Source organism: Lysobacter sp. Hz25 (assembly GCF_046097045.1).
Classification (GTDB): Bacteria; Pseudomonadota; Gammaproteobacteria; order Xanthomonadales; family Xanthomonadaceae; genus Lysobacter; species Lysobacter antibioticus_B.
On the sequence record NZ_CP175666.1, the window covers coordinates 1,365,898 to 1,416,015 of the forward strand.

Consider the following 50,118-nt stretch of genomic DNA (forward strand, 5'->3'; position numbering starts at 1 on the left):
CGTCTGGCCCGATTGGAATGCATTGAGCAGCGGCTACTCGGTCAAGGCTTCGAAACCATGAATTCCCGCGGCAGGATTCTGCTGGTCACTACCTCTTACATGCGGGCGAGGGATGGCAGCGATGCGGCAGGCGTATTCGTATTCGACCTGGCCAATGAGCTCGCCCGGCATATACGCGTGACGGTAGTGGCGCCTGGCACGTCTGAAGGCCGTTCGATGCAGGGGCTCGTCGAGGTCCGTACGTTTCGCGCCCCGGAGAAGGCATTGTCGCTGCTGTCGCCCGGCAATCCGTTCGACTGGCTCGCGATAGTACGGACCTTGCGTTCGCTCAAGAAGGTAACGTTGGCAAGCAACGCCGATGCGGATGTACGACACGCGTTGGCATTATGGGTGCTGCCATGTGGATGGGCCACGCGTTCACTGCAACGCAAGCAGGGCATTGCATACAGTGTCTGGGCGCTAGGCAGCGATATCTGGTCGCTGGGACGATTGCCGCTGGTGCGTAGCGCGCTGGGCCTGGTCGCGAGGGATGCCAAGCATGCTTATGCCGACGGCATGCGCTTGGCGGAAGATGCGAAACGGATCACCGGCCGCGAGTTCGCATTCATGCCGAGCACGCGGAAGCTGATTGCGGATCGCACGAGAGCAGTCGCGATGCAGCCTCCTTATCGCTTGTTGTTCCTCGGTCGCTGGCATAAGAACAAGGGCGTCGACCTGTTGTTGGATGCCTTGCGCTTACTCGACGAGCAGGACTGGGCGCGAATTGCCGAAGTCCATATCGCCGGAGGCGGACCTCTGGAAACAGAAGTCAGGCTCGCAGTCGACGCTTTGAAGGTTCTGGGCCGGCCGATGCGCTTGAGCGGCTATCTGGATTCGGAACGGGCCGCCGCAGCGTTCTCTGCGGCCGACAGGTTGTTATTGCCATCCCGGGTGGAAAGCATCCCGGTGATTTATTCCGATGCAATGAAGTTCTCTTTGCCGGTCGTGGCGATGCCGGTCGGCGATTTGCCCACCTTGATCGGCGAGGGAACGGGCTGGCTCGCCGAGCGGGTCGATGCTGCGGCATTTGCTGAGGCGATCCGGGCTGCCTTAGGCCAAGGCTATGACACGGAGGCGGTCGCGCTAATGAACAGGCGTTTTTCCATCGAGAAGATCGCCGCGGATATCGCTGCCTCGGTCGATGCTCCGGTTAGGTCGGCGCTGCCATGATCGATCTGGATTCGCAGCAATGGATTCGAGCTTTGCGCGAGGGGCTCGGGGCCGAGGTGAGTCGCGTCGGCACCGGCACCGGGTTGATGGTTTGTTTTGAGGCGGGCCCCTTCCGGGCGGCCTATCCGGATTTCCTGATCGGATCAGCGGGCTTGACGGCCGATTGGGTGGCCTCCCAGATCGACGCGGCACACAGTCTCGGGGCCGATCTGATCCGAATCCAGGCGGATGCGCCGGTCGATGATTCGCGTGTGTTCGCGCGGCACGACCTGGGGAGCATGGCGATCGAGCATCTGGCGGCATGGAGTGAGCGTGGAGCAGACAAATCCCGGCGCGCCGCGAATCGCTTGGCTCGCTCGGCATTACTGATCCGGCGTGGTCGCGCCGGTGACGGAGCCAGGTTGTACGGCTTGTACCGCGCCACGCTACATCGGCATGGCGGTTCGGTACGGTATACAGAACGCTATTTCGAGGCCATCGCTCCTTATGCGGCCTGGGTGGCCGAGTTGGATGGTCGAGTCTGCGCCTTCGTTTGCGTTGGGCACAGAGGTTCGCGCGGCTGTTATATGCACGGAGCGCACGACCCTTCCGTGCGCGGGCATTATCCATCGGACCAATTGTTCCTGTTGATGCTGCGGGCGGCACGCGATGCCGGTCTGGAAAGTTTCGACTTCCTGCCGTCGCCGGCGACGCAGGGAAGCCTCAGCGCCTACAAAGCCGCCTGGGGAGGGCAGCCGGTTCAGTTGGTCGTGAGTGATCTCGCACTCAGACCGGTTCGTGCACGAGCATTTGCGGCAGCACTGAAACTGTCGCGAGGCCTTAGCGCGATCCGATCCCGGGTTTTCGGAGGTTGAGTCGCGTGCGATCGATCCGCATCAGGCCGTAGCCACGAACAGCGCTTCTGCATAGTCCCAGGGAAATACACCGGTTCTCGCCGCGATGCGCGTTTCCAGGTAATGCGCCAACGGCCAAAGGCGACGAGGTATCAGCCCCGCACGAATCAATGGTGTGGCCGGGAAGCGACCGTGGCGCAGAATCCTGTGTTCCTGGACGCTGAAGCCGGCGGCTTCGACCAGGCTTATCCATTCCTGGCGTGAGCGTTGGCATTTGAGTCCCTGCTCGGTCAAGCGCCTGTGGCGCCGGACTTGCTCGATCATGATCAATGGCGCCCCGGGTTTCAGCGCCGCTCGAACCTGGGACAACAGGGCCTGTGCCTGAGCGTCGTCCACGAGATAGATAAGAACGCCGTAGATGACGGTGGCATCGAGACTGCGATCGGCGATCGGCAGTTGCAGTCCATCGGTTTGAACGAATAGACAGTCGTCTTCGTTGCAGCGAGCCCGGGCATGGCGCAGCAGGCTTTTCGAGATATCCACTCCAATGACGCGATGGCCCGCGTTGATCAACGGGCGCGTGGCGCTTCCCGTTCCGCAACCCAGGTCGAGCAGGGTGCCGTGTTCTACGCCGTATCGCTGAAGACTTTGGCGAAACGCCGCGTCTCGTATCCCTGCCAGGTACTGGTTCTTCAATCCGCGCAAGTCGTGCGGATCGATGACGGCGGCGTCAGGGTCGATCTGGGCAAGCGAGTCCCAGTGGAGGCGTGGTTTTCGATCAGGCCGGCTCATCGCGAATCCCCAGTTTCGCCAGGCTGGCCAGCAACGCGGCCATAATCTCGCCAAGGAGCGAAGTGACTCGCGCCAATACCGCAACGATGGCCAAAGTGGCGGTATCGATGCCGATCAAGCCTGGTACGGCGACAAAGACCGCTTCTCGGACCGCGATGCCCGCCGGCACCACGAAAGCGACCAGCGAAATCACCGATGCGCCGCTGTACCACGTCGCCAGCAGCAGCGCTTTGTGCCAATCCATGGAGCCCTGCAGCAGCACGACGAACGAAAGAAAATAGAACATCCATTCCGCACAAAGAATCGCTGTCCCTTTCCAGCGCATCGGCGGAAGCATGCGCCCGGCGGCCAGCGGCGCGAAACGCGGCAGAAACCGGCCGAGTTGCTTTAGTACCCATGACTCGACGATCGGATAGCGGTGCAATCCCTCTACCAGGGCCACCGAGGGAATGAGCAGGAGCAGCCATGCCGGCGAATAATTCCACGATAGCAATATCGAGACGATGACCCCGATCGAAAGCAGATTGGTCGTAGCCATCTGCCACAAGTTCGCGATCACCACCTCGGAAGTGCGATGGGTATCGGCAAGGCGCTGACTCTGATAGACCATGCCCCAGATCGTTCCGGGTAGATAGCGCACGATCTGCGACTGCAGATAGATGGGAAGTCCGATCCGTAATGCGATGCGGTTTCCGCTGAGGCGCTCGAGCAGATAAAAGTGATACCAGGCCTTGAGAAAACACATCGGGACGAGCGCCAAGGATGCGATCGCTATCCGCGGCCAACGGACCGTGGCCGCCGATTCGCGGATGTTCGCCATTTCCGGGGCGAGTATCCGCACCAGGAATGCAGTGGCGAGCAGGATCAGCAGCAAGCTCATTGCCTTGCGCACTACGCCAGGCCGGGAACGGCCGGACAGCCTTCCGGTCGAATCTTCGGCGGGAACGGTTTTGGGCATTGGCGCGGGTATCAGGTTCTGCGATCCATGGTTCTCAGTTTGCGAGCGTTTCCTTGACGGCGTCCACTACTCGCGCCACATCGGCGTCCTGGAGCTTCGGCGAAAGGGGCAGGCTGACGGTGTTGCGTCCGATGCGCATCGCGTTCGGCCATTGTTCCGGGTTCCAGCCGAACCGTTCGCGGTAATAAGGGTGTTCGGCAACCGAGAGGTAATGTACGCCGGTGCCGACGCCCTGTTGATTCATTCGATCCAAAAACGCATCACGGTCGATGCCGGCGCGTTCCTTCTCGACCATCACGGTATACAGATGGAATGCGTGTCGTGTGTCCGGCTCCGGCGGCGCGGGCAGCCGAACGGGCAGTTCGCCGAGGGCCTGGTCGTACATGCTCCATATGGCGCGGCGTCGCTCCCAGCCTTGTTCGACTCGCGCCAGTTGGTGAAGGCCGATCGCTGCTTGCAGATCCATCATGTTGTATTTGAAGCCACATTCCATGACCTGGTAATGCCGGTAGCCGCTGTCGCCGAAGCGATGCCAGGCATCCTTGCTCATCCCGTGCAGCGCCAGCATCCGTGCACGCGCGATCAATTCCGGGTCGCGGCCGACGATCATGCCGCCCTCTCCGGTGATCACGTTCTTGGTCACATAGAAGCTGAAACAGCCCAGGTCGCCGAACGTGCCTGCCTTGGCGCCGCGATATTCGGTTTCGATCGCGTGCGCGCAATCTTCAATGACCAGCAGGCGATGCTTGCGGGCGATCGCCATGATGCGATCCATATCGCAAGGACGCCCTGCAAAATGTACCGGCATGATCGCGCGGGTGCGCGGAGTGATCGCCGCTTCGATGGCGTCCGGATCGATGTTCTGGGTGATCGGATCGACATCGGCGAGCACGGGAACCAAATCTGCGTGCAGGATGGAATTGACTGTGGCGCAGAAGGTCAAAGGGGTGGTGATCACCTCGCTGCCTGGTTCTATGTCCGCCGCCACCATGCCTACATGGAGGGCGGCCGTGCAGGAATTCACGCCGGCCACGTGTTTGGCGCCGGTTCCCTTGTATGCAGCGAAGTCGGCTTCGAAACGGGCGACTCGCGGCCCGGTGCCTAGCCAGCCCGACCGAAGGCAGGCCTCCACTTCGGCGATCTCCGCTTCCTGGATGTCGGGTGCGGCAAAAACGAGAAACGGTGCTTTGGGGGCACTGGGGAGCATCGGGGCGTATTCCAGATGGAGAGCTCAGCGCGCTGCGTTATCCGACAAGGCTGCGCGCGCTGATTGCAGCATGTCCTGCCCCTGTTTGTCGTGGCTGTCGATGAGCTTTTCCAGGCTCGCCAACAACTGCTCGGCCTCCACTCGCTGGCCATTATGTGCCAGTGCCTGGACCAATAAGCCGCCAACTTCCGGTGTCGATGGCGCTTGCCAGGCCAAGCGGGCCTGGACCAACGTTTCCGGCCACAGTTTGGCTCTGCTGTAAGCGATAGCGGCCGCATAACGCAATTGCCATTTCGGCAACGCGTCGTCGGGCTGGGCGCGCGCCTTGTCTGCGATCGAAGCGATCGCATCGGCGACCCGCCGAGGGCCCAGGCTCTCGCAACGGCCTTCTTTATTGCTCTGCAGCAGCAGGCCGACGGCCTGGATTTCTCCAATCGTGAGCTTGTCTCGTGCATCGGCGACGGCTTTGTCCAGCCAGGCAGGATCCGTGCCGCGGCCGCGCAGGCAGCTGATGGACGTCAGATCGATATAGGTAAGCGATCGAGTGCGCGGGTTGTCGTTGGCGGTCAGCGGCAACAGCAGTTCCGCTGCCACGTCGTAAAAGCCTTTGTTGATCGCGCTGATGGCTTTAGCCTGGATCGCACGCACCGATTGAGGCTGGTTCACCACCGCGTGTTCGACAATCGCGTCCTTGCTGCGCCATATCACTGCTTGTCGATAGGTGGCTGTCCCGAATCCGACCGCGATGAGCAGCGATGCGACTGCTGCGGCTGCACGTATCCGTGTGTTGGACAAGACTCGGTTCGGAAGCAGGCCAAGCAGTCCGGCGAGCATCAGCAGCAGGCCGATGGACGGCAGATAGTTGCGGTGCTCGTAATAGAGCTCCAAAGGCAGGATGCTCGATTCCACGCCGTGGGCGACGAGGAAGAAGAACCAGCCGGCGAAGACACTCGGGGCGCGGCGGCGCAGCGCAATCGCCATGCCGCTGATGACGATCAACGCCAGGATCGACAGTGCGGTAGTGGCCGGGGTCAGGAAGCCGGTCGAGACGGCGAATCCGTCGGTGTAGAGGCCCATTTCGGAGCCGCGCGGAAACAGGATCAGCCCTACGTAAGACATGAGCGCGCGCGATTGCGACAGCAAGCGTTCGAGCATGCTGAAGTCGCGCAAGTCGTAGCCGGCGAGGAGCAGGTGCGGGCGAAACAGCAGAATCAGGCCGGCAGCGCAGGCTGGCAGCACCAACGTCAGGCCGTAGAAGATTCCCAGCAAGCGACGGGCGATGGCATCGCGGGAAAAATAGGCGATCTCGATCACCAGGCACAAGCCTGGCGCGACGACAGCGTTTTCCTTGCTGAGCAAGCCGAGCAGGCACAGGGAGGGCAAGACCAGGAACAGCCACACGATCGCCGGCTTGTGCGCGCCCGCTTCGAGCCGACGACGTCCCGCCAAGTAAGCCAGCAACGAGGCCAGCACGAAAATCGTGCTGAGTTGGGCCATCCGCTGGATGACATACAGCACGGTGCTGACGTGCAAGGGATGCAGCAGCCATAGCATCGTCGCTACGGTCGCCATCGGCAGGGCATAACGCTCCAGCTTGGGATCGCGCGCCATAAGGCGGCGCAGCAGCAAGAAGCAAAGGACCCCGCATGCGAGGTGGATCGCCAGATTGCCGAGTTTGTACTGGTAGGGATACGAACCGCCCGCCCATGCGCTGAACAGGAACGAGAGCATGGAGACTGGACGCCCGAAGGGGCCGGACACGTTGCCGAACACAACCTCGCGCCATCCGACGTCGCCAGCGAGCCACGGCGTGAGAGGCGCAAGGTTGAAGTTGTCGTCGAACAGAAAAGGGCCGGGGAGCCCCACGCCGTACAGCAGAAATGTTGCGGCGAAGGTGAGGTACAAGGCCAGCCTGAAATGAGTTGCTTCTTTGCTCATCCTCTACTTCTTGCATTCGCCGCCGGGCTGGCCGGTCGGCATTCTGGCGAAGCTGCTCAGGGCCCTCGGCACTCGGCCGGAACCAGGACTTGGCTGGTGCCCGCGGGGACGCTGCAGGTCCAGGAAAGACGTCCCTGGTTGGAGGTCGGCCTCAAGGTGAAAGTCACCGAGCCCGATCCGGTCGTAGTGCGTGCGGTAATGACGCCGTTGGCGCCGATCGCGATAGGTGCGCAATATTCCGAAGCGCTGGGGGCGTAACCGGTATTGGTCGCCGTCACCAACGACAGGGAGCCGCGGTCCTGGGCCGTTTCTGCGACCGAGAGCTTGGCTCCAGCCGCGATATTCAGGCATTCGCTGTTCTTGGTGCGCGCAGCGTAATCGAGATAAAGAGGCAGCGCGATGGCGCTAAGGATGCCCAAGATCGCTAATACGATCATCAGCTCAATCAAAGTAAAACCATGTTGGCGATTCATTGGGGCCCCCGATCGGTTTGTGGCAGTGCGGCTGGATGGGTTATCGGCTCCGGGGGAAGAACCGATCTGACGATGTACTTAATGCGTCCAATGCACTTAGAAGAAGCCCCAGCGCGAAGGCTGGGGCTTCCGGCAACGCTATGCGGCTAAACGATTACGGAGCGCGGCATTCGGCCGGGATCTGCGCGTCGTTGGCCTGGCCAGCGGCGGTGCAGTTCCAGTCGATGCGGCCCTGATCGGCCTGCGGGGTCAGCGTGAAGGTCACGTTCGGGCCGCCGGTGTCACGGCTGACGGCGGTGATGATGCCGGTGCCGGCGCCGATGGCGATCGTGTTGCAGTAACGGCTCGGCTGGAACTGGAAGCCGGTGTTGGTGGCGGTGATCGCGCCCAGCGAACCACGGTCCTGAGCGGTTTCGGACACGGCGAGCTTGGCGCCGGCGGAAACGTTCAGGCACTCGGCGTTCTTGGTGCGGATGGTGTAGTTCTGGTACGCCGGCAGAGCGATGGCGATCAGGATGCCGAGGATGGCGATGACGATCATCAGTTCGATGAGGGTAAAGCCTTGCTGCTTCTTCATGGTATTTCCCCTAGGAGTGATTGAGTTGCTTCACGTGCCTGCAGGCTCGATTGCTCGGTCCTTCGGCAGCCGTGCGTGCCGCACGTGCATAAAGGAATACGCACATCCCATGCCAACCTTCATTGTCGTGAACCGGGGGATCGAAAGTGATAGTCAGGTCACGTAAAGCGAGTTCGAGACCTTGGGCGGGGTGACGCAAAAGGTCAGTCGGAGGGCTGTGATGGTGACCTAATGCGTCATGTTGCACATTGATCGGCCGGAACTGAGGCGCCCGTCACGCAAGGCTTGGCCGGTGCCGGATCCACGGCAAATGAGCAGGAAAAACGAATCGACGGTGCGTTTCGCGGCGCTCGCAAGGGCCTGGTTCGGGCGGCGGCCGCGCCCTGCAGCGACTGATGGCGGTCGCCGCGTGCATGTAGGCGTTCGGCGCGTGCACGAGTGGCGCGGCATGGCGGGGCGAAGCGCTTCGGCTGCGTATGCGCAAGCTGCCACGAGGCTTCGTTTCGATGAGTGGGCGAGCCGCGTCGATGGGGCGCGCGGAAAGCCGCGTGCTCGATAACCGAGGAGTCTGTTGCGGACCACCGATAGCCGACGACGCGGCAGGTGCGTCGGCCGCGTTGCGTTCGCGACGATGCTGTCGATGGTGCGGCAGGCCCAACCGAACGATGACGTCGTTCGGCCGAGCGCTCGCGGATCAGTCGATCCCGAGCTTCTTGAGCTTGTAGCGCAGCGCGCGGAAGGTGATGCCGAGCGCGGCCGCGGTGCGGGTCTTGTTGTAGCGGTTTTCCTGCAGCGCCTGCTGGATCGCGGCGCGCTCGATCTCTTCTATATAAGAAGGCAGGGCGCTGGTCGCGGTGTCGCGCGGGTTGAGGGTGCGCGGGTCGACGGCGCCGGCCGCTTGCTGCGGCGCTGCGCCTGCGTTCTGCAGTTCGTTCGGCGGGGCCTGGGTGGCCAGGCGCGGCAGGCGCAGGTCGCTGGCGTTGAGGACTTCGCCTTCGGCCAGGGCGAGCGCGCGTTCGAGAATGTTCTCGAGCTCGCGCACGTTGCCCGGGAAGCCGTAGGCGCGCAGCGCTTCCTGGGCGTCGTCGCCGAGGCGCGGCACCGGACGGCCCTGGCTGCCGGCGAGGCGGTGCAGGATCTTCGCGGCCAGGCCGGGCAGGTCGTCGAGGCGTTCGCGCAACGGCGGCACGCGCAGCTCGATCACGTTGATGCGGTAGTACAAGTCCTGGCGGAAGCGGCCTTCGGCGACGAGCGCGGCCAGGTCCTTATGGGTCGCCGACAGGATGCGCACGTCGACGACGAGCTCGGCCTGGGCGCCGACCGGGCGAATGGATTTTTCCTGGATCGCGCGCAGCAGCTTGACCTGCATCGGCAGCGGCAGCTCGGCGACTTCGTCCAGGAACAAGGTGCCGCCGTCGGCGGCCTGGAACAGGCCGGGCTTGTCGACGTGGGCGCCGGTGAAGCTGCCTTTCTTGTGGCCGAAGAACTCGCTTTCCATCAGCTCGGCCGGAATCGCGCCGCAGTTGACCGGCACGAACGGGCCATCGGCGCGGCCGCCTTCGGAATGGATGGTGCGCGCGACCAGTTCCTTGCCGACGCCGGACTCGCCGGCGATATACACCGGGGCCTGGCTGCGGGCGACCTTGCCGATGGTCTGGCGCAGTTTGATCATCGCCGGCGATTCGCCGTACAGGCGCGAACCGACCGCTTCGCTGGCGCTGCGGCGGGTGTCGTTGAGTTCGAGGGCGTGGCGCACGAGATCGCGCAGCACCGCCAGGTCGACCGGCTTGGCGACGAAATCGAAGGCGCCGGCCTTGAGCGCGTCGACCGCGGCTTCGACGTTGCCGAAGGCGGTGATCATCGCGACCGGGGTATTGGGGTATTTCTGGCTGATCTCGGCGACCAGGTCCATGCCCGAGCCGTCGGGCAGGCGCATGTCGGTCAGGCACAGGTCGTAGCGATTGCGCAGCAGCTGGCTGCGCGCCTCGCCGAGGCCCGATGCGGTGTCGCAACGCAGGCCCATGCGGCCCAAGGTCATGACGAGGAGCTCGCGAATATCGCGCTCGTCATCGACCACCAATGCACTACGAGTTTCTGCCATTGCGCCCTCCACCGCCCACGATAGCTTAACGAGGCCGTCGCGGCCAAGACGCACAGGTTCGGGAATCCCCGATCGGGAATCCGCTCACGCAAGTATGGCTCAGACCAGGGACAGCGCGCTCGCTCCGGCGAGCCGGATGCGGAAACAGCCGCCGCCGCCGGGCACCGGCACGAAGTCGAGCGAGGCCTGATTGGCCCGGCAAAGCTCGCGCGCGATGTACAGGCCGAGGCCGGTGCCGTGGCTGGAGGTGGTGAAGAACGGGCGGAACAGGCGTTCGGCGACCGACTCGGGAATGCCGGGGCCGCGGTCGAGCACGTCGATCGCCGGCAGGCCGACTTCATCGAAATACACGTGCACGGTGACCCGCGCCGGTTGGCCGGGAATGCGGCCGTAGGTCAGGGCGTTGTGCACCAGTACGGTCAGGGCCTGGTGCAACTGCCTCGGGTCGACCAGGGCTTCGACCTGGCTGCGCGGGCCGGTCGCGCGCAGCGTGTCCTGTTCGATCGGGTGGCTGGTGCGGTATTCGTCGACGAATTGGCGCACGAACCCCATCAGTTCGACATGCTCGGGCTTGGCTGGCTCGCGCCGCGCCATGCCGAGGACGTTCTCGACGATGCCGTTCATGCGCGAGCCCTGCTGGCGCACGATCTCGAGCAGGCGGCGGTCGGAGATGGCGATGTCGTGCGACTCCTCCAGCAACTGCACGGCGTAGTTGATCGCGGCGAGCGGGTTGCGGATCTCGTGGGCGAGGCTGGCCGAGAAGCGGCCGAGCGCGGCCAGGGTGATCGACTCGGCATGGCGCGACACCAACGAGGTGTCGTCGAGGAAGATCAGGGTCTGGTCGCTGCCGGCGAGCAGGCGGGTGAAGCGCGGCACCACCTCGGGCAGGTCCGGGGCGAGCTGCAGCGGGCTTTCGTCAGGCCGGCCTTCGGTGCGCCAGCGGCTCAGGCGGCGCGCCAGTTCCGGCGAGGCGATCGCCAGCACGCGATGGCCGTGGCGCTGGCCGTCGTATTCGCCGGAGTCGCCGAGCAGCAGCATGGCCGCCTCGTTGGCCAGGCGCAGACGGCCTTCGCCGTCGACCAGCAGCACGCCGGTGCGCATGCGGCGGATGATGAGTTCGTTGATCTCGGCGTAGTTGGCGGCCTCAGCGCCGCGGCGCTCGGCCAGGTCCTGGGTTTCGCGCATCTGCCGGCCGAGGGCATTGGTCAGCAGGGCGATCGAGAGGTAGCCCAGGGCGAACATGATCGGCTCGGCGACGGTCCGGCCGAGGCTTTCGCCGCCGATCTCGTTCCAGATCCATTCGCCGATCAGGCCGATGCAGGCCACGACCGCGGCGCCGATGCCGTAGCGGGCACGCAGCAGCAGGGCTGCGGCGCCGACATTGAACATCAGCATCAGGGCGATGCCGGTGCCGGCGCGCGGCAGGGCGTGGATCGCAAGGATGCCGAAGAACAGGTCGCTGGCGATGCCGGCGAAGACCTGGCTGCGCAGCTCGCCGCGACGGCTGAACAAGAACAGCAGGCTGGCGATGAACAGATAGGCCAGGGCCAGCGAGCGCGCGAACAGGTCGTGGCGCGGCGCTCCGATCAGGTCCGCCACCGGTCCGAACAGGAAGAACACCAGCAAGGCGGCTTCCAGCAGGCGGTACAGGGTGAAGAAATAGAGTTCGCGGCGCAGCGCGAGGTCGGCATCGGCCGGACTGACGGGGGCGAGACCTGACGGCAAGCGGGTTTTCCCTGCGCGGGCGGAGTGTCGATCAGTATAGGGCGACTGGCTTGTCCCGGCCTGCGCCGATTGCGCGGCTGGGGCCGAAGCGGGCGGGAAGGGGGGCGGGGGACGCTCAGGCCGGCCTGGGCGGCCGGAATGGCGGGTTTTGCTTCGGCCCGCCCCGATCGGCGACAATGCGGCCCCCTCGCGCGTGCTCCGGCTTCCGGCCGCATGCACCTGCGGGACGTCTTTCACTCCCCTCGGTGACGCATGAATTTTCACGAATATCAGGCAAAGCAGCTGTTTGCCGACTACGGCATCGCAGTGCCGGCCGGGCGCGTTGCGCGCACTCCCGATGAGGCCGTTGCGGCCGCCAAGGCCATTCCGGGCGATCTTTGGGTGGTCAAGGCCCAGATCCACGCAGGCGGCCGCGGCAAGGCCGGCGGCGTCAAGCTGGCGAAGAACTTCGACGAAGTGAAGCAGTACGCCCAGGCCATGCTCGGCACCAAGATGGAGACCTACCAGTCGGCCGGCGTCGCTCTGCCGATCGATTCGGTGCTGATCTCCGAAGGCACCGACATCGACAAGGAACTGTATTTGTCGATCTTGGTCGACCGCTCGACCCAGTCGGTCACCTTCATCGCTTCGGCCGAAGGCGGCGTGGACATCGAGAAGGTCGCGGAGGAAACCCCGGACGCGATCAAGACCGTGCACGTCAACTACGTGCAGGGCCTGCAGGCCTACCAGTGCCGTGAGCTCGCCTTCGACCTCGGCCTCACCGCCAAGCAGGCCGGCCAGCTGACCACGATCATGCTGGGCCTGTACAAGCTGTTCAACGAGAAGGACCTGGCGCTGGTCGAACTCAACCCGCTGGCGATTCTTACCAACGGCAACCTGGCCGTGCTCGACGGCAAGGTCAACAGCGACGACAACGCGACCTTCCGCCACAAGGATCTCGCCGCGATGCGCGATATCCGTCAGGAAGACGAGACCGAGGTGCTGGCCAGCCAGCACGATCTCAACTACGTCACCATGGACGGCAACATCGGTTGCATGGTCAACGGCGCCGGTCTGGCGATGGCGACCATGGACGTCATCCAGCTGGAAGGCGGCTCGCCTGCCAACTTCCTCGACGTCGGCGGCGGCGCCACCAAGGAGCGCGTGACCGAGGCGTTCAAGCTGATTCTCAGCTCGGACAAGGTCGAGGCGATCTTCGTCAACATCTTCGGCGGCATCGTCCGCTGCGACATGATCGCCGAGGGCATCATCGCCGCGGTCAAGGAAGTCGACGTCAAGGTGCCGGTGATCGTGCGTCTTGAAGGCACCAACGTGGAAGCAGGCAAGGAACTGCTGAAGAATTCGGGTCTGGCCATTACCCCGGCCGACAACATCAACGATGGCGCGAAGAAGGCGGTTGCCGCCGTCGCTGGCAAGTAAGGGGCTAATGACATGTCCGTTTTGATCAACAAGAACACGAAAGTGATCGTGCAGGGCTTCACCGGCTCGCAGGGCACCTTCCACGCCGAACAGATGCTCGAGTACGGCACCAAGGTCGTCGGTGGCGTGACCCCGGGCAAGGGCGGCACTCAGCACCTCGGCCTGCCGGTCTTCAACACCGTGCGCGACGCCGTCAACGAAACCGGCGCCGACGCATCGGTCATCTACGTGCCGCCGCCGTTCGCGGCCGACGCGATCCTGGAAGCGGCCGCTGCCGGCATCAAGGTCATCGTGTGCATCACCGAAGGCATTCCGGTGCTGGACATGCTGCGCGTCAAGAACACGCTCAACGGTTTCGACGACGTAGTCCTGGTCGGTCCGAACTGCCCCGGCGTCATCACCCCGGGCGAGTGCAAGATCGGCATCATGCCGGGCCACATCCACAAGCCGGGCAAGATCGGCATCGTCTCGCGTTCGGGCACGCTGACCTATGAAGCGGTCAAGCAGACCACCGACGTGGGCCTGGGCCAGTCGACCTGCATCGGCATCGGCGGCGACCCGATCAACGGCACCAACTTCATCGACGCGCTGAAGTGGTTCCAGGACGACCCGCAGACCGAAGGCATCATCATGGTCGGTGAGATCGGCGGTTCGGCCGAGGAAGAAGCGGCCGAGTTCATCGCCCAGTACGTGACCAAGCCGGTGGTCGGCTTCATCGCCGGCGCTTCGGCGCCGAAGGGCAAGCGCATGGGCCACGCCGGTGCGATCGCCTCGGGCGGTTCGGGCACGGCCGAAGGCAAGTTCGCGGCGATGGAAAAGGCCGGCGTCACCACGGTGAAGTCGCCGGGCGACCTCGGTGCGGCGATCGCCAAGCGTCTGGCCAAGTAAGCGGCCGGTTCGCTAAATCGTTGTTGGGAAGAGGCCGCCTTCGGGCGGCCTTTTTTTGGCGGGGATGGCAGGGCGTGCCCTCACCCCAACCCCTCTCCCGTGAACGGGAGAGGGGCTTTAAAGACGGTGCCTTCGAGGCCTGGGCTCTGCGAGAGTCCTGGAACTTCGGGATGCCGAGATTGAGTGCGCCGTGGATACAGGGAACACTTACCCGCAGCCCAGACTGAGCCCCTCTCCCGCTTGCGGGAGAGGGGTTGGGGTGAGGGCCGCTTTTTCCTACAGAAAGCCTGAAGCGCAAGCGCCACACTGGCCGCTCCCAGGCACAGGAGCGCAAGGATGCGTCCAGGCCAGAAACGCGACTTCGCCCGTCGCTTGCGTCGAGCCATGACCGACGCCGAACGCAAACTGTGGTTCTTCCTGCGCAACCGGGTGCTGATGGGCTGCAAGTTCCGGCGTCAGCATCCAATCGCTCCGTATGTGGCTGACTTTGCTTGCCTGGAACTCGGCGTCATCGTCGAAGTCGACGGCGGCCAGCACGCCGACCGCCAGGCCGATGTGGTCCGGAGCCGTTGCCTGCGCTCCCACGGCTACCGCGTCCTCAGATTCTGGAACAATGACGTCCTGACGCAGACCGAGGCGGTGCTGGAACGGATCCATGCCGCGCTGGTCTGCCATGCTGTCGGCCCAGGCCGCCGTTCCCTGCCTAATCCTCCTATCGCCCCCATGTCCAAGACCCTGCGCATCGCCCTGGCCCAGTTCGACTTCCCGGTCGGTGCGGTCGAAAAGAACGCCGACCGCATCGCGGCGATGATCGTCGAGGCCCGCGACCGGCACGGCGCCGACGTGGTGCTGTTTCCCGAACTCGCGGTCAGCGGTTATCCGCCGGAAGACCTGCTGCTGCGGCCGAGTTTCCTCGCCGAGTGCGAGGCCGCGCTGGTGCGGATCGCCCAGGCCGCGCGCGGCATCGTCGCGGTGGTCGGTTGGCCGCAGGCCGCCGGCGCGGTGGTCTATAACGCCGCCAGCGTGCTGCGCGACGGGCGCATCGAAACCACGTACCGCAAACGCGAGCTGCCGAACTACGCGGTGTTCGACGAGCGCCGCTACTTCGACGTCGATCCCGACGGCGAGGCCTGCGTGTTCGAGGTCGAGGGCGTCGCGGTCGGCCTGGTGATCTGCGAAGACCTGTGGTTCGCCGAGCCGCTCGCCGCGACCGCGGCCGCCGGCGCCCGCCTGGTGCTGGTGCCGAACGCCTCGCCGTTCGAGCGCGACAAGCACGCCCAGCGCGATGCGCTGCTGGAAGTGCGGGCCAAGGAAACCGGCGTCGCGCTGGCCTATCTCAACGTCGTCGGCGGCCAGGACGCCCTGGTGTTCGACGGCGCCTCGGTGCTCGCCGACGGCAACGGCCATGTGCATCCGGCCGCGACCGCGTTCGAGGACCACTGGCTGCTCGCCGACTATCGCGACGAAGACCGCAGCTTCGTGCCGGTGGCTTGGCCGGCCGAGCAGGACGAGGGCCGCGACTCGCTGGCCTGGCGTGCGGTGGTGCGCGGCACCCGCGACTACTGCCGCAAGAACGGCTTCGACAAGGTCTGGCTGGGGCTGTCGGGCGGCATCGATTCCTCGCTGGTGATGGCGGTCGCGGTCGATGCGCTCGGCGCCGAGAACGTAGTCGCGGTGCGCATGCCCTCGCGCTACACCGCCGACCTGTCCAACGACCTGGCCGCCGAACAATGCGCGAGCCAGGGCGTGCGTCTGCTGGCGCTGCCGATCGAGAAGCCGTTCCAGGGCTATCTGGACACGCTGGCTGAGGTGTTTGCCGACAAGGCGGTCGACGTCACCGAGGAAAACCTGCAATCGCGCACCCGCGGCGCGCTGTTGATGGCGATGAGCAACAAGTTCGGCGGCCTGCTGCTGACCACCGGCAACAAGAGCGAGTACGCGGTCGGCTACGCCACCATCTACGGCGACATGTGCGGCGGTTACGCGCCGATCAAGGACTTGTACAAGACCGAGGTGTTCGCGCTCGCGCGCTGGCGCAACGCGATCGCCGGCGCGCCGGTGATTCCGTGGGCGGTGATCGATCGTCCGCCCTCGGCCGAGTTGCGCGAGAACCAGAAGGACCAGGATTCCTTGCCGCCTTATGACGTGCTCGACGCGATCCTGTTGCGTCATGTCGACCAGGAGCAGTCGCGCGACGAGATCGTCGCGGTCGGCTTCGATCCGGCGACGGTCGACAAGGTGCTGCGCCTGGTGCGCATCAGCGAATGGAAGCGGCATCAGGCCGCGCCGGGGCCGAAGGTCTCGCGGCGGGCGTTCGGCCGCGAGCGTCGTTATCCGATCACGAACGGTTACGTCGGTTGAGCGCGTAGCGTTCTAGTAGGAGCGGCGTGAGCCGCGAGCAACCGAAGCGATCGATACCACGCCCTGACCCGAAGCCCGGTCCTCCGCGCGCGAAACCGCGCTTGCGTCGTTGCCGCGGCGGCACGGTCGCGGCTCACGCCGCTTCTACAGGGGCAGCGGCGGCGCCCGGGAAGCGATCGATACCACGCCCCCGAAGCCCGGTCCTCCGCCGCGCGAAACCGCGCTTGCGTCGTTGCCGCGTTAGCGCGGTCGCGGCTCACGCCGCTCTTACAGGGGCAGCGGTGGCGCCCGGGCAGGCTCGATCCGCCACAAAAAACGCCGCCCGAGGGCGGCGTTTTCTTTGGTGCTGTGCGGCGAAGCGGGCGCTTACTGCTTGCGCTTCTCTTCGTCGCGGTCGCGGTTGTCGACGGCCGACTTCTCGCCCGCGAACGGGTTGAGCTTGCGCAGGTTGCTCGGGTAGTCCGGCCAGTCTTCCGACAGCGCCGGGTGGGTGGCGTCGTTCTGCTGCAGCACGCGCTTGGCGTCGGCGGCGAGGGTCTGGTTGCCCAGGCCTTCGTAGGCCTTCATCAGCACCGCGACCGCATCGTTCTGATAGCGGCTCTGCGGATAGGTCTCGAGCAGGTACTTGGCCCGGTCGGCCGAGGCCACGAAGGCGGTGCGGCGCAGGTAGTACAGGGACACGTCGAGCTCGTGGCGGGCGAAGGTGTCGCGCAGGGCGAGCATGCGCTTGCGCGCGTCCTCGGCGTAGCGGCTGTTCGGATAACGCTCGACCACGATCAGGAAGTCGTTGTAGGCCTGCATCGGCGTCGACAGGTCGCGGCGGCTGACGTCCAGGCGCCAGACGCGCTGCAGGAACACCGTGTCGCGGCTGGAGTTCACCAACCCGCGCAGGTAGTACAGGTAGGCGACGTTGCGGTGGGTCGGGTAGGTGCGGATGAAGCGGTCGATGCTGCTGATCGCGTCGTCGTGCTTGCCCGACTTGTACTGGGCGTAGGCCGTTTCGACCAGAGCCTGCTCGGTATAGGGGCCATAGGGGTACTGCGCGACCAGGCGCTTGAAGCTCGCCTCGCCCGAGGCCCAGTTGCCGTTGACCATCGAGCCGTGGGCCTTCTGGTAGATGGCCTCGACCGGCTGGCCTTCGTCCGCGTCTTTGTCCTTTTTGAACATCTTGCCGACGCGGCTGCAGCCGGAGGCAGCGAAAACCACGATCAGCAGCAGGCAAAACAGGCGAACAAGTCCGCGGGAAGAGGCAAAACGTACAGTCATGGCAGGCATCGACGGGCGCCGGAGGCACGAAGCGCCGATAATAGCAGTCCGCGGGTCGTGCCCCTTAACCGATCCCGTCTCCCCGCCGCCGTATAGACCCCTCCGATGACCGAGCCCCGCCAGACCCTTACCGCCACCGTGCCCGACAGCGCCGCCGGGCGCCGCTTCGATGCGGTTCTGGCCGAACTGTTCCCCGATTACTCGCGCTCGCGCCTGGCCACCTGGATCAAGTCCGGCGACGCGCGCCTGAACGGCCGCGAGGTGCGGCCGCGCGATCCGGTCCAGGGCGGGGAGTCGGTCGAGCTGACCGTCGTCCTCGACATCCAGACCCGCGCCGAGGCCGAGGACATCGCCCTGGACGTGCTGTACGAGGACGCCGACGTGATCGTCCTCGACAAGCCGGCCGGGCTGGTCGTCCACCCGGGCGCCGGCAACCACGCCGGCACCCTGGTCAACGCCTTGCTGCACCGCGATCCCGGCCTGGCGACCCTGCCGCGGGCGGGCATCGTCCACCGCCTCGACAAGGACACCTCCGGGGTCATGGTCGTGGCCCGCACCCTGCCCGCGCATACCTCGCTGGTCGAACAGCTGTCGGCGCGCGAAGTGCACCGCCAATACCTCGCGGTGGTGGTCGGTGCGCTGGTCTCTGGCGGCACCGCCAACGCGCCGATCGACCGCCACCCGCGCGATCGCCTGCGCATGGCGGTGCGCGAGGACGGCCGCGATGCGGTCACCCATTACCGCCTGCGCGAGCGCTTTCGCGCCCACACCCTGCTCGAATGCCGCCTGGAAACCGGGCGCACCCACCAGATCCGCGTGCACATGGCGCATCTGAAGCACCCGATCGTCGGCGACCCCTTGTACGGCGGCCCGCTCAAGCTGCCCAAGGGCGCGACCGACGGCCTGGTCGAAGCCCTGCGCGGCTTCAAGCGCCAGGCCCTGCACGCCGAGACCCTGGAGTTCGTCCATCCGGTCAGCGGCGAGCCGATCCGCTGCACCGCGCCGGTGCCGGCCGACCTGCGCCATCTGGTCGCTGAGCTGGGCGCCGACACTCGCGCCGCCGCCGAGGCTGGCCGATGACCTCGGACGCCGCGCCGTGGATCGATGCGCAGTGGCCGATGGCCGCGTCCGTGCACGGTTTCACCACGGTGCGCGGCGGTCTGGGCGTGTCGCAGGCGCCGTTCGATCGCTTCAATCTCGGCACGCGCTACGGCAGCGACCGCGACGATCCGGCCGCGGTGACGCGTAATCGTGAGCTGCTGGTCGAACGTGCGGGCTTGCCGTCGCCGCCGCGTTGGCTGCATCAGGTGCATGGCGTCCAGGTGGTGCGTTTCGACGGCCGCAGCGAGGCCGGCGACGAACCGGTCGGCGACGCCTCGGTGACCTCCAGCCCCGGCACGGTGCTGGCGATCCTCACCGCCGATTGCCTGCCGGTGCTGTTCGCCGCCGAAGACGGCAGCGAAGTCGGCGCCGCCCATGCGGGCTGGCGCGGCCTGGCCGCCGGCATACTCGAAGCGACGGTCGCGGCGATGCGCACCACGCCCGGACGCTTGCGCGCCTGGCTCGGGCCGGCGGCGGGTCCGCAGCACTACGAAATCGGCGCCGAAGTGCGCGAGGCCTTCGTCGCCGGCGATGCCGAGGCGGCCTCGGCCTTCGTGGCCACGCGGCCGCAGCATTGGCGCGTCGATCTGTATGCCCTGGCGCGGATGCGTCTGGCGCAGGCCGGCCTGGCGGCCGATCATATCCACGGCGGCGGGTTGTGCACGATTTCCGAACCCGACCGCTTCTACTCCCATCGTCGCGACCGCCGCACCGGCCGTATGGCGACCCTCATCTGGATGCAATGATGACTCTCTTGGCCCAACGGACGGTCCTGTCCCTTTCTTTATCCCTCACCGCGCTGCTCTGCGCCGACGCCATGGCGGCGGATTGCGAGGCGCGCGTTTACGACCTGCTGCGGGCGGCCTATCCCGGCAGCGCCGGCGAAACCGGCGATGAGGGCGAGCTGCTGCGCACCGCCGGCTCGCCCACGCGTTGGATCAATCTCGGCGAAGTGGCCTGTAAGGTCTGGCCGGCCTCGCCGGACAAGACCCTGTTGGCGGTGCGGCTGCGTCACCAGGCCGCGACCGGCATGGACAGCGACACCGCCGACCTGGAAGTGCTGGTCGCCGATTCGGCGCGTCCGCGGATCCTGCAGCGCTACCGCGAGGACGACGCGTTGCAGTCCGATGCGGTGCGGATCAGCTCGGTGACCCTGGACACCGCGCGTTATCGCCTCAACGAGAGCACCACGGCCTTCGGCGTGCGCATCGGTTACACCGGTTCGTCGCGCCCGAACCCCTACGGCAGCACGGTGATGAACCTGTACGTCGTCGACGGCGCCAAGCTGCGGCCGGTGCTGAGCAAGCTGGAAGTGTCGAAAGAGCGCGGCGAGTGGGACACCAATTGCGCCGGCGAATTCGAGAACGTGCAGCGCACCGTCGCGATCGACGCCAAGCGCGACCGCGGCTATGCCGGCCTGCGCGTCAACAGCGTCGAGGAAAGCACTCGCAACGAGCTCGACGACAAGGACTGCAAAGAAGTGCCCGGCCCGACCAAGAAGAGCAGCGTGCGCCTGGCCTATGACGGCCGCGAGTACACGGTGCCGGACGATCTGCGCGGGCTGTAAATGCGAAATCAGGCAGTGAAGCAGGCGCCGGAGCGGGATGCGGTGCGATTGGGTGCGCGCGAGGGGCTGTATCCGCGCGCGCTCGGGGTGCGTTTCGTCTACTTGCCGCGAACCTTGCGGCTGCTGCATGGCCAGGGCGGGCGCCGGACCTATCGTGGCGAAGCCCAGGTCGAACGCGGGCGCGGGCTGTGCTCGCGGCTGTTCGCGCGCATCGCCCGCCTGCCCAAGGCGCATGCCGGGCCGATCGAGGTCGAGATCGACGCCAACGCGCGCGGCGAGACCTGGACCCGGCGTTTCGGCAAATCGGCGATGCGCTCGCGGCTGGTCGAGCGCGATGGCCTGGTGTTCGAACGCCTGGGGCCGATGCGGTTCGCGTTCGCGCTGGACCTGGCCGGCGAGTTGCCCGATGCGGCGGCCTCGGGCGTGATGTCGCTCGGCAGCGCGCAGGTGACAGTGTCGTCGGCGGTGATGCCGGCCCAGCTCGCCGACGGGCCGGTGGGGGCGGTGGATGGCGAAAGCGGGGCGAGCGCGGACGAGCCCGGCCTGTCGTGGCGGTTGGTGCGGGTGCGTGCGCTAGGGCTGCCCCTGCCGTCGGGCTGGTTCGCCGGCGTGCGCGCGCGCGAGTTCGAGCGCGACGGGCGCTATCACTTCGACGTCGCCGCGCAGTTGCCGGTCGTGGGCTTGTTGGTGCGCTATCGCGGCTGGTTGGACGTCGAGGGCTGAGCGCGTGCGGCGGGCCGGAGTGTTCTTATCTGGGCTGCTGCGTTTCCTCTGTCGGGTCCCCAGAGGGGGCGTGAGGTTCTATGCTCCGGGAAGGCCGGGTCTGCGGCGAGATCTGCGGATTTCCCCGGGGCGTCGATGGGGGCGTCGCGTTTGCGAGTTCGCGGTCGCCAGCGGCGAGTTCACGAAATCCGACCAGTGCGATCGAGCCCTTGGTGCGAGTTTTCCGCATCGCCACCTATCGCAATCCACCCGCACACGGAGCGCGGGTTCCACCGGGCAGGGATGCGTCGCCTTTCGCGTTTCGAGCACCGACATGACGCCATCGAGTTTCCGCGTTCTTCCCGCCGCTGTCGCCACCGCCCGCAGTGCAGGGTGGGGCCGATGAGCGCCGCCGCGCCGCGCCGCTGGCTGGTAGCAGGCGATCTAAACGGCTTCTTCGGCCTGGTCGTCGACAACCTGTCGATCCTCGGCTTCATCTCCGCGGCCCTGATCGGCATCTTCGGTTTTCCGGCCGAGGTCGTCTATACGCGCATGTTTCCCGGCACCGCGTTCGGCGTGCTGGTCGGCAACCTGATCTACACCTTCATGGCGCGGCGCCTGGCGGCCAAGAGCGGTCGCGACGACGTCACCGCAATGCCGCTGGGCCTGGATGCGCCGACCAGCATCGGCATGGCCTTGCTCGTGCTCGGCCCGGCCTTCGTCGGGTTCAAACAGCAGGGCATGGACGAACAGGCCGCCGCCGTCGCCACCTGGCAACTCGGCATGGCCTCGCTGGTGGTGATGGGCGTGCTGAAGTTCGTATTGTCGTTCGCCGGCGACACCGTCACCCGCCTGATTCCGCGCGCCGGTCTGCTCGGTTCGATCGCCGGCGTGGCCCTGGTGTTGATGGGCTTCCTGCCGCTGATCGAGACCCTGCGTTCGCCGATGGTGGGTTTCATCACTTTGGGGTTGCTGTTGTATGTGCTGATCGCGAAGGGGCGTTTGCCGGTGAAGCTGCCGGGGGTGTTTCTGGCGTTCGTGTTTGGCACGGTGTTGTATTACGGCTTCGGGGCGGTTGGGTTGGGAGCGCCTGGCTTCGAGTGGCCCGAGCCGGCGCCGCTGCGCTTCGTGTTGCCGTGGCCGAGCCTGGGCTTCATCGACGGCCTGGCCTACACCAAACCTTATCTGCCGCTGCTGTTGCCGTTCGGCCTGCTGATGGTGGTCGGCGGCATCAATGTCAGCGAAAGCGCGCGCGCCGCCGGCGATGATTACCGCACCCGCGACATCCTGCTGGCCGAGGCCTTTTCGACCCTGGTCGCCGGCTTCTGCGGCGGCGTCGCCCAGACCACGCCTTACATCGGCCAGCCCGCCTACAAGCACATGGGCGCGCGTAGCGGTTACACCTTGTTGACCGGCTTGTTCATCGGCCTCGGCGGCATCCTCGGCATCGTTTCCGGACTGGTGCAGTGGCTGCCGCTGGCGGTGCTCGCGCCGATCATCGTCTACGTCGCCCTCGACATCACCACCCAGGCCTTCCAGGCCACGCCGAGCAAGCACGCGACCGCGATGGTGTTCGGCTTCCTGCCGTCGGTGGCCTACATGCTGGCGATCAAGACCGGCAACCCGGGCTGGATCGCCCCGGACCACCATGCGCAGCTCATGAACGCGCTCGACGGCCACGGCCTGCCCGAGCTCGCGGTCATCGTGACCCTCGGCAACGGCTTCATCATGACCTCGATGATCTGGACCTCGGCGGTCGCGGCGATGGTCGACGGCCGCCTGCGTCGCGCTGCCGTGTTCCTGTTGGTCGGCGCGGCGTTGAGCCTGTTCGGCATCATCCACTCGGTCGACCCGCGCGGCGGCATTTATCTGCTGTGGGCGCTGGAGGGGCTGCAGCGCACGATTGCCCTGCAATTCATCGGTGCCTACGTCGGCCTGGCGGTTTTGCTGGGCTTGCTGTCTTTGCAACGCAATGCCGTGCCGGCCGAGCCGCAGGCTTGAGAGCGGCCGGGTTTGCCCGCAGATCGTCTATTCCCCTTTGAACCGGCCCACGCCATGTCCTTGCAGAACGAACTCGACGCCGTGCCCGGCGTGACCGCGCGCCCGGAAGCCGCCACCCGCGACTTCGTCTTCAACCACACCATGCTGCGGGTGAAAGATCCGCGCCAGTCGCTGGACTTCTACACCCGCGTGCTCGGCTTCACCCTGGTGCGCAAGCGCGACTTCGCCGAAGCCAAGTTCAGCCTGTACTTCCTGGTGCTGGTGGCCGACCCCGCGCAGATCCCAGCCGAAGAACCCGCGCGCGGCGAATGGTTGCTGAGCCAGCGCGGCGTACTCGAACTGACCCACAACCACGGCACCGAGGACGACGCGGATTTCGCCTACCACGACGGCAACAGCGACCCGCGCGGCTTCGGCCACATCTGCGTGTCGGTGCCCGACATCGAAGCCGCCTGCGCGCGCTTCGAGCAACTCGGCGTCGCTTTCCAGAAACGCCTCAGCGACGGTCGCATGAAGAACATCGCCTTCATCAAGGACCCGGACGGGTATTGGGTCGAGATCCTGCAGCCGAACAGCCTGGTCTGATCCTCTCTGGTTTGATCCTCGGTTCCATACCGCTTTCTATCGCCCCCGGAACACCGCGCAAGCAGATCCCCCCTTTTGAAAAAGGGGGGCAGGGGGGCTTTGCTTTGGCTTTGCTGAGTCGCCATAGCGCGACCCAAAGCAAGTCCCCCGCGCTATAGCGCCGATCAGGCTCCGGACCAACGCCGGGCGCTCGCCCCCTTTGCAAAGGGGGCGTCGGGCAGCGCCACGCTGCCGGACAAGATTCCCCTGTGCGTTCCGCAGTACCCCCCTTTGGAAAAGGGGGGCAGGGGGGATTTGCTTTTGCAGTCAGTTGCCGAACCGGCCAACTGGCGGCCCCCGGAAACCCCGTCCCGCCTTGAATCGCCCCCTCCAGCCCGCATTAACAGGTCATTCGCGGCCGCGGCGCGACACTCGCGCCCCGGGCCGCCATACCTTCGGAGAGACCACTCATGCGGATGGACAAGCTTACCTCGCGCTTCCAGCAGGCGCTGTCGGACGCGCAATCGCTCGCGGTCGGGCGCGACCACAGCGTCATCGAGCCGGCGCATCTGCTGACCGCGCTGCTCGAGCAGAGCGGCGGCAGCACGCGCCCGCTGCTGGCCCAGGCCGGCGTCAACGTGCCGCTGTTGCGTGAGCGCCTCGGCGAGGCGCTGGAGAAGCTGCCCAAGGTGTCGGGCCAGGCCGGGCAAGTCTCGGTCGGCAACGACCTGGCGCGCCTGCTCAACGTCACCGACAAGCTGGCGCAGCAGCGCAACGATGCCTTCATCGCCAGCGAATTGTTCCTGCTTGCCGCGCTCGACGACAGCGGCGAAGTCGGCCGCGCGCTGAAGGCGGCCGGCGCCACCAAGGCCAAGCTCGAACCGGCCATCGACAAACTGCGCGGGGGCGAAAGCGTGCAATCCGAAAACGCCGAAGAACAGCGGCAGGCGCTGGAAAAATACTGCATCGACCTGACCGCGCGCGCCGAGTCCGGCAAGCTCGACCCGGTGGTGGGCCGCGACGAAGAGATCCGCCGCACCATCCAGGTGCTGCAACGCCGGACCAAGAACAACCCGGTGCTGATCGGCGAACCCGGCGTCGGCAAGACCGCGATCGTCGAGGGCCTGGCCCAGCGCATCATCAACAACGAAGTGCCCGAAGGCCTGCGCGGCAAGCGCGTGCTGTCGCTCGACATGGGCGCGTTGATCGCGGGCGCCAAGTTCCGCGGCGAGTTCGAGGAACGCCTCAAGGCGGTGCTCAACGACCTGGCCAAGAACGAGGGCCAGGTGATCTTGTTCATCGACGAGCTGCATACCATGGTCGGCGCCGGCAAGGCCGAGGGCGCGATGGACGCCGGCAACATGCTCAAGCCCGCGCTCGCGCGCGGCGAGCTGCATTGCATCGGTGCGACCACGCTCGACGAATACCGCAAGTACGTCGAGAAAGACGCCGCACTCGAACGCCGCTTCCAGAAGGTGTTCGTCGGTGAGCCGACGGTCGAGGATACCATCGCGATCCTGCGCGGCCTCAAGGAGCGTTACGCCGTGCACCACGGCGTCGAGATCACCGACCCGGCGATCGTCGCCGCGGCGACCCTGTCGCATCGCTACATCGCCGACCGCCAGCTGCCCGACAAGGCCATCGACCTGATGGACGAAGCCGCCTCGCGCATCCGCATGGAGATCGACTCCAAGCCCGAGGAACTCGACCGCAAGGAACGCCGCCTGATCCAGCTCAAGATCCAGCGCGAGGCGCTGAAGAAGGAGAAGGACGCCGAGTCCAAGCAGCGCCTGGCCGATCTTGAAGCCGAGATCGCCACGCTCGAGCGCGAGTTCAACGACCTGGAGGAAATCTGGAAGGCCGAGAAGGCGACCTTGCAGGGCGCGACCAAGATCAAGGAACAGATCGAGCAGGCCAAGCTCGACCTGGAAGCCGCGCAGCGCACTCAGGATTACGCGCGCATGAGCGAAATCCAGTACGGCAAGCTGCCGGAGCTGGAGAAGCAGCTCAAGGCCGCGCAGGAAGCCGAGACCCAGGGCTTCAAGCTGCTGCAGGACAAGGTCACCGCCGAAGAGATCGCCGAAGTCGTCGCGCGCTGGACCGGCATCCCGGTGGCGAAGATGCTCGAAGGCGAGCGCGACAAGTTGCTGAAGATGGAGCAGGCCCTGCACGCGCGCGTGGTCGGCCAGGACGAAGCCGTGCGGGTGGTGTCCGACGCGGTGCGGCGTTCGCGCGCCGGCCTGTCCGACCCGAACCGTCCGAGCGGTTCGTTCCTGTTCCTCGGCCCGACCGGCGTCGGCAAGACCGAGTTGTGCAAGGCGCTGGCCGAGTTTCTGTTCGACTCGGCCGACGCGATGATCCGCATCGACATGAGCGAGTTCATGGAGAAGCACGCGGTCAGCCGCCTGGTCGGCGCGCCTCCGGGCTACGTCGGCTACGAAGAAGGCGGCTACCTGACCGAAGCCGTGCGTCGCCGTCCCTACAGCGTGATCCTGCTCGACGAGGTCGAGAAGGCGCATCCGGACGTGTTCAACATCCTGTTGCAGGTGCTCGACGACGGCCGTCTGACCGATGGCCAGGGCCGCACCGTCGATTTCCGCAACACGGTGATCGTGATGACCTCGAACCTGGGCTCGCAGATGATCCAGGAGATGAATTCCGACGACACGCCCGAGGGCTATACGCAGATGAAGGCGGCGGTGATGGGCGTGGTGCAGGCGCACTTCCGTCCCGAGTTCATCAATCGCCTCGACGACATCGTCGTGTTCCATCCGCTCGACAAGAGCCAGATACGCGAGATCGCCAAGATCCAGCTGCACGGCCTGGAAAAGCGCCTCGCCGAGCGCGGTCTGAAGCTGGCGCTGTCGGATGCCGGCCTGGCCCTGATCGGCAACGTCGGTTTCGACCCGGTCTACGGCGCACGACCGCTCAAGCGCGCGGTGCAGCAGCAGTTGGAGAACCCGCTCGCGCAGAAGATCCTCAGCGGCGAGTTCGTCAGCGGCGACACGATCCGCGTGGATGCGCAGGGTGGGCATCTGGTGTTCGGCAAGGATTGATCGGCGCAACGGATGCCGTATGACCCGCAAAGGCCCGCGATTCGCGGGCCTTTGTTTTTTCATCGTCATCCGTCGGTTGCCGGTCGCGGCTTGCGCCGCTGCTACCCAAGAGCGGCAGCTTTGCTGTTGCTGTTGCTGTGAAAAGCTTGGCGCAGCGACGAGCTTGCGAGAACACCTGGAGACCCGGACGGCGGCGCACAGGACGTGCGCCGTTTTTCGATAGGACAAGGATGTCCTATCGAAAAATCCCGGCGCCGGCATCGCACTCGTGGCCTGTGCCCTTGCAAGGAGAGCCCTTTTCTTTGGTTACTTTCTTTTGGGCTTAGCAAAAGAAAGTAACCCGGCCGCGTAGCGGACGGAAGCTTTGCACTTGCTTATGGCTTTCATACCAGCAAGATCAAACGCTAAAAGCTTCCGCCACTAAAGCGGCGGGTAACTTTCTTTTGTCTAAAGCAACAAAAGAAAGTCACCAAAGAAAAATGCTTTTGCTTTGAATCACAAGCCCGCGTGAGCGGTGCATACGCGGGGCTTTTTCATACGGGACATCCATGTCCCGATGAAAAACGGCGCGCATCCCTGCGCGCCGCCCTTCGGGTCTTCTATTGCCTTCGCGAGTGCCTATCGGCGCACAGCAACCGCAAAATCTTTACGGCAACGGCAACGGCAACGGCAACGGCAACGGCAACGGCAACGGCAACGGCAACGTGCCGGACGGATTTACTTGGCGACGAACTTCAACGGGCCTTTGTAGTCGGGCCAGGCGATCGAGGTTTCGCCGCGCTCGTTCAAGGCTTTCTCTTCGGAGGCGCCGGCGTCGGTACGGACGCTGGCCATCAAAGTCGGCATCCAGAAATTGACCGCGAAGGTCGCGTCCTTGTAAATCACCGGGTTGATGCCCAGCGTGGTGGTCTTGCCCGGTTCGATACGGAAGACGACCACGTTCTCGTTGACGAAGGCGCCTTTATCCAAGATCTTCTGCACGCTGAAAGCGGTGTTCATTTCCAGGCCCACGCCGGTGATGCGATAGTCGCCGGCCGGCAGGGCAAGCGACTCGGACTGGCCGTAGCGGGTCATATGATTGATAGGGAAATCAAGGAACTGCTTGCCGATCATCGTGAAGACGACTTGGTTGTCCTTGACGCCCCATTCCAGGCCGCCGTTACGCAATTGCTTATCGACTTTTTTCGGCAACGGCTTTTCGCTGTTGAACGGTTTGATCTCCAGCAGGAGCGTGCCGGTCGCGGCCGGGACGGTGATCGTGCTCGCCGTGTCCTGAGCGACGGCGGCGCCGCCGAAGCAAAGCGTGAGAGCAAGCAATGTGTTTCGTAACACAGCAAATTTCATGGATCCCCCTGGACCGTGACCGAATGCCGGAATGGCGGCGCGGATCATAGCAGTCGTAGCGCGCCGACCCATCGGCCAGCATCCAGGGATCTCAATCAGCCGCCTTGCGCGGCACGATCCCCAACGCCTTCTCGATCTGCGCCGGGTCGTAGCGCTTGCCGCCCTTGAATACGGCGTCGACTTTGCGGATGTCGTTCATGTCCTGGATCGGGTCGCCGTCGATCAGCACGAGGTCGGCGAGCTTGCCGGGGGCGATCACGCCGCGGTCCTTGTCGACACCGAGCACTTGCGCCGGGGTCAGCGTCGCCAGGCGCAGTACTTCGGCGTTGGCGATGCCGGCGCGGGCGTACAGGATCAACTCGGAGTGCAACATGTAGCCGGCCAGGGCGTCGGTGCCGGGGATGATCGTCACGCCGGCGTCGTGCAGTGCCTTGAGCACGCGCAGCATGGTCGGGAAGGATTGTGCGTAGGCGTGTTCCTCGCCTTTGGGTACCTTCAACGAGCCCCAGCTCAGGTTGCGTTGCGCCTGCGGCGGCAGTCGCGGCGCGACCGTCTTCAAGCCGGGCGGGACCTTGCTCTGCGGGTCGCCGGCGAACAGGTCTTCGGCGATGCCCATGGTCGGGTCAAGCACGGTATGCGTGCGCTTGAGGAAGGCGATGAAATCGCGGACCTCGGCGCGTTCCGGCGGAAACTCGGCGGCATGCGCGGCCGGCTCGGTCAGCCGCGCCATGGTGCGGGTTTCCTGCACGCGCGGATAAAGGAAGTTGAGTTCGACGAACAGGATGTGCTGCAGCTCGTCGGCGCCGGCTTCGATGAACTGGCGCGCCGACATGAAGGCGGGCACGTGGCCGCTGTAGCGCAGGCCGCGGGCATGGGCGCGGTCGGCGATCACCGGCACCAGCTCGGGTTTCAGCGAGGAATAGCTTTTGATCTGCATGTAGCCGTGGTTGGCGTACCAATCGACCGCCTTGATCGCTTCCTCGGGCGTGTCGACCAGCATCTTGGTCGGGCCGGCGTAAGGCCCGGGGCCGTCGATGAAGCCGGCGGCGAGCACGCGCGGGCCGATCTCGGTGCCGGCCTCGAAGCGCTTGACCTTGTCCAGGAAGGCGTCGGTGTTGTTGGCGACGTCGCGGCTGCTGGTGACGCCGTTGGCGATGTCCATCGCGCCGTCGGAGTCGCCGTAATGCTTGTGCACGTCCCACAGGCCGGGCATCAGGAAGCGGCCGCCGGCGTCGAGGATCTCCGCGTTAGCCGGTGGCTTGAGCGCGGCGTCGGCGGCGACGCGGACGATGCGTTCGCCTTCGACCAGGACGCTGGTGTTCGGCGTCACCGACAGGTCGCGTGGGTCGTAGAGGCGCGCGTTGCGGATCAACAACGGGCCTTTCGGCGTGTGGGTCAGTTCGCGCGCCAACCTCAGCGACCACTCGGCGCCGGCGCGTTCCTGGAATTCGATCAGTTTGGCGAGCGAATCCTTGTATTCGGGGGAGAGGATCGAGACCCAGCCCGAGGCCATGATCAGCGCGGCCGTGTTGCCTTCCGCGTCCAGCCAGACCGAGCCGGGCGTGTAGTCGAGCCCTGACACGCGATACAAGGACAGGGTCGCCGGCCCCTTGGCCGTCGTCACCTCAAGGGTGCCGGCGCTGTCGAGCCGCGCCTCGCCGGCCGGCAGCAGCGCGAGCTTGCGCTCGGGCGCTTTCAGCAGCGCCCGCACCAGCACGCCCTGGATTTCCGGGGTGGCGTTGAGCGGCAGGAAAAAGGCCGGCGCGGTCAGGGCCTTTTCGCCTTGCTCGCTGTCGTTCTTCCAGCGCGCCTTGCCGTCGCGCACGCTGAAGCTCTCTTCGACCGAAACTTTCAGATAGTTGTGGCCGCTGCCGCGGTACTCGACCGGAATACCGGCGGCATCGAGCGTCCATTCGGTCTTGAGGTGGTCGCCGCGGCCGCGGTCGCTGTACTGGTATTCGACGCGCGTGCTGCCGTCGTTCGCGGTTTCGACGATCTGCTGGCCGGCGGGTTTGCCTTGCAGCAGCATGATCTGTTCGCGCTTGGCGGGCGCGGCGATGACGTTCGAAATCGCCAGGGACAGCAACAGCGCAACGGTCGAACGCATGGCGGACACCTCGGGCATTCGCGGCGGGGCCGCTGGGCCGGGCCGATCGCAGGCGCCCGCAGCGGCGAGGTCCTCTTTATAGCCGATCCGCCGATCCGCGAAATGTACTGCGATCGACGAAAAGCGACGGCCCGGGAGTTCGGGCCGTCGCGGTGCATGTTTCTAGCAAGAGCAGAGTTCCATCCCTGTAGGAGCGACGTTAGTCGCGACCAAGGAACGCGCAGAAGCAGCGCTGCCGATGATATTGATCGAAGCGGCGTGCCGTCGCGAGGGTAGGAGCGGCGCAAGCCGCGACCGCGCCCTGCCGGCCTCCGGCGTCTCCTTCAATCATGAGCAAAGCTTCCGTCCGCTGACGCGGCCGGGTTACTTTCTTTTGCTGGCCCAAAAGTCCGTCTGGATTCCCTTCGGTCAAAAGTAACCAAAGGGAGGGCTCTCCTTGCAAGGGCACAGGCCACGAGTGCGATGCCGGCGCCGGGATTTTTCGATAAGACGTCCCTGTCTTATCGAGTCATTCCTTTTTAAAGGCTGGGCGCACGTCCTGTGCGCCGCCCTCCGGGTCTTCATTTGACCGGCAAGGCGGCAGAGCCGCCGAGCAAATCAAAATCACTGCAACGCAGCGCCGCGTGCCTTACCACTTATAGCCGACCTTGATGTAGCCGAAGGCGCCGTTGAAGCCGAACGGCGAGGCGGTGTTGTACGGCAGGTAATTGCGGGTGCCGCGCACCAGATTGGACTCGTCCGGATAGGCGTCGAGGACGTTGTCGCCGCCGATGGTGAAGTCCCAGTTGTTGAGGCGGTAGGTCGCGGCCAGGTCCAGGGTCCATTCGTCGCCGAAGGTCTGGTCCTGACGCGGGTCGGTCGCGTGCAGCTCGGTGAACTCGCCGTAGCGGGTGGCGGTGGCGGTGAAGTTCCAGTTGCCGGTCTTCCAGTCGCCGGCGAGGAAGAACTTGTCGCGCGGCGCGCCCTTGGTGATGCGTCCGATCTCGGTGCGGCCGATGCGCACCGCGGCCGGGTCGATCGCGGCCAGGCGCGGCGGGTTCGGGGCGATCTTGTCGATCTCGGTCTTGGAGTAGTTGTAGCCCGCGGTGAGGTTGAGCTTGCCCGAGCCGACGTCCCAACCGTAGGTGGCGATGATGTCCACGCCCTTGGTGTCGGTGTCGACGGCATTGGTGAAGTAGCGGCCGCCGCCGATGCCGGGATAGCCGTTGGCGTTGAGGTAGTTGCGCACCGCGGTACTGGTCAGGTTTTCCGACAGCAGGATGCGGTCCTTCACCTGGATGTTGTAGGCGTCGATGGTGATGTAGAGCTGGTCGGCCGGCTGCAGCACCAGGCCCAGGCTGTAGTTGGTCGACTCTTCCGCCTTCAGCGCTTCCGAGCCCAGGGCGATGGCGGCCGGGTTGTCGACGCGGAAGGTGCCGATCTCGTACGGAATGCCGCTGATGAAGTTGGTGGCGATCGACTGGAAGAACTGCTGCTGCAGCGACGGCGCGCGGAAGCCGGTCGAGGCGGTGGCGCGCAGGGCGACCTTGTCGGTGAAGGCGTAGCGGCCGGACAGCTTGCCCGAGGTGGTTTCGCCGAAATCGCTGTAGGTCTCGTAACGCGCGGCGGCGCCGAGCGAGAACTTGTCGGTCAGGTCGGCTTCGGCGTCGATGTAGACCGAATAGCTGTGACGGTCGAAGTCGCCGGCATCGCTGGCGCGGAAGCCGGAGAACACCTGCGCACCCGGGATGATCTGGCCGTTCGGCGCGGCCACGCCGCCGTTGGCATAGGACAGCGGCTCGCCGGCGCGTTCGGAGAACTCTTCGCCGCGCCATTCCGCGCCCCAGGCGAAGGTCACCGGGTACTGCCAGCCGAAGTCGACCGACTTGGTGAAGTCCAGGTTGAGCACGTGCTGGGTGACTTCCAGCGCACCGGCGTAGAACTGCGTCGGCGAGGTCGGGCCGAGGCTGCGGTTGAGGGTGTTCTCGATATCGAAGGTCAGGCCGTTGTGGCCGTAGTTGTAGCTCAGGTCGATCTGGGTGCCGCCGGCGGTTTCGCTGCGCAGGCCGAACACCGCGGCGCGGTCCTTGCTGACGTTGTGAATCTGCGGCAGGAAGCCGTTCGGGTAGATCGTCGGGATGTTGCGCGGGTCGCCGGCGAAGCGGAAGTAACCGTTGGAGAGCACGTCGCGTTCGCTGTAGCTGCCGAACGAATAGAAGCTCAGGTAATCGGTCGGGCTGTATTCGCCGTTGTAGGCGAACGCGCCCTGGTCGATCTCGGGATCGCCGTAGCGCTGCTCGACGCGGCCCTGGAACGGGCGTGCACGATTGGTCTGGTCCTGGTGCCCGCCTTGCGCGGCCAAGTGCAGCCAGCCGTTCTCGCCGAGCTTGATGCCGGTGTCGCCGGACAACTGGTACTGCTTGCCGTCGCCGGCGCTGTACTGGCCGTAGCGCGCGGCGATGCTGCCGGTGCCCGGCTTGTTGCCCTTAAGCACGACGTTGATGACGCCGGCGATGGCGTCGGAGCCGTACTGGGCCGAGGCGCCGTCGCGCAGCACTTCGACGCGTTCGATCGCGGCGATCGGAATCGCGTTGAGATCGACCGGCGAGGAGCCGCGGCCCTGGCTGCCGTTGAGGTTGATCAGGGCGGTGGTGTGGCGGCGCTTGCCGTTGACCAGCACCAGCACCTGGTCGGGGGCGAGGCCGCGGAGCTGCGCCGGGCGCACCGCGTCGGTGCCGTCGGTGATGGCCGGGCGCGGGAAGTTGAGCGAGGGCAGGGCGCGCGACAGTGCGGTGGCCAGCTCGACGGTGCCGGTGGCTTCCAGGGTCTCCGGGGTGATGATGTCGATCGGCGCGGTGGACTCTGCGACGGTGCGGTCGCTGACGCGGGTGCCGGTGACGATGACCTGGTCCAGGGTCTTGGGATCGCTTTGCGGCGCGTCCTGCGCGTAGACCGGCGCGGCGAGCGCTACCAGGAGGCCGAGGGCCAGAGGGTGACGTGAACCGGCGAAGGTGCGGCGGACGTGCATGACGACTCCTTGATGGGGATGACAGCGATGTCATTCGGATTTAACACGAACGTAACAACCGGTCAATGAAGCGGCCAAATTCTGCCTAACGCAAGTAGTAGAAAAGTGGTAATGGCACACTCTTTGCGGAATCTGGGGGTGGGCCGATGGCCGCTGCGCCTGGCCCGCTTGGCGCTTTCTGGCCCTCATCCCCGTTAAGCCTTCATCTCTAGCAAGCTGTCATTCCCCCCGGGTCGTCATCCCCGCGAAGGCGGGGATCCACCGGGTTTTCGTGCGAGAACGCTTGAAGTCTCTGCGGGCCCGGCGAGGCGCGCAGCGCGCCCAGGCGTTCATGGATGCGCGAGCCAGTGGCTCGCACGCGCATCCATTCACCCCCGCCTGCGCGGGGATGACGATCCGGGGGCTAAGCCCGGCGAGGGGCGCCCTGGCCGCAATCCAGAGACTTCAAGCGCCCTCGCATGAATTCCCGTGGCGTCCCGACCGCGCTCGACTGCTAAGATGCGCGCGCTCAAGGTGATCGCCGACACACAATCGGCGATTGAAACGGGAATCCGGTCCCCGCTTCTGGCGTTCGCCAGGTCGGTCAATCCGGAGCTGCCCCCGCAACGGTAAGCGAGTACACGCACCGCACGACGCCACTGTGTTCCGACACGGGAAGGCGCGGTACGGGAGACCCGGTCCGATCTCGGACCGCCTCCACTCGCAAGCCCGGAGACCGGCCCGGAGCGCGAACCGACAGGCGGAGGGCCATGTCTCGGGGCATCGGCGCGCGCGCCGTCTCTCCGTTCCGCCATCCCCCTGTCACGACCTGGTCTAGACCGCGCGGGTGAGGCGCGGCCATGGAGAGCCGACTGTGACGTTCCGTTTTTCCGCTGTTCCGCGCCTTGCGCGCATTCCCGCGCGCTGCGCTTTCGTATTCGCCGGTTCCGCATTCGCCGCCGCCGCACTGGCCGCGCCCGCAGTCGATCTCGACCAGATCGTGGTCACCGCGAGCCGCACCGCCCAGACCCAGGACGCCACGCTCGCCGCGGTGACCGTGATCGATCGCGCGCAGATCGAACGCCTGCAGCCGTCGTCGTTGCCGGAACTGTTGCGCGGCACGCCGGGCGCTTCCTTGGCCAATAACGGCGGCCCGGGCAAGGCGACGTCGCTGTTCCTGCGCGGCAGCGAGTCCGACCACGTGCTGGTGCTGATCGACGGGGTCAAGATCGGTTCGGCGACCAGCGGCGGCGCCTCGCTGCAGGACATTCCGGTCGAGCAGATCGAACGCGTCGAGATCGTGCGCGGCCCGTTCTCCAGCCTGTACGGCTCCGAAGCCATCGGCGGCGTCATCCAGATATTCACCCGGCGGCCGCAGGGCGCGTTCGTGCCGAGCTTCAGCGCCTCGGTCGGCAGCTACGCCACCCATCGCGCGACCGCCGGCGTCGCCGGCAAGGGCGAACGCGGCTGGTATTCGATCAACGCCGCCCACGAAGACACCGACGGCATCAACGCCTGCCGCGGCAAGCCCTCGCCGGGCGGCGCGGGTTGTTTCACCAACTCGCCGGACCGCGACGGCTATCGCAACGATTCGCTGACCCTGCAGGGCGGCTACCGCTTCAACGAGCAATGGGACGCCGAAGCGCGCTTGTTCCGCACCAAAAACCATAACGAGTACGACGGCAGCCAGAACAACGAGGCCGACGGCGTGCAGCAGGTCGCCGGCGCCAAGCTGCGCTACCGGCCCAGCGAGCGCGTCAGCCTCAGCGCCAGCGCCGGCCGCAGCGAAGACCTCAGCGACACTTACAAGAACGGCAAATACTCCAGCACCTTCGAGACCCGGCGCCAGCTCGGCTCGGTGCAGGGCGACATCGGCATCGGCAGCGGCCTGCTCACGCTCGGGTTCGACTGGCAGCGCGACCGCATCGACAGCAATACCCGCTATGCCCGCGACGCCCGCATCCTGCGCGGTGCCTTCGGCCAGTGGCAGCAGAGTTTCGGCGCGCATGCGCTGCAGGCCAGCCTGCGCCGCGACGACGACAGCCAGTTCGGCGGCGAGACCACGGGCAGCCTGCTGTGGGGTTGGAACCTCAGCGAGGCGCTGCGTTTGACCGCGAGCTACGGCACCGCGTTCAAGGCACCGACCTTCAACGAGTTGTACTACCCGGGCTACGGCAATGCCGGCTTGTCGCCGGAAACCTCGCGCAGCGTCGAAATCGGCCTGCGCGGCACCCACGGCGAGCGCCGCCAGCACGTGTGGTCGCTCAATGCTTACGAGAGCGACATCGACGACTTGATCGCGTTCGATTCCTCGATCGGCTTGCCCGGCAACGTCGACCGCGCGCGCATCCGCGGCCTGGAAGCGGCGTTCGACACCCGCCTGGCCGATTGGGACCTGCGCGCCAGCGCGACCTGGCTGGACCCGCGCAACGACAGCCGCAGCGCCAGCCGCGACAAATTCCTGCCGCGGCGTGCGCGGCAGAGCGCGCGCATCGATGCCGACCGCCGCATCGCGGTCGGCAACGGCGCATGGTCGTTCGGCGCCAGCGTTTATGCCGCGGGCGATCGCTATGATGACCTGGCCAATACGCGTCGCCTGGCTGGCTACGCGCTCACCGATCTGCGCCTGGGCTACGCCTTCAACGAGGCCTGGAGCGTGCAGCTGGCGGCGAACAACGTGTTCGATCGCCGTTACGAAACCGCCGCTTTCTACAACCAGCCCGGCCGCAATTATCTGTTGACCTTGCGTTACCGGCCTTCCCGCTGACGGATCAGCAGCCTCGGCCCGCGTCCGCGGGCTTTGCCGGCAACCACCGCGTTGCCGGCGCCTATCGAGAGTCGCCGATGAAAAATTTGCCCGGTCCCATTCAATTAAGCCTGTCGTGCCTGTTGTTGATGGCGATGATCGCCACGCGCTTCCATCATTTCGGCGATCTGTTGCATCTGCCCGATGCCTCGATGGCGGCGTTCTTTCTCGGCGGCCTGTATCTGCGCCGGCACTTGGGCTACGCGGTGTTCCTGCTCGCGGCGGTCGCCATCGACTACTTCGCGATCACCGGGCGCGGCCTGAATTTCTTCGACCACTACTGCGTGACTCCGTCGTATGCCTTCCTGCTGCTGGCCTATGCCGTGCTGTGGTACGCCGGGCGCTGGTATGCGCCGCGCATGCCGGCCGGTTGGCGCGGATTCGGGCGTGCGTTAGGCGTGGCCTTCGCCGCCGCCAGCGTGTCGTTCCTGATTTCCAATGGCGCCTTCTACTGGTTCGGCGGTCGCTACGCCGAGCCGAACTTCGCCGAGTACCTAAGCCGGGTCTGGCGCTGGGGCCCGCTGTTCGTGCGTACCACCATGAGTTACATCGCGGTCGCGTTCGTCGCGCACGCGGCGATCGCGCGCATCGCCCGTCCGCCGGGCTCGCAGCCGACCACGAACCGTTGATAGTCGTCCCTTCGCGTTCCGGAGCTTGAGCATGTCGAACCCTCTACCCGTCGTCTCCACCGCGGCGCTGCCGCTGGAATCGCGACAGGCGCTGATCGCGACCGCCGCGTCGCTGGCGCTGCTGATGATCTGCACCCGCGGTCAACACTTCGCCAGCGTCGACGCTTTGCCCAGTGCGTCGTGGGCGGTGTTTTTCCTGGTCGGCGCCTTGCTGCGTCCGGTCTGGGCGTTCCCGGCGTTCTTCGTGTTGTCCTCGGCGCTCGACCTGGGCAGCCTGGCGCTCGGCCGCATCACCGACTGGTGTTTGTCGCCGGCCTATTGGGCGCTGGCCCTGGCCTACGGCGCGCTGTGGTTCGGCGGCCGCTTGTATGCGCGCATCCACCGCGATCATTGGGGCACGGTGCCGCGGCTGGTGTTGGTGGTGCTGGCGACTTCGGTCGTGACTTACCTGATTTCCAAGGGCGGGTTTTATTTCCTGTCGGGACGTTATCCGGACGCGAGCCTGGCCGGTTTCATCGACCGCATTCCGCAGTACTACCCGCGCGCCCTCGGCACCTTGGCCGGTTATGTCGGCCTGGCTTTCGGGGTTTATGCGGTCGCGCGCAGCCTGGTCCTGCGCCAGCGCAGCGGAGCGCCGGCATGAGCGCGGATAACAACAACGGCGGCAAGAACGACGGCATGGGCGACCGCGCGGGCTTCGCGGCGAGCAGCGAAGAGCGCCACCGCGAACGCATGCAGCGCAAGAAGGAACTGATCGACCGCAAGATCGCCCAGGCGACCATCGAGCGCGGCGTGCTGGTGGTCAACACCGGCAACGGCAAGGGCAAGAGTTCTTCGGGCTTCGGCATGCTCGCGCGTTCGCTCGGGCACGGTTTCAAGTGCGGGGTGGTGCAGTTCATCAAGGGCAGCTTCTCGACCGGCGAAGAGGCTTTCTTCCGGCGTTTCGAGGAACTGGACTATCACGTGATGGGCGAGGGCTTCACCTGGGAGACTCAGGACAAGGAGCGCGACATCCGCGCCGCGCAGTCGGCCTGGACGATCGCGGCGAAGATGATGGCCGACCCCGGCTACGACTTCGTCCTGCTCGACGAATTGAACATCGCCCTGGCGCACCGCTACATCGCGCTCGACGACGTGCTGGCCGCGGTCGCGGCGCGGCCGGAGCGGCAGCACGTGGTCATCACCGGCCGCGGCGCCCCCGATGCCCTGATCGAAGCGGCCGACACCGTCACCGAGATGCGCGTGGTCAAGCATGCCTTCAAGGCGGGGATCAAGGCGCAGAAGGGGATCGAGCTTTAGGGTGGGAATCGGGAATGGAGAATCGGGAATCGTAAGAGCGGGATTCGTAGACACTGATGGGACGAGCGATATGTCTTCTGGCAACGAAAAATTAGGCGAAATCTCCGACGCACGCGTGGGCACGATTGACGCTGCGGCTTCGGCCGATTCCCGATTCCCCATTCCCGATTCCCGGCACCATTGTCCCGCCTTGCTCGTCTCCGCCCCCGCCTCCGGCCAGGGCAAGACCAGCGTCACCGCGGCGATCGCGCGCTGGCATGCGCGTCAGGGCCGACGGGTGCGGGTGTTCAAGACCGGGCCGGACTTTCTCGACCCGATGGTGCTCGAGCGCGCCAGCGGTCATCGCGTCTATCAGCTGGATCTTTGGATGTGCGGCGAGCAGGACGTGCGCGCGCGTTTGCATGCGGCCGCGGGCGAAGCCGACCTGATCCTGATCGAAGGCGTGATGGGCCTGTTCGACGGCACGCCGTCGAGCGCCGACCTCGCCGAGCGGTTGGGCGTGCCGGTGCTCGCGGTCATCGACGGTTCGGCGATGGCGCAGACCTTCGGTGCCCTGGCGACCGGGCTCGCGCGCTATCGCGAAGGACTGCGGGTGTACGGCGTCGCCGCCAACCGCATCGGCAGCGCTTATCACGCGCAGTTGTTGCGCGAGAGTCTGCCGGCCGATCTGCGCTGGCTCGGCGCCTTGCCGCGCGACCCCGGCCTGGCCTTGCCCGAGCGTCATCTCGGCCTGGTCGCCGCCGGCGAACTCGGCGATCTGGATGCGCGTCTCGATGCGCTGGCCGATGCCTGGGGCCAACACGCCGACGCCGAGCTGCCGCCGCCGGTCGCGTTCGCGGCGGCCGAGGCGGAGCAGGTGCCCGCGCAATTGCAAGGCGTACGCATCGCCATCGCCCGCGACGCCGCGTTCTGTTTCCTGTATCCGGCCAATCTCGATCTGCTGCGCGCGGCCGGCGCCGAGCTCAGGTTCTTCTCGCCGCTGGCCGGCGACGGCCTGCCCGACTGCGATGCGGTGTGGCTGCCCGGTGGCTATCCGGAACTGCATCTGTCGGCCCTAGCCGGCAATCACGCTCTGCGCGAGGCCTTGCACGCGCATCGCGACACCGACAAACCGCTGCTGGCCGAGTGCGGCGGTCTGCTGTATGCGCTCGGCTCATTGACCGATCGCGACGGCGAGCGCGCCGCCATGGCCGGCTTGCTGCCAGGGCATGCGGTCATGCAGACGCGCATGGCCGCGCTCGGTCTGCAATCGGTCGAACTGCCCGAGGGCCGCTTGCGCGGGCACACCTTCCATTACGCGCGCGCCGAGATCGGGGCCGCGGCGATCGCCGAGTCGGTCAACCCGAACGGCGGGCCGAGCCGCGAAGCGGTGTATCGCGACCGCCGCATGAGCGCGAGTTTCGTCCACTTCTATTTCCCCTCGAACCCGGCCGCAGCGCTCAAGCTCCTGCAGCCATGAGCCCGCCGACGCTCGCCATCGCGATGCTGTCGGGCGTGGTGCTCGATCGTCTGCTCGGCGAACCGCGGCGCGCGCATCCGCTTGTCGCCTTCGGGCGCATGGCGCGGGCGATCGAGGCTGGTTGCTATGGCGACCGTCGTGGGCGAGGGGTGATGGCCTGGGCCGCGGCGGTATTGCCGGCGAGTCTGCTCGCGGCCTGGCTGCAGCTCGAACTGCAGGCGCGCTCGCCGTGGCTGGCGGCCGCCTATGCGGCCGGCGTGCTGTATCTGACCCTCGGCCTGCGCAGCCTCGGCGAACACGCCGCGCCGGTCGCGCGCGCCCTGCGCGACGGCGACCTGGATGCGGCCCGCGCAGCGGTCGGCCGCATCGTCAGTCGCGACACCGCGGCGCTCGATGGCGAGCGCGTCGCCGCCGCGGCCACCGAGTCGGTGCTCGAGAACGGCAACGATGCGGTGTTCGGCGCGCTGTTCTGGTTTGCGTTGCTGGGGCCGGCCGGGGCGGTGATGTACCGGCTGGCCAATACCCTCGATGCGATGTGGGGCTATCGCACGCCGCGCTACGAACGTTTTGGATGGGCCGCGGCGCGCATCGACGATGCACTGAACTGGGTGCCGGCGCGTCTGACCGCCGCGACCTATGCCGTGCTCGGAGACACCGCCACGGCGTTGCGCTGCTGGCGCCGGCAGGCGCCGCTATGGGACAGCCCGAATGCGGGCCCGGTGATGGCGGCGGGGGCGGGTGCGCTGCGCGTACGCCTCGGCGGCGCCGCGCCGTACCACGGTGTGTGGGAGCAAAGGCCGGCGCTCGGCGAAGGGCCGGCGCCGGATGCGCGATCCATCGTGCGGGCGCAAGGCTTGGTCGGGCGCGGCGTCGCGTTGTGGTTGTTGACGGTGGCGGCATTCGCGGTGGCGCATGCCGTGATTCGCATGCCTGCATCGGCCGCGCACGCATTCATGCGGCCTGTCGATGTTGATTGCGATATTTACTGTGCTGCGAGGCATTCATCGGCTGCGACGAAGGCAGCGTGTTCGGCTGAAGACGCGTTGCAATGTGCCATTGCATTCGACGTTTCCGTCATCACGCAATCGCTGCATTTTTACAGGCACGATGCGGTGCCAGCGAACGGTAGGAGATCAGCGCATGCTTGAGCACGGAGGCCGTCTGCTGCGTGCGGCGCAGCGTTACGGCATCGCGCCGGAACGTTGGCTGGATCTGTCCACCGGCATCAACCCGGTCGCCTGGCCGGTGCCGGAGATTCCCGCGCGCGCCTGGCATCGCCTGCCCGAGGACGACGACGGCCTGGTCGAAGCGGCTTGCGATTACTACGGCGCGCCGGCGTTGCTGCCGGTCGCCGGTTCCCAGGCCGCGATCCAGGCCTTGCCTGAATTACGTGAAGCCTCGCGGGTCGGCGTGTTGGCGCCGGGTTACGCCGAGCATGCGCATGCCTGGCGCCGCTGCGGCCATCGGGTCGAGTTGCGTGCGGCGGACGAGTTGATCGCCGGCGTCGACGATTTCGACGTGGTCGTGCTGATCCACCCCAACAACCCCGGCGGCGATCGCTTCGGTCGCGAAGTTCTGCTCGGCCTGCACGAGCGCCTCGCCGCACGCGGCGGCTGGCTGCTGATCGACGAGGCCTTCATGGACGCCACGCCCGAGCACAGCCTGTGCGCACACAGCGAGCGCGAAGGTCTGGTCGTGCTGCGTTCGGCCGGCAAGTTTTTCGGCCTGGCCGGCGCGCGCGCGGGCTTCGTCTGCGCCGCGCCGGCCATGCTGGAGCGTTTGCGCGATCGCCTCGGCCCGTGGACCGTGGCCGGCCCGGCGCGTTACGCGCTGCGCCAGGCCTTCGCCGACCGCGACTGGCAGGCGGCGATGCGCGTGCAGTTGCGTGCGCAGGGCGCGCGCCTGGCCGATCTGCTGCAGACCCACGGCCTTGCGCCGAGCGGCGGCAGCGCATTCTTCCAATGGCATCGCAGCGACGAAGCCGCGGCCCTGCACGAGGCTCTGGCGCGGCGCGGCATCCTTACACGCTTGTTCGACGCGCCGGCCAGCCTGCGCTTCGGCCTGCCCGGCGATGCCGCGCAATGGGCGCGACTGGACGCGGCCCTGGCCGAAACGTTAAGCGAAAGGAGTCCGTCGTGAGCGCACGCGTGCTGATGGTGCAGGGCTGCACCTCCGACGCCGGCAAGAGCGCCCTGGTCACCGCGTTGTGCCGCTGGCTGCACCGGCGCGGCGTCGCGGTGGCGCCGTTCAAGCCGCAGAACATGGCGCTGAACTCGGCGGTCACCGCCGACGGCGGCGAGATCGGCCGGGCCCAGGCGGTGCAGGCCCAGGCCGCCGGGGTGGCCGCGCATACCGACTTCAACCCGGTGCTGCTCAAGCCCAACAGCGATACCGGGGCGCAGGTGATCCTGCACGGCCATGCCGTCTGCAACATGGATGCGCGCGGCTATCACGACTACAAGCGCATCGCCCGCGAGGCCGTGCTCGCCTCGCACGGGCGCCTGGTCGAAGGCTTCGATGCGGTCGTGGTCGAAGGCGCCGGCAGCCCGGCCGAGATCAATCTGCGCGCCAACGACATCGCCAACATGGGCTATGCCGAGGCGGTCGACTGCCCGGTGGTGCTGATCGCCGACATCGACCGCGGCGGCGTGTTCGCGCACCTGGTCGGGACCTTGGCGCTGCTCTCCGAGAGCGAACGCGCCCGTGTGGTCGGCTTCGTCATCAATCGCTTTCGTGGCGACATCGCCCTGCTGCAATCCGGGCTGGACTGGCTCGAACGCGAGACCGGCAAACCGGTGCTCGGCGTGTTGCCGTATTTGCACGGCCTGCATCTGGAAGCCGAGGACGCCTTGCCGCGCGAGCGTGCCGGCAAAGCCGAAGCGCGTTTGCGCGTGGCCGTGCCGGCCTTGCCGCGGATCAGCAACCACAACGACTTCGACCCGCTGCGCGCGCATCCGCAGGTTGATTGCGTGTTCGTCGGCCCCGGCGAAACCCCGCCGGTCTGCGATCTGATCGTGCTGCCGGGTTCGAAGTCGACCCGCGCCGACCTGGCCTGGCTGCGGCGCAATGGTTGGGCCGAGGCGATCGCCCGGCATCTGCGCTACGGCGGCAAGCTGATCGGCATCTGCGGCGGCCTGCAGATGCTCGGCCGCGCCGTCCACGATCCGCTCGGCATCGAAGGCGAGCCGGGTTCCAGCGACGGCCTGGGCTGGCTGGATCTGGAAACCGAGCTCGACTCGCACAAGCAATTGCGTAACGTGCGCGGCCGCCTCGCCATCGATGGCAGCGACGGCGAAGCGGCGGTGGCCGGCTACGAAATCCACTGCGGCATCAGCCGCGGCCCGGCGCTGGCGTCGCCGGCCCTGCGCCTGGCCGACGGCCGCGACGACGGCGCGCTCTCCGCCGACGGCCAGATTCTCGCCAGCTATCTGCACGGTCTGTTCGACGAGCCGGCGGCGCTGGCGGCCTTGCTGCGCTGGGCCGGCCTGGTCGATGCCGAGCCGCTCGACATGCGCGGCCTGCGCGAAGCCAGCATCGATCGCCTCGCCGATGCGGTCGAGGCCTGTCTCGACACCGCCCGGCTCGCGCAGTGGTTCGGCCTGGAGGAGACGCTATGCACAGCCTGATCCTCGGCGGCGCGCGCTCGGGCAAGAGCGCCTTGGCCGAACGTCTCGCGGCCGAGTCCGACGACGTCGTCTACCTCGCCACCGGCCAGGCCGGGGACGAAGAGATGCGAGACCGCATCGCCCACCATCGCGCACGCCGGCCTGCGCATTGGGACTGCGTCGAGGAGCCGATCGCCCTGGCGGCGGCGCTGCGTCGCCACGCCGCGCCGGATCGCTGCGTGCTGGTCGATTGCCTGACCCTGTGGCTCAGCAACCTGCTCGGCGCGCCAGACGAGACCGTGTTCGCACGCGAACGCGAGGCCTTGCTGTCGACGCTCGCGGACTTGCCGGGCCGGGTGGTGTTGGTCAGCAACGAAGTCGGCCTGGGCGTGGTGCCGATGGGCGCCTTGACCCGCCGCTATGTCGACGAGGCCGGGCGCTTGCACCAGGCGCTCGCTGCGGTCTGCGGGCGGGTGGTGTTCGTGGCGGCCGGTTTGCCGCTGGTATTGAAAGGCGCTCCGCTCGCTGCGGAGCCGAGTACGCGAGGAACTCGAACGTGAACGACGAAAGCAAGTGGTGGCTGCGCGGTTGCGCCCGCCCGGACACCGCCATCGAAACCCAGGCGCGCATGCGCCAGACCCAGTTGACCAAGCCGCCGGGCTCGCTCGGCGCGCTGGAAGAGCTCGCGATACGCCTGGCGGCCTTGCAGCGCACGCCGGCGCCGAAGGTGGACCGGGTCTGGATCAGCGTGTTCGCCGCCGATCACGGCGTCGCCGCCGAAGGCGTGTCGGCCTTCCCGCAGGCGGTGACCGGCGAGATGGTGCGCAACTTCGCCCATGGCGGCGCGGCGATCAGTGTGCTCGCGCGCAGCCTCGGCGCGACCCTCGACGTGGTTAACCTCGGCACCGTCAACGACCCCGGCCCGATCCGCGGCGTGCATCGGGCGATCATCGCCGAGAGCACGGCCAACTTCTGCGAAGCGCCGGCGATGAGCGAACCGCAACTGCGCGCGGCCCTGAGCGCGGGCGCCGCCAGCGTGCGCGCCGCGCTCGATGGCGCGGCGCAGTTGTTCATCGGCGGCGAGATGGGCATCGCCAACACCACCTCGGCCTCGGCCTTGGCGAGCGCCCTGCTCGATCGTTCGCCGGCCGAGTTGAGCGGCGCGGGCACCGGTCTGGATGCCGACGGCATCGCCCACAAGGTCAGCGTGATCGAACGCGCGCTGGCCCTTCATGCGGGCGCCGGAGACGCCTGGGAGCGCCTGCGTTGCCTCGGCGGTTTCGAGATCGCTGCGCTGGCGGGCGCCTACATCGCCGCGGCTCAGGCCGGGTTGCCGGTGCTGGTCGACGGTTTCATCGCCAGCGTATCCGCGCTCGTCGCCCAGGCCATCAACCCGAGCTGCCGCGAGTGGTTCCTGTATGCACACCGCTCGCACGAACGCGGTCATGCCGCGGTGCTGCAGGCGCTCGGCGCGCAGCCCTTGCTCGACCTCGGCATGCGCCTGGGCGAAGCCAGCGGCGCCGCGGTCGCTGTGCCGTTGTTGCGCTCGGCCTGTGCCTTGCACAACGGCATGGCCACCTTCGCCCAGGCGGGAGTGTCCGAGGCGGCCCTGCAACAGGCATGATGTGGGCCCCGACGAACGCATGCCGCGCACAAGGACCGGAGCCGATGCGATGAGTTCCAGCGCAACCCCTATCGACCTGCTGCGCCATGGCGACACCGGCCACCGCAGTTACCGCGGACAGCTCGACGACAGCCTGTTGGAACTCGGCTGGCGGCAGATGCGCGATGCGGTGCGTGGGCGCGAGTGGGATGCGGTCGTGAGTTCGCCCTTGCAGCGCTGCGCCGCGTTCGCGCGCGATCTGTCGCAATCGCGCGGGTTGCCGCTGGCGCTGGAGCCGCGTCTGCGCGAGTACCACTTCGGCGATTGGCAGGGGCGGCCGGTCGACGCCATCGCCAACCACGAGGGCGAAGCGCTGGCGCGGTTTTGGGCCGACCCGGTCGCGTATCCGCCGCCGGGCGCGGAGACTTTCGCCGATTTCGCCGCGCGCCTGACCGGCGCGGTCGGCGAGATCCTGCGCGAATATCCCGGACGGCGCGTGCTGGTGATCACCCACGGCGGCGTAATCCGCCTGCTGCGTTGCCTCGCCGCGGGCCGGCGTTACAACGAAATGCTCAACATCGACGTCGCCCACGCCTCGCTGCATTCCTTGTCGTGGCCGCCGAGCTCGAGCCACGCCACCGAGTTCGCGCAACCGCAAGCGGACCCGGTCGACGGTTGATGCGCGCGCTGCTCGCCGCGATCGGATTCCTGACCCGGGTTCCGGTGCCGGCGCGCGTGTTCGACGATCCGCATGCGCAATCGCGCTCGCTGGCCTGGTATCCGGCCGCGGGGCTGTTGATCGGCGCCCTGCTGTGCGCACTGGCCTGGGCCCTGCAGACGCGGCCGTCGCTGCTGTCGGCGGCATTGTTGCTCGCGGCCTGGGTGGTACTGACCGGCGCCCTGCACCTGGACGGCCTGGCCGACAGCGCCGATGCCTGGGTCGGCGGCCTTGCCGCCACGCCCGAGCAGAGCCGCGAACGCACGCTCATCATCATGAAAGACCCGCGCAGCGGCCCGGTCGGTGTGGTCGCGGTGGTGTTGGTGCTGCTGCTGAAGTTCGCCGCGCTGGCGAGCCTGCCGGCGCCGGCCTGGGTCGCCTTGCTCATCGCACCGGTGCTGGCGCGCGCGGCCCTGACTTTGGCCTTTCTTAGCCTGCCCTATGTACGCAGCGGCGGCCTTGGCCAGCGTCTGGTCGAAGCGCCGCGCACGGCCTGCCTCGTTGCGCTGGTGCTCAGCGCCGGGTTCTGCGCAGTCGGCGGCTGGCGAGGGGCGCTGGCGCTCGCGGTCGCCGCGTTCGTGTTCGCGTGCTGGCGCCGCGCCTGCCTGCGGCGGTTGCAGGGCATGACCGGCGACGCCTGCGGCGCGTTGACCGAGCTGATCGAAGCGGTGGTCCTGGTCGCGCTGGCCCTGTCCTGCTGAAGCGTTTCCGGCCGGCTTCGCCCGAGGCCGATCTGCGGCGTCGGGCCCGGCCTGGCCGCTTGCGAAAGCGCAAGATGTGAACCGCCGCGGCGGGCCCGACCTGCCAGGCTGGGTACCGATCCCACCGTTCGCGAGGAGCACGGCCATGTCATCGGTCAAGGAACACCCGGCGTCGGAACGCAGCGGTCCTGCCTTGAAGGCCGGCACACGCGACGCCCACCAGCGCCGCATCGACCGTGCCGTCGCCCTGATCGAACAGGCGATCGCGCGCGGCGAGGAGCCGCCCGAGTTGCATCGGCTCGCCGAGGCGGCTTCGTTCTCGCCGTTCCACTTTCACCGCGTTTATCGCGCCATGACCGGCGAAACCACCGGCCAGACCGTGGCGCGCCTGCGTCTGCTGCAGGGGTTGCGCCTGCTCGCCAGTGCCGAGCGCAGCATCACCGAGGCCGCGCTCGCGGTCGGCTACCAGACCCCGCAAGCGTTCACGCGTGCGTTCCGTCAGAGCGTCGGCGGGACCCCGAGCGAACTGCGCGCCGAGCCCGAACGGCTGTGGCGCGAGATCGAGTGGCTGTCGCTGCCGGCCGAAAGCGAGTCCGACCAATCGCCGCCGCTGCGGGTCGAAGTGGTCAGCATCGATCCCTTCCAGGTAGTCGCCTTGCGCGTCACCGGCGCTTATCCCGAGCAGAACCAGGGCTTCGGCCGCTTGTTCGACTGGGCCGCCGAACGCGGCCTGCTGGATTCGCTGAGCGGTTTGTTCGGCGTGCCTTGGGACGACCGTCGCGACGTCCCGCCGCAGGCCTGCGCCTTCGATTGCATGATCGCCCTCGGCGCGCCCGTGCAGCTCGATGCCGGCGACGGGCTGCACACGGTGCGATTGGGCGGCGGACGCTACGCGCGCGTCCGCCATGTCGGCGCCTTCGATGGATTGGAGGCGCTGACCGACGCCCTGCTGGCGCGCTGGTTGCCCGACAGCGGCGAATCGTTGCGCGATGCGCCGCTGCACCACGAATACCTCGACGACCCCGACGAAGTCCCGGAACCGCTGCTGCGCACCGACATCTACCTGCCGTTGCAGGACCGGGATTGATCGACCCCACAACGCCGCGGCTTTAAAGGTAGGGGCGGCGTCCCACGGGGATTTCCTGCGGTCACGAGCCGCGACCGCGCTATTGCCCGTAACAGCGAACTTGGGCTCAGGCCCCCGCCGCTTCCAGTCGCGCTTCCAGCTCGGCGACTTTCGCTTCCAGCGCCGCGATGCGTTCTAGCACGGCGGAGGAAGGCGCCGATGCGCCGCCGCCTTCCTCGCCCGACCAACCGCCGCCGCCGATATAGACAGGCTCGCCGCTGAGCAAATGCCCGTAACGGTCTTCGCGCTGCCCGCTCTGGCGCGGGATCACCCGCACGATGCTCGGCGTGTGCTGGGCCAGGCGCTCCAGGGCGTATTGGACGTCGCCGACCGAATCGAACTTGGCCATGCGTTCGCTGCGCGCCAGCAGCTCGTGCGTGGTCTGCGGCCCACGCAACAGCAGCAGGCCGAGCAGGGCGGTCTGCGGACGGGTCAGGTCGAGCACGGTGCCGGCGCGGTGCGAATAACGCTCGGCGCGCGAGCTGTGTTGCGACTTCACCCAGCCGCGCGTCTCCAGCCGGCGCAGGGCGTTGGCGACCTCGCCCTGTTCCAGCTGCATCGTCGGTTCGCGCGCGGTCTTCTGGTTGCAGGCGGTGACGATGGCGTTGAGGGTCAGCGGATAGACGTCCGGGGTGGTCGCCTCCTTCTCGATCAGGCTGCCGATGATGCGCGCCTCGGCGACGCTCAGTTGCGGTGCGGCGTCGGCGGAATCGGTCGGGGCGTCGGTGTTGGAGTTATCGAGTTCGCTCATGGTCGTTCTGGACTCGTGTTCGTGTCTTTGAGCAGGAAGACCGCGCTCAGGTGAGCGCGGTCGAGGGCGGCAACTGGCGCGCGCCGCGGTAGACCGGCGCGGCCATGACCATTTCGGCCAGGCTGTGGGCCAGCTCGCGCTCGGCCATCACCGCGCCGTCGGCGCCGTGTTCGAGCAGGTGCTTGACCTCGTTGTCGCTGTGGGCGCGGGCGACGATGCTCAGGGCCGGGTTGATCTCGCGCAGGCGGGCGATGATCTCGCCGGCTTCGAGCGCGTTCGGAATCGCCACCATCACCGTGGTCGCGCGCTCCGGCATCGCTTCGCGCAGCACGCGTTCGTTGACCGCATTGCCGAACACCGCCGGCAGGCCGGCGGCGCGCGCCTTGTCGACCAGGCTGTCCTCGCCGTCGATGACCACCAGCGGCACCTTGTGCTCGGTCAACAGGCGGCCCAGCTCGCTGCCGACCCGGCCGTAGCCGATCAGGATCACGTGCTTGTCGATGTCGGCCGGCACCGGCGGCGCGATCGGGTCGATGGCCGCTTCCAGGGCCGCGGCGGCCTCGCGCGCCTGCTTGCGGTCGAGCCAGGCGAACAGCAGCGGGTTGACGATGATCGACAGCAGGGCGCCGGCGAGGATCAGGTCCTGACCTTCTTTCGGCAGGATCTTCAGTTCCACGCCGAGGGTGGCGAGGATGAAGGAGAACTCGCCGATCTGCGCCAGGCTGGCCGAGATCATGATCGCGGTCGAGTTGGGTTTGCCGAACGCGCGCACGATGGCGTAGGCGGCCACCGACTTGCCGATCACGATGATCGCGAAGGTCGCGACCACTTCCAGCGGCCGTTCGACCAGGATCATCGGGTTGAACAGCATGCCGACCGAGACGAAGAACAACACCGCGAAGGCATCGCGCAGCGGCAGGGTCTCGGCGGCGGCCTGATGGCTGAACTCGGACTCGTTGAGCATCATCCCGGCGAAGAAGGCGCCGAGCGCGAACGACACGCCGAACAGTTCGGCCGAACCGAAGGCGACGCCGAGCGCGATCGCCAGCACGCACAGGGTGAACAACTCGCGCGAGCCGGTGCCGGCCACGCGTTCGAGAATCCAGGGGATGACCCGGCGGCCGACGATCAGCATCACCGCGATGAAGGCGCCGACCTTGGCCAGGGTGATGAAGAGCTGGCTCCAGACCTCCGAGCCTTCGGTGACTTCGCCCTTGAGCAGGCCCGACAGCGCCGGCAGCAACACCAGCGCGAGCACCATCGCCAGGTCTTCGACGATCAGCCAGCCGACCGCGATGCGTCCCTTGGCGGTCTCGACCAGGCGCCGTTCTTCGAGCGCGCGCAGCAGCACCACGGTACTGGCGACCGACAGGGCCAGGCCGAACACCAGGCCGGCGCCGTGCGACCAGCCGAGCAGCCAGGCCATGACCCAGCCCAGGGCGGTGGCGGCGACGATCTGCACGACCGCGCCGGGCAGAGCGATGTTCTTGACCTCGAGCAGGTCGCGCAGGGAGAAATGCAGGCCGACGCCGAACATCAGCAGGATCACGCCGATTTCGGCCAATTGCGGCGCAAGGGTCTGGTCGCCGACGAAGCCCGGCGTGAAGGGTCCGGCGATGATGCCGGCGATGAGGTAGCCCACCAGCGGCGACAGCCGCAGGCGTTGCGCGATGGCGCCGAAGATGAAGGCGAGTACGAAACCGGCTACCAGGATGGCGATCAGGGACGTGTGATGCATCGGCTCTCCTGTGATGTCGTCCTTTTAGGATGTGTGGTGAGGCCGCTGTATGCAAGTCTTTCTCGTTTGTGCGGCGCTTGCAAATGATTGTTTCTGAAACATTTTTGCCCCTGGGCGGGCGGGCGCCGCGAGGGCGGATGCGTGTTGGAGACTTGCGCGCAAGGGGTGGCGTGGGCGTGATGGTTTGGCGGTCGCCCGGAATCGGTTCGTGCCGATGAGGGGTGTGGGGATGAATGCGAATTCAGTTGTGCGCCGGGCTTTGGGGTGGTTGGGCGCGGATTTGCGCGGAATGGGCTGATTGATGCTTGGCGATTGGGGCGTGCGAGGTGGCTAGGCAATCGAGTTGCCGTTAGCGTCATGGCCACGACGATTTCCGTTGCCTTTGCCTTTGCCTTTGCCGTTGCCGTTGCCGTTGCCCTTGCCCCAGCCGTTGCTGTTGCTGTGCGTAGCCGAGCACTAGCGAAGGCCATAGAAGACCCGGAGGGCGGCCCGCAGGGATGCGGGCCGT

General features: G+C 66.7%; 39 protein-coding genes, 1 pseudogene and 1 riboswitch (1 of these 41 only partly in view). Of the genes and pseudogenes, 26 read left to right on the top strand and 14 right to left on the bottom strand.

Annotated features, from left to right (window positions below):
- The 3 genes in view from ACKN61_RS05710 to ACKN61_RS05720 are tightly spaced (each overlapping or abutting the next) and all read left to right on the top strand, a layout consistent with a single transcriptional unit that may run on beyond the window.
- Positions 1 to 61, top strand: the end of a protein-coding gene (locus ACKN61_RS05710) for a class I SAM-dependent methyltransferase (protein ID WP_408952676.1). Its footprint begins 644 nt before the window's first position; only the last 61 of its 705 coding nucleotides appear in the window; the start codon falls outside the window, past its left edge; the stop codon is at positions 59 to 61.
- On the top strand, positions 58 to 1,209 hold the full coding sequence (locus ACKN61_RS05715; protein WP_408952677.1) for a glycosyltransferase: 1,152 nt from the start codon (positions 58 to 60) through the stop codon (positions 1,207 to 1,209). Before ACKN61_RS05710 ends, ACKN61_RS05715 begins: the two co-directional genes overlap by 4 nt.
- Positions 1,206 to 2,063: a GNAT family N-acetyltransferase gene (locus tag ACKN61_RS05720; RefSeq protein WP_408952678.1), complete on the top strand. Its 858-nt coding sequence runs from the start codon at positions 1,206 to 1,208 to the stop codon at positions 2,061 to 2,063. Before ACKN61_RS05715 ends, ACKN61_RS05720 begins: the two co-directional genes overlap by 4 nt.
- A gap of 21 nt (positions 2,064 to 2,084) precedes the next feature.
- Here the strand turns inward: ACKN61_RS05720 and ACKN61_RS05725 are convergent, their stop codons facing one another.
- The 8 genes from ACKN61_RS05725 to ACKN61_RS05760 all read right to left on the bottom strand — a co-directional run bounded on the left by ACKN61_RS05725 (position 2,085) and on the right by ACKN61_RS05760 (position 11,813).
- The gene (locus tag ACKN61_RS05725) at positions 2,085 to 2,834 is read right to left on the bottom strand and encodes a class I SAM-dependent methyltransferase (protein ID WP_408952679.1); all 750 of its coding nucleotides are present in this window, start codon (positions 2,832 to 2,834) and stop codon (positions 2,085 to 2,087) included.
- A complete protein-coding gene (locus ACKN61_RS05730) occupies positions 2,821 to 3,714 on the bottom strand; it encodes a hypothetical protein (RefSeq protein ID WP_408952680.1) in 894 nt (297 codons plus the stop codon). Before ACKN61_RS05730 ends, ACKN61_RS05725 begins: the two co-directional genes overlap by 14 nt.
- Positions 3,715 to 3,826: 112 nt before the next feature.
- A complete protein-coding gene (locus ACKN61_RS05735) occupies positions 3,827 to 4,999 on the bottom strand; it encodes a DegT/DnrJ/EryC1/StrS family aminotransferase (protein WP_408952681.1) in 1,173 nt (390 codons plus the stop codon).
- A gap of 24 nt (positions 5,000 to 5,023) precedes the next feature.
- Complete coding sequence (locus tag ACKN61_RS05740; protein ID WP_408952682.1) at positions 5,024 to 6,937, bottom strand: hypothetical protein; 1,914 nt, start codon at positions 6,935 to 6,937, stop codon at positions 5,024 to 5,026.
- A 56-nt stretch (positions 6,938 to 6,993) separates the two neighbouring features.
- Positions 6,994 to 7,410 (bottom strand): pilin, encoded by a 417-nt coding sequence (locus ACKN61_RS05745; RefSeq protein WP_408952683.1) that lies wholly within the window; start codon positions 7,408 to 7,410, stop codon positions 6,994 to 6,996.
- 154 nt (positions 7,411 to 7,564) lie between these two features.
- On the bottom strand, positions 7,565 to 7,987 hold the full coding sequence (locus ACKN61_RS05750) for a pilin (protein ID WP_408952684.1): 423 nt from the start codon (positions 7,985 to 7,987) through the stop codon (positions 7,565 to 7,567).
- A 694-nt stretch (positions 7,988 to 8,681) separates the two neighbouring features.
- Positions 8,682 to 10,088 (bottom strand): sigma-54-dependent transcriptional regulator, encoded by a 1,407-nt coding sequence (locus ACKN61_RS05755; protein ID WP_408952685.1) that lies wholly within the window; start codon positions 10,086 to 10,088, stop codon positions 8,682 to 8,684.
- Positions 10,089 to 10,187: 99 nt separating this feature from the next.
- Positions 10,188 to 11,813 (bottom strand): PAS domain-containing sensor histidine kinase, encoded by a 1,626-nt coding sequence (locus tag ACKN61_RS05760; RefSeq protein ID WP_031371625.1) that lies wholly within the window; start codon positions 11,811 to 11,813, stop codon positions 10,188 to 10,190.
- A gap of 252 nt (positions 11,814 to 12,065) precedes the next feature.
- On the opposite strand from ACKN61_RS05760, the gene sucC reads away from it, so the two are divergent.
- The 3 genes from sucC (at position 12,066) to ACKN61_RS05775 (ending at position 16,481) form a co-directional block, all read left to right on the top strand.
- Positions 12,066 to 13,232, top strand: a complete 1,167-nt coding sequence (gene sucC, locus ACKN61_RS05765; protein ID WP_223619744.1) for an ADP-forming succinate--CoA ligase subunit beta — start codon at positions 12,066 to 12,068, stop codon at positions 13,230 to 13,232.
- 12 nt (positions 13,233 to 13,244) lie between these two features.
- A complete protein-coding gene (sucD, locus tag ACKN61_RS05770; protein WP_031371627.1) occupies positions 13,245 to 14,120 on the top strand; it encodes a succinate--CoA ligase subunit alpha in 876 nt (291 codons plus the stop codon).
- Between the two features lie 384 nt (positions 14,121 to 14,504).
- Positions 14,505 to 16,481: an NAD+ synthase gene (locus ACKN61_RS05775; RefSeq protein ID WP_408952686.1), complete on the top strand. Its 1,977-nt coding sequence runs from the start codon at positions 14,505 to 14,507 to the stop codon at positions 16,479 to 16,481.
- Between the two features lie 366 nt (positions 16,482 to 16,847).
- Here ACKN61_RS05775 and ACKN61_RS05780 read toward each other — a convergent pair whose 3' ends face one another.
- The gene (locus ACKN61_RS05780; RefSeq protein ID WP_408952687.1) at positions 16,848 to 17,747 is read right to left on the bottom strand and encodes an outer membrane protein assembly factor BamD; all 900 of its coding nucleotides are present in this window, start codon (positions 17,745 to 17,747) and stop codon (positions 16,848 to 16,850) included.
- A gap of 105 nt (positions 17,748 to 17,852) precedes the next feature.
- On the opposite strand from ACKN61_RS05780, the gene rluD reads away from it, so the two are divergent.
- The 7 genes from rluD to clpB all read left to right on the top strand — a co-directional run bounded on the left by rluD (position 17,853) and on the right by clpB (position 26,738).
- Complete coding sequence (gene rluD, locus ACKN61_RS05785; protein ID WP_057916968.1) at positions 17,853 to 18,827, top strand: 23S rRNA pseudouridine(1911/1915/1917) synthase RluD; 975 nt, start codon at positions 17,853 to 17,855, stop codon at positions 18,825 to 18,827.
- Complete coding sequence (gene pgeF, locus ACKN61_RS05790; RefSeq protein ID WP_408952688.1) at positions 18,824 to 19,594, top strand: peptidoglycan editing factor PgeF; 771 nt, start codon at positions 18,824 to 18,826, stop codon at positions 19,592 to 19,594. The genes rluD and pgeF overlap by 4 nt, the downstream gene beginning before the upstream one ends.
- Positions 19,594 to 20,415: a hypothetical protein gene (locus tag ACKN61_RS05795; protein ID WP_408952689.1), complete on the top strand. Its 822-nt coding sequence runs from the start codon at positions 19,594 to 19,596 to the stop codon at positions 20,413 to 20,415. The genes pgeF and ACKN61_RS05795 overlap by 1 nt, the downstream gene beginning before the upstream one ends.
- A 15-nt stretch (positions 20,416 to 20,430) precedes the next feature.
- Positions 20,431 to 21,138: a DUF4166 domain-containing protein gene (locus ACKN61_RS05800; protein WP_408952690.1), complete on the top strand. Its 708-nt coding sequence runs from the start codon at positions 20,431 to 20,433 to the stop codon at positions 21,136 to 21,138.
- 381 nt (positions 21,139 to 21,519) lie between these two features.
- Positions 21,520 to 23,118: a hypothetical protein gene (locus ACKN61_RS05805; RefSeq protein WP_408952691.1), complete on the top strand. Its 1,599-nt coding sequence runs from the start codon at positions 21,520 to 21,522 to the stop codon at positions 23,116 to 23,118.
- Between the two features lie 54 nt (positions 23,119 to 23,172).
- A complete protein-coding gene (gene gloA / locus ACKN61_RS05810; protein WP_031371636.1) occupies positions 23,173 to 23,703 on the top strand; it encodes a lactoylglutathione lyase in 531 nt (176 codons plus the stop codon).
- 449 nt (positions 23,704 to 24,152) lie between these two features.
- Positions 24,153 to 26,738: an ATP-dependent chaperone ClpB gene (gene clpB / locus ACKN61_RS05815; RefSeq protein ID WP_408952692.1), complete on the top strand. Its 2,586-nt coding sequence runs from the start codon at positions 24,153 to 24,155 to the stop codon at positions 26,736 to 26,738.
- 717 nt (positions 26,739 to 27,455) lie between these two features.
- On the opposite strand, the gene ACKN61_RS05820 is transcribed toward clpB, so the two are convergent.
- From ACKN61_RS05820 to ACKN61_RS05830, 3 genes are all read right to left on the bottom strand, one after another.
- The gene (locus tag ACKN61_RS05820) at positions 27,456 to 28,130 is read right to left on the bottom strand and encodes a hypothetical protein (protein WP_408952693.1); all 675 of its coding nucleotides are present in this window, start codon (positions 28,128 to 28,130) and stop codon (positions 27,456 to 27,458) included.
- 43 nt (positions 28,131 to 28,173) lie between these two features.
- Positions 28,174 to 30,189 carry an amidohydrolase family protein gene (locus tag ACKN61_RS05825; RefSeq protein WP_408952694.1) on the bottom strand — a complete coding sequence of 672 codons (2,016 nt, stop codon included), beginning with the start codon at positions 30,187 to 30,189 and terminating at the stop codon, positions 28,174 to 28,176.
- A 628-nt stretch (positions 30,190 to 30,817) separates the two neighbouring features.
- On the bottom strand, positions 30,818 to 33,196 hold the full coding sequence (locus ACKN61_RS05830) for a TonB-dependent receptor plug domain-containing protein (RefSeq protein WP_408952695.1): 2,379 nt from the start codon (positions 33,194 to 33,196) through the stop codon (positions 30,818 to 30,820).
- A 494-nt stretch (positions 33,197 to 33,690) separates the two neighbouring features.
- Positions 33,691 to 33,935: riboswitch (cobalamin riboswitch) on the top strand.
- Positions 33,936 to 34,088: 153 nt separating this feature from the next.
- Between ACKN61_RS05830 and btuB the strand changes: the two genes are divergently transcribed.
- The 13 genes and pseudogenes from btuB to ACKN61_RS05895 all read left to right on the top strand — a co-directional run bounded on the left by btuB (position 34,089) and on the right by ACKN61_RS05895 (position 47,082).
- A complete protein-coding gene (gene btuB / locus ACKN61_RS05835) occupies positions 34,089 to 35,942 on the top strand; it encodes a TonB-dependent vitamin B12 receptor (RefSeq protein ID WP_408953769.1) in 1,854 nt (617 codons plus the stop codon).
- A gap of 77 nt (positions 35,943 to 36,019) precedes the next feature.
- Positions 36,020 to 36,610, top strand: a complete 591-nt coding sequence (locus tag ACKN61_RS05840) for a hypothetical protein (protein WP_408952696.1) — start codon at positions 36,020 to 36,022, stop codon at positions 36,608 to 36,610.
- Positions 36,611 to 36,641: 31 nt separating this feature from the next.
- Complete coding sequence (locus tag ACKN61_RS05845; protein ID WP_408952697.1) at positions 36,642 to 37,253, top strand: hypothetical protein; 612 nt, start codon at positions 36,642 to 36,644, stop codon at positions 37,251 to 37,253.
- A 35-nt stretch (positions 37,254 to 37,288) separates the two neighbouring features.
- Positions 37,289 to 37,909, top strand: coding sequence for a cob(I)yrinic acid a,c-diamide adenosyltransferase (gene cobO / locus ACKN61_RS05850; protein WP_408953770.1), 621 nt, complete (start codon positions 37,289 to 37,291; stop codon positions 37,907 to 37,909).
- A 190-nt stretch (positions 37,910 to 38,099) separates the two neighbouring features.
- Complete coding sequence (locus ACKN61_RS05855; RefSeq protein ID WP_408952698.1) at positions 38,100 to 39,368, top strand: cobyrinate a,c-diamide synthase; 1,269 nt, start codon at positions 38,100 to 38,102, stop codon at positions 39,366 to 39,368.
- Positions 39,365 to 40,288, top strand: a pseudogene (gene cbiB, locus ACKN61_RS05860) (adenosylcobinamide-phosphate synthase CbiB); the annotation flags it as partial. The gene ACKN61_RS05855 and the pseudogene cbiB, both read left to right, overlap by 4 nt.
- Before the next feature lie 220 nt (positions 40,289 to 40,508).
- Positions 40,509 to 41,507, top strand: coding sequence for a threonine-phosphate decarboxylase CobD (gene cobD / locus ACKN61_RS05865; protein ID WP_408952699.1), 999 nt, complete (start codon positions 40,509 to 40,511; stop codon positions 41,505 to 41,507).
- Positions 41,504 to 42,994, top strand: coding sequence for a cobyric acid synthase (locus tag ACKN61_RS05870; protein WP_408952700.1), 1,491 nt, complete (start codon positions 41,504 to 41,506; stop codon positions 42,992 to 42,994). Before cobD ends, ACKN61_RS05870 begins: the two co-directional genes overlap by 4 nt.
- The gene (cobU, locus tag ACKN61_RS05875) at positions 42,982 to 43,533 is read left to right on the top strand and encodes a bifunctional adenosylcobinamide kinase/adenosylcobinamide-phosphate guanylyltransferase (protein WP_408952701.1); all 552 of its coding nucleotides are present in this window, start codon (positions 42,982 to 42,984) and stop codon (positions 43,531 to 43,533) included. The genes ACKN61_RS05870 and cobU overlap by 13 nt, the downstream gene beginning before the upstream one ends.
- Complete coding sequence (cobT, locus tag ACKN61_RS05880) at positions 43,530 to 44,597, top strand: nicotinate-nucleotide--dimethylbenzimidazole phosphoribosyltransferase (protein ID WP_408952702.1); 1,068 nt, start codon at positions 43,530 to 43,532, stop codon at positions 44,595 to 44,597. The genes cobU and cobT overlap by 4 nt, the downstream gene beginning before the upstream one ends.
- Before the next feature lie 49 nt (positions 44,598 to 44,646).
- A complete protein-coding gene (locus ACKN61_RS05885; RefSeq protein ID WP_408952703.1) occupies positions 44,647 to 45,255 on the top strand; it encodes a histidine phosphatase family protein in 609 nt (202 codons plus the stop codon).
- Complete coding sequence (locus ACKN61_RS05890) at positions 45,252 to 45,995, top strand: adenosylcobinamide-GDP ribazoletransferase (protein WP_408952704.1); 744 nt, start codon at positions 45,252 to 45,254, stop codon at positions 45,993 to 45,995. Before ACKN61_RS05885 ends, ACKN61_RS05890 begins: the two co-directional genes overlap by 4 nt.
- 145 nt (positions 45,996 to 46,140) lie before the next feature.
- The gene (locus tag ACKN61_RS05895; protein ID WP_408952705.1) at positions 46,141 to 47,082 is read left to right on the top strand and encodes a GyrI-like domain-containing protein; all 942 of its coding nucleotides are present in this window, start codon (positions 46,141 to 46,143) and stop codon (positions 47,080 to 47,082) included.
- A gap of 106 nt (positions 47,083 to 47,188) precedes the next feature.
- Here ACKN61_RS05895 and ACKN61_RS05900 read toward each other — a convergent pair whose 3' ends face one another.
- Entirely contained in the window at positions 47,189 to 47,872 is a 684-nt protein-coding gene (locus ACKN61_RS05900) for a YceH family protein (RefSeq protein WP_408952706.1), read from the bottom strand.
- 46 nt (positions 47,873 to 47,918) lie between these two features.
- Complete coding sequence (gene ybaL, locus ACKN61_RS05905; protein WP_408952707.1) at positions 47,919 to 49,610, bottom strand: YbaL family putative K(+) efflux transporter; 1,692 nt, start codon at positions 49,608 to 49,610, stop codon at positions 47,919 to 47,921.
- Between the last annotated feature and the right edge of the window lie 508 nt (positions 49,611 to 50,118).

Excerpts from the sequence above, each read along its gene's own strand:
- sucC (WP_223619744.1), top strand. The coding sequence starts at position 12,066 with ATGAATTTTCACGAATATCAGGCAAAGCAGCTGTTTGCCGACTACGGC.
- ACKN61_RS05885 (WP_408952703.1), top strand. The coding sequence starts at position 44,647 with ATGAGTTCCAGCGCAACCCCTATCGACCTGCTGCGCCATGGCGACACC.
- ACKN61_RS05895 (WP_408952705.1), top strand. The coding sequence starts at position 46,141 with ATGTCATCGGTCAAGGAACACCCGGCGTCGGAACGCAGCGGTCCTGCC.
- ACKN61_RS05825 (WP_408952694.1), bottom strand. The coding sequence starts at position 30,189 with ATGCGTTCGACCGTTGCGCTGTTGCTGTCCCTGGCGATTTCGAACGTC.
- ACKN61_RS05740 (WP_408952682.1), bottom strand. The coding sequence starts at position 6,937 with ATGAGCAAAGAAGCAACTCATTTCAGGCTGGCCTTGTACCTCACCTTC.
- ACKN61_RS05735 (WP_408952681.1), bottom strand. The coding sequence starts at position 4,999 with ATGCTCCCCAGTGCCCCCAAAGCACCGTTTCTCGTTTTTGCCGCACCC.
- ACKN61_RS05840 (WP_408952696.1), top strand. The coding sequence starts at position 36,020 with ATGAAAAATTTGCCCGGTCCCATTCAATTAAGCCTGTCGTGCCTGTTG.
- cobU (WP_408952701.1), top strand. The coding sequence starts at position 42,982 with ATGCACAGCCTGATCCTCGGCGGCGCGCGCTCGGGCAAGAGCGCCTTG.
- ACKN61_RS05900 (WP_408952706.1), bottom strand. The coding sequence starts at position 47,872 with ATGAGCGAACTCGATAACTCCAACACCGACGCCCCGACCGATTCCGCC.
- ACKN61_RS05725 (WP_408952679.1), bottom strand. The coding sequence starts at position 2,834 with ATGAGCCGGCCTGATCGAAAACCACGCCTCCACTGGGACTCGCTTGCC.
- ACKN61_RS05780 (WP_408952687.1), bottom strand. The coding sequence starts at position 17,747 with ATGACTGTACGTTTTGCCTCTTCCCGCGGACTTGTTCGCCTGTTTTGC.
- cobO (WP_408953770.1), top strand. The coding sequence starts at position 37,289 with ATGGGCGACCGCGCGGGCTTCGCGGCGAGCAGCGAAGAGCGCCACCGC.
- ACKN61_RS05775 (WP_408952686.1), top strand. The coding sequence starts at position 14,505 with ATGACCGACGCCGAACGCAAACTGTGGTTCTTCCTGCGCAACCGGGTG.
- ybaL (WP_408952707.1), bottom strand. The coding sequence starts at position 49,610 with ATGCATCACACGTCCCTGATCGCCATCCTGGTAGCCGGTTTCGTACTC.
- ACKN61_RS05805 (WP_408952691.1), top strand. The coding sequence starts at position 21,520 with ATGAGCGCCGCCGCGCCGCGCCGCTGGCTGGTAGCAGGCGATCTAAAC.
- gloA (WP_031371636.1), top strand. The coding sequence starts at position 23,173 with ATGTCCTTGCAGAACGAACTCGACGCCGTGCCCGGCGTGACCGCGCGC.
- sucD (WP_031371627.1), top strand. The coding sequence starts at position 13,245 with ATGTCCGTTTTGATCAACAAGAACACGAAAGTGATCGTGCAGGGCTTC.
- rluD (WP_057916968.1), top strand. The coding sequence starts at position 17,853 with ATGACCGAGCCCCGCCAGACCCTTACCGCCACCGTGCCCGACAGCGCC.
- ACKN61_RS05820 (WP_408952693.1), bottom strand. The coding sequence starts at position 28,130 with ATGATCCGCGCCGCCATTCCGGCATTCGGTCACGGTCCAGGGGGATCC.
- ACKN61_RS05755 (WP_408952685.1), bottom strand. The coding sequence starts at position 10,088 with ATGGCAGAAACTCGTAGTGCATTGGTGGTCGATGACGAGCGCGATATT.
- ACKN61_RS05745 (WP_408952683.1), bottom strand. The coding sequence starts at position 7,410 with ATGAATCGCCAACATGGTTTTACTTTGATTGAGCTGATGATCGTATTA.
- clpB (WP_408952692.1), top strand. The coding sequence starts at position 24,153 with ATGCGGATGGACAAGCTTACCTCGCGCTTCCAGCAGGCGCTGTCGGAC.
- ACKN61_RS05730 (WP_408952680.1), bottom strand. The coding sequence starts at position 3,714 with ATGAGCTTGCTGCTGATCCTGCTCGCCACTGCATTCCTGGTGCGGATA.
- ACKN61_RS05795 (WP_408952689.1), top strand. The coding sequence starts at position 19,594 with ATGACTCTCTTGGCCCAACGGACGGTCCTGTCCCTTTCTTTATCCCTC.
- ACKN61_RS05750 (WP_408952684.1), bottom strand. The coding sequence starts at position 7,987 with ATGAAGAAGCAGCAAGGCTTTACCCTCATCGAACTGATGATCGTCATC.
- ACKN61_RS05830 (WP_408952695.1), bottom strand. The coding sequence starts at position 33,196 with ATGCACGTCCGCCGCACCTTCGCCGGTTCACGTCACCCTCTGGCCCTC.
- ACKN61_RS05720 (WP_408952678.1), top strand. The coding sequence starts at position 1,206 with ATGATCGATCTGGATTCGCAGCAATGGATTCGAGCTTTGCGCGAGGGG.
- ACKN61_RS05845 (WP_408952697.1), top strand. The coding sequence starts at position 36,642 with ATGTCGAACCCTCTACCCGTCGTCTCCACCGCGGCGCTGCCGCTGGAA.
- pgeF (WP_408952688.1), top strand. The coding sequence starts at position 18,824 with ATGACCTCGGACGCCGCGCCGTGGATCGATGCGCAGTGGCCGATGGCC.
- cobD (WP_408952699.1), top strand. The coding sequence starts at position 40,509 with ATGCTTGAGCACGGAGGCCGTCTGCTGCGTGCGGCGCAGCGTTACGGC.
- ACKN61_RS05715 (WP_408952677.1), top strand. The coding sequence starts at position 58 with ATGAATTCCCGCGGCAGGATTCTGCTGGTCACTACCTCTTACATGCGG.